The sequence below is a fragment of the Microcoleus sp. PH2017_12_PCY_D_A genome, from assembly GCF_020738565.1.
Taxonomy (GTDB): Bacteria; Cyanobacteriota; Cyanobacteriia; order Cyanobacteriales; family Microcoleaceae; genus Microcoleus.
Genome location: NZ_JAEQCI010000035.1, coordinates 1 through 48,208 on the forward strand (window position 1 = coordinate 1; position 48,208 = coordinate 48,208).

Annotated in this window: 35 protein-coding genes; 18 read left to right on the forward strand and 17 right to left on the reverse strand. The window is 46.6% G+C overall.

The genetic code is table 11. The annotated features are described in order from the left end of the window. Nucleotides 1–449: 449 nt before the first annotated feature. Nucleotides 450–1,226, reverse strand: coding sequence for a RibD family protein (locus JGK39_RS10805; protein ID WP_293258832.1), 777 nt, complete (start codon nucleotides 1,224–1,226; stop codon nucleotides 450–452). A gap of 219 nt (nucleotides 1,227–1,445) precedes the next feature. On the opposite strand from JGK39_RS10805, the gene JGK39_RS10810 reads away from it, so the two are divergent. The 9 genes from JGK39_RS10810 to JGK39_RS10850 all read left to right on the forward strand — a co-directional run bounded on the left by JGK39_RS10810 (nucleotide 1,446) and on the right by JGK39_RS10850 (nucleotide 18,865). Continuing rightward, nucleotides 1,446–3,476 (forward strand): hypothetical protein, encoded by a 2,031-nt coding sequence (locus JGK39_RS10810; protein ID WP_293258816.1) that lies wholly within the window; start codon nucleotides 1,446–1,448, stop codon nucleotides 3,474–3,476. Beyond that, nucleotides 3,469–4,479 carry a hypothetical protein gene (locus tag JGK39_RS10815; RefSeq protein WP_293258818.1) on the forward strand — a complete coding sequence of 337 codons (1,011 nt, stop codon included), beginning with the start codon at nucleotides 3,469–3,471 and terminating at the stop codon, nucleotides 4,477–4,479. Before JGK39_RS10810 ends, JGK39_RS10815 begins: the two co-directional genes overlap by 8 nt. An 11-nt stretch (nucleotides 4,480–4,490) precedes the next feature. After that, on the forward strand, nucleotides 4,491–6,749 hold the full coding sequence (locus JGK39_RS10820) for a DEAD/DEAH box helicase (protein WP_293296297.1): 2,259 nt from the start codon (nucleotides 4,491–4,493) through the stop codon (nucleotides 6,747–6,749). A 45-nt stretch (nucleotides 6,750–6,794) separates the two neighbouring features. Beyond that, the gene (locus JGK39_RS10825; RefSeq protein WP_293296299.1) at nucleotides 6,795–10,166 is read left to right on the forward strand and encodes a DUF1998 domain-containing protein; all 3,372 of its coding nucleotides are present in this window, start codon (nucleotides 6,795–6,797) and stop codon (nucleotides 10,164–10,166) included. 428 nt (nucleotides 10,167–10,594) lie between these two features. Then, nucleotides 10,595–10,966 (forward strand): photosystem I reaction center subunit IV, encoded by a 372-nt coding sequence (locus JGK39_RS10830; protein ID WP_293258822.1) that lies wholly within the window; start codon nucleotides 10,595–10,597, stop codon nucleotides 10,964–10,966. 2 nt (nucleotides 10,967–10,968) lie between these two features. Further along, nucleotides 10,969–11,883 (forward strand): DNA-formamidopyrimidine glycosylase, encoded by a 915-nt coding sequence (locus JGK39_RS10835; protein WP_293258824.1) that lies wholly within the window; start codon nucleotides 10,969–10,971, stop codon nucleotides 11,881–11,883. Nucleotides 11,884–12,085: 202 nt separating this feature from the next. Next, nucleotides 12,086–12,301: an NAD(P)H-quinone oxidoreductase subunit O gene (locus JGK39_RS10840; RefSeq protein WP_293258826.1), complete on the forward strand. Its 216-nt coding sequence runs from the start codon at nucleotides 12,086–12,088 to the stop codon at nucleotides 12,299–12,301. A 234-nt stretch (nucleotides 12,302–12,535) separates the two neighbouring features. Further along, nucleotides 12,536–13,498 carry a malate dehydrogenase gene (gene mdh, locus JGK39_RS10845; protein WP_293258828.1) on the forward strand — a complete coding sequence of 321 codons (963 nt, stop codon included), beginning with the start codon at nucleotides 12,536–12,538 and terminating at the stop codon, nucleotides 13,496–13,498. 804 nt (nucleotides 13,499–14,302) lie between these two features. Then, the gene (locus tag JGK39_RS10850) at nucleotides 14,303–18,865 is read left to right on the forward strand and encodes a PAS domain S-box protein (protein ID WP_293296301.1); all 4,563 of its coding nucleotides are present in this window, start codon (nucleotides 14,303–14,305) and stop codon (nucleotides 18,863–18,865) included. 188 nt (nucleotides 18,866–19,053) lie between these two features. Here JGK39_RS10850 and JGK39_RS10855 read toward each other — a convergent pair whose 3' ends face one another. Next, entirely contained in the window at nucleotides 19,054–20,055 is a 1,002-nt protein-coding gene (locus tag JGK39_RS10855; RefSeq protein ID WP_293256601.1) for an aldo/keto reductase, read from the reverse strand. A 6-nt stretch (nucleotides 20,056–20,061) separates the two neighbouring features. Here JGK39_RS10855 and JGK39_RS10860 point away from each other — a divergent pair, with 6 nt between their 5' ends. Then, the gene (locus tag JGK39_RS10860) at nucleotides 20,062–20,280 is read left to right on the forward strand and encodes a hypothetical protein (protein WP_293256598.1); all 219 of its coding nucleotides are present in this window, start codon (nucleotides 20,062–20,064) and stop codon (nucleotides 20,278–20,280) included. A gap of 141 nt (nucleotides 20,281–20,421) precedes the next feature. Here JGK39_RS10860 and JGK39_RS10865 read toward each other — a convergent pair whose 3' ends face one another. Further along, nucleotides 20,422–24,453, reverse strand: a complete 4,032-nt coding sequence (locus JGK39_RS10865) for an EAL domain-containing protein (protein ID WP_293296302.1) — start codon at nucleotides 24,451–24,453, stop codon at nucleotides 20,422–20,424. A gap of 329 nt (nucleotides 24,454–24,782) precedes the next feature. On the opposite strand from JGK39_RS10865, the gene acnB reads away from it, so the two are divergent. The 4 genes from acnB to JGK39_RS10885 all read left to right on the forward strand — a co-directional run bounded on the left by acnB (nucleotide 24,783) and on the right by JGK39_RS10885 (nucleotide 29,274). Continuing rightward, nucleotides 24,783–27,398 (forward strand): bifunctional aconitate hydratase 2/2-methylisocitrate dehydratase, encoded by a 2,616-nt coding sequence (gene acnB / locus JGK39_RS10870; RefSeq protein WP_293256592.1) that lies wholly within the window; start codon nucleotides 24,783–24,785, stop codon nucleotides 27,396–27,398. Nucleotides 27,399–27,834: 436 nt separating this feature from the next. Further along, the gene (locus JGK39_RS10875) at nucleotides 27,835–28,293 is read left to right on the forward strand and encodes a hypothetical protein (RefSeq protein WP_293256589.1); all 459 of its coding nucleotides are present in this window, start codon (nucleotides 27,835–27,837) and stop codon (nucleotides 28,291–28,293) included. A gap of 3 nt (nucleotides 28,294–28,296) precedes the next feature. Continuing rightward, entirely contained in the window at nucleotides 28,297–28,752 is a 456-nt protein-coding gene (locus JGK39_RS10880) for a nucleic acid-binding protein (RefSeq protein WP_293256586.1), read from the forward strand. Nucleotides 28,753–28,860: 108 nt separating this feature from the next. Continuing rightward, nucleotides 28,861–29,274: a cupin domain-containing protein gene (locus JGK39_RS10885; protein ID WP_293256606.1), complete on the forward strand. Its 414-nt coding sequence runs from the start codon at nucleotides 28,861–28,863 to the stop codon at nucleotides 29,272–29,274. 189 nt (nucleotides 29,275–29,463) lie between these two features. On the opposite strand, the gene JGK39_RS10890 is transcribed toward JGK39_RS10885, so the two are convergent. Together JGK39_RS10890 and JGK39_RS10895 are read right to left on the reverse strand one after the other, a co-directional pair. Further along, a complete protein-coding gene (locus JGK39_RS10890; protein ID WP_293256583.1) occupies nucleotides 29,464–30,123 on the reverse strand; it encodes a pentapeptide repeat-containing protein in 660 nt (219 codons plus the stop codon). A 163-nt stretch (nucleotides 30,124–30,286) separates the two neighbouring features. Continuing rightward, complete coding sequence (locus JGK39_RS10895) at nucleotides 30,287–31,954, reverse strand: ABC transporter substrate-binding protein (protein WP_293296304.1); 1,668 nt, start codon at nucleotides 31,952–31,954, stop codon at nucleotides 30,287–30,289. Nucleotides 31,955–32,040: 86 nt separating this feature from the next. On the opposite strand from JGK39_RS10895, the gene JGK39_RS10900 reads away from it, so the two are divergent. Then, nucleotides 32,041–32,181 carry a hypothetical protein gene (locus tag JGK39_RS10900; RefSeq protein WP_293256577.1) on the forward strand — a complete coding sequence of 47 codons (141 nt, stop codon included), beginning with the start codon at nucleotides 32,041–32,043 and terminating at the stop codon, nucleotides 32,179–32,181. A gap of 49 nt (nucleotides 32,182–32,230) precedes the next feature. Here the strand turns inward: JGK39_RS10900 and JGK39_RS10905 are convergent, their stop codons facing one another. From JGK39_RS10905 to JGK39_RS10920, 4 genes are all read right to left on the reverse strand, one after another. Further along, on the reverse strand, nucleotides 32,231–33,703 hold the full coding sequence (locus JGK39_RS10905) for an adenylate/guanylate cyclase domain-containing protein (protein ID WP_293256574.1): 1,473 nt from the start codon (nucleotides 33,701–33,703) through the stop codon (nucleotides 32,231–32,233). A gap of 70 nt (nucleotides 33,704–33,773) precedes the next feature. Beyond that, nucleotides 33,774–34,118: a hypothetical protein gene (locus tag JGK39_RS10910; RefSeq protein ID WP_293256571.1), complete on the reverse strand. Its 345-nt coding sequence runs from the start codon at nucleotides 34,116–34,118 to the stop codon at nucleotides 33,774–33,776. Nucleotides 34,119–34,163: 45 nt separating this feature from the next. Further along, nucleotides 34,164–34,742 carry an ATP-binding protein gene (locus tag JGK39_RS10915; protein WP_293256568.1) on the reverse strand — a complete coding sequence of 193 codons (579 nt, stop codon included), beginning with the start codon at nucleotides 34,740–34,742 and terminating at the stop codon, nucleotides 34,164–34,166. Nucleotides 34,743–35,008: 266 nt separating this feature from the next. Beyond that, entirely contained in the window at nucleotides 35,009–36,982 is a 1,974-nt protein-coding gene (locus JGK39_RS10920; RefSeq protein ID WP_293296305.1) for a PP2C family protein-serine/threonine phosphatase, read from the reverse strand. A 530-nt stretch (nucleotides 36,983–37,512) separates the two neighbouring features. Here JGK39_RS10920 and JGK39_RS10925 point away from each other — a divergent pair. Beyond that, nucleotides 37,513–38,091, forward strand: a complete 579-nt coding sequence (locus JGK39_RS10925) for a hypothetical protein (RefSeq protein WP_293256562.1) — start codon at nucleotides 37,513–37,515, stop codon at nucleotides 38,089–38,091. Nucleotides 38,092–38,330: 239 nt separating this feature from the next. Here the strand turns inward: JGK39_RS10925 and mnmA are convergent, their stop codons facing one another. Beyond that, a complete protein-coding gene (mnmA, locus tag JGK39_RS10930; protein WP_293256559.1) occupies nucleotides 38,331–39,422 on the reverse strand; it encodes a tRNA 2-thiouridine(34) synthase MnmA in 1,092 nt (363 codons plus the stop codon). A 253-nt stretch (nucleotides 39,423–39,675) separates the two neighbouring features. Here mnmA and JGK39_RS10935 point away from each other — a divergent pair, with 253 nt between their 5' ends. Beyond that, complete coding sequence (locus tag JGK39_RS10935; RefSeq protein ID WP_293256556.1) at nucleotides 39,676–41,331, forward strand: NAD(P)H-hydrate dehydratase; 1,656 nt, start codon at nucleotides 39,676–39,678, stop codon at nucleotides 41,329–41,331. Nucleotides 41,332–41,657: 326 nt separating this feature from the next. Continuing rightward, nucleotides 41,658–42,167: a peptidoglycan-binding protein gene (locus JGK39_RS10940; RefSeq protein ID WP_293256551.1), complete on the forward strand. Its 510-nt coding sequence runs from the start codon at nucleotides 41,658–41,660 to the stop codon at nucleotides 42,165–42,167. A 580-nt stretch (nucleotides 42,168–42,747) separates the two neighbouring features. Here the strand turns inward: JGK39_RS10940 and JGK39_RS10945 are convergent. From JGK39_RS10945 to JGK39_RS10975, 7 genes are all read right to left on the reverse strand, one after another. Continuing rightward, entirely contained in the window at nucleotides 42,748–43,950 is a 1,203-nt protein-coding gene (locus tag JGK39_RS10945; protein WP_293256548.1) for a HEAT repeat domain-containing protein, read from the reverse strand. A 423-nt stretch (nucleotides 43,951–44,373) separates the two neighbouring features. Next, nucleotides 44,374–45,612: a transposase gene (locus JGK39_RS10950; protein ID WP_293256545.1), complete on the reverse strand. Its 1,239-nt coding sequence runs from the start codon at nucleotides 45,610–45,612 to the stop codon at nucleotides 44,374–44,376. Nucleotides 45,613–45,856: 244 nt separating this feature from the next. Continuing rightward, nucleotides 45,857–46,159: a hypothetical protein gene (locus JGK39_RS10955; protein WP_293256542.1), complete on the reverse strand. Its 303-nt coding sequence runs from the start codon at nucleotides 46,157–46,159 to the stop codon at nucleotides 45,857–45,859. 79 nt (nucleotides 46,160–46,238) lie between these two features. After that, nucleotides 46,239–46,733 carry a hypothetical protein gene (locus JGK39_RS10960; protein ID WP_293256539.1) on the reverse strand — a complete coding sequence of 165 codons (495 nt, stop codon included), beginning with the start codon at nucleotides 46,731–46,733 and terminating at the stop codon, nucleotides 46,239–46,241. A 14-nt stretch (nucleotides 46,734–46,747) separates the two neighbouring features. Further along, a complete protein-coding gene (locus JGK39_RS10965) occupies nucleotides 46,748–47,386 on the reverse strand; it encodes a hypothetical protein (protein ID WP_293296307.1) in 639 nt (212 codons plus the stop codon). Continuing rightward, nucleotides 47,352–47,507: a hypothetical protein gene (locus JGK39_RS10970; protein ID WP_293322166.1), complete on the reverse strand. Its 156-nt coding sequence runs from the start codon at nucleotides 47,505–47,507 to the stop codon at nucleotides 47,352–47,354. The genes JGK39_RS10965 and JGK39_RS10970 overlap by 35 nt, the downstream gene beginning before the upstream one ends. A 2-nt stretch (nucleotides 47,508–47,509) precedes the next feature. Beyond that, complete coding sequence (locus JGK39_RS10975; RefSeq protein WP_293256604.1) at nucleotides 47,510–47,926, reverse strand: hypothetical protein; 417 nt, start codon at nucleotides 47,924–47,926, stop codon at nucleotides 47,510–47,512. Between the last annotated feature and the right edge of the window lie 282 nt (nucleotides 47,927–48,208).

Consider the following 48,208-nt stretch of genomic DNA (forward strand, 5'->3'; position numbering starts at 1 on the left):
AATTTTCATAGCTCGCTGTGGCAGCGCTTAAGCTGTCCCCATCACCAGATAGCATCAAATGTGGCTAGTTCTTGCACGAACTTTCATGAAGCTTTTTAAACCCAACGCCGGTACTGCCCCGGTTCGCCACAAAAAAATTATAACACTGGGGATTCATTTAAGTTAATACAATTATTCGATCGCTGGGAAAGCTGAGTGGCAATTGGTGTCAACTGAATCTTGAAAGCTGACAAAATCTCGCTTTTGTCCGAGGCCAGATCCCCCTAAATCCCCCTTAAGAAGGGGGACTTTGATAAGAAGGGGGACTTTGAGCGCGCCTCCGGTTCCCCCGACTATCCGAGGGAGTAGCGGTTGACTTTGAGTACCTCTTGTCCCCCCCGACCTAAGGGGGGCTAGGGGGGATCGGAGGCCTTAATCGTCCAACCCTAGTCTGGGAGCACGTTTTAGCTTCAGTTAGATCGATCGACCCGATAATGCAAAAACACCTCACCTCCCACCTGTTTAACCGCCAAAAGTTCCAATTTCGGCGCTAAATCCGCCAAAAAACCTTTCCCCTCCACAGGAGTCGGTGCATCCGCGCCGCCCAAAATTAACGGACAAACCGTCAGCCAAAGTTCGTCTACCAAGCCCGCAGCCACCACAGACGCGACGAGTTTTCCGCCTCCCAGAATCGCCAACCGTTTGATACCCAAGCTGGCTAGCTGTTGAAACGCATCAATCCAATCAATCTCTCCCTCGATGGTGTTGGCGGTTAAAGTGCGATCGAACTTACCGATTGCATCATTGTCAATAAGCCTTTTATGAACAGGCATCTTGCCTGTTCCACAAGACAATTCATCTATTGTGGAACGGGCATCTTGCCCGTTGCTGACATCTGCATCGTTTCCAGTTAGCAGCCACCGAGGCACCGGTTGCTGGAAAAATCGCAAGTTTGGGTCAAATTGGCGCGATCGCGAACACACAATTTGCACGGGTTGTGGGGGCTTCCCTGCGAGTTCCCGCTGTTTGAGCAATTCCGGCGAAATCACTCGCATCGTCGTTCCATAGGCTTGTAAAGTGCCGTTGCCGAACAAAACGGCATCGTTTGCTGCGACTTGTTGTTCGAGGTGGGCTTTGTCGTTGGCTGAACCGAATCTCGCGGGCGATCGCACTGCATCGGCAATTTTACCGTCGGCACTGATCGCGAGTATTACTGTTGTGTAAGGTCGATCGATCTTATCTGTCATTAATTTATGAAAGTTTCTCGCTCCATCATAGTTTAACTCAGTAACTTCACGCATATAAACCGTATTATTGTTACTTGTACTTAAGTAATAATAGCATCTGAAAATCGCTCTCAAGTTGCGCTTTTGACATAATTAAGTTTATCCATACTCACCTGCTTAACAACTAGGGTTATAATACTTAAAATTACCAATTTCCCTCAAATTATATAAAACATAAAGATGGATTATTTAACCTGGAATAATTCAATAGCATTTCATTTCTTTAAACCAGAAATGGCGGGGAGTACCGTTCACCTGTATGTCACAGAGAAACTAATAACGGATATTGGTCAAGAAAGCGGTGCTGATTTCTCAGATTTTATTGCAGCTATCAAAACGGGGCCTCCTGGGGTGACAAGGCAGGGTTTGTGCGTGAAAGCCTTACAAAGCCGGGATAATTGGCAGCAGCGAGAATTAGACTATCCGCCTTATATCGCTTATTTAGCGCTATTTGTCTTAGCAGCCGGTATTGAAGGAACTTTTGCCGCCCATTCCTACTATCCGCGCTTGCGAACATTACTAGGCGAAGAACCTACTACAGGGCAGTATCCTTCATTTAACCGGATGTCGGAACTATGGGAAGATTTAGAAAAGTGGTCTGATCGAGATAAATCTGGCGAATTGGGTATCTTCAACAGCACCAGTATTGGCAAGAGAAATCACATTGGACTGCCGCTTGCACAAACTCTTCTGACTGAGGAAGAACGGCGCGCCCTCCCTGCTATTTTTGCCGCTGCTGACTTAGATCCTACTTCACCTCCAGCCGAGGAAGCGATCGCGCGTTTGTTAGCCAAACACGGGCGCAAACAACTGCGAAAACGGACGCTGGACTTGTTAAAAGAAACCAGAGACAGCGAAGAACTTCGTCAAGCATTGCTCGAATGGATTATTGATGAATTGCACGATTGGGATGGAACTGCTGAACTTTCAGATAAAAAGCAGATTTACGGAATGTTGAGATTGTGCTGCCAACTCGATTCAACTGCCAAACGCGCTACCCTAAGCTTGCGTTGCAGTACAAAACACGAATTTCCCGAAGACGATTTGTTGTTATTTTTAGAAGATAATTCTCGCTCGTTTTCTTGTTCCGAATATAGCGGCGTTTGGTCTTTACCTTTGATATCTGAGTCAGACGCAAAAACGGTTGCTGCTTCAGAGTTTGATTGGTTGCGAGGTGTAAAAATGCGATCGGCTGACGGTAAATGGTGTTTGAAACTGCCAGCATCGCCCATTCGAGTATTCGTTAGTGGAGATACTGAGGGATTGCCCAATTTCGTCGAAGTGCGGCAGATTCCCACTCAAAAGCCATTTTATTTAGCTGCCCATCAAGAGTGTTTGGAATTGCTGACAATCTGGGGAGAATTGAGCTGTCAAGGCTTTGAAAAGTTGCAGATTTCAGATGGTTTGCCCGGTGAATGGCACTTCTTCAAAGCAGCGGCGGCTTGCAGTGACGACCTAATCAAAGATAAATACCCAATTTTAGCTTTTTCTACTAATTTACGGCTAGAGTTAGATGGAGGAATCCGCCTGGAAAGAGGCAATAAATACTTTAAGTTTGCCCCGCCAAAATTAATTTTACTAGCGGGCAGCGAATCAATCAAAGTATATTGCAACAATCAGCTATTAGATGGCACGAAATCAACAGGTTTTTATGAACTGCCTGCTGATATTCCAGCGGAAACAAAGTTGCTAATTGAAGCACGGAATGGGGAGGATATTATCAGGCGTTGTTCTCTATTATTGATAGAAAACTATTCTTTACCATCCGAAATTTCTGCGCCACAGTTCGATCGCTTCGGGCATCGCCTGACTCGCGCAGATAATGAGAGCGCGGGCGTTGCAGGTGCATTGGTGCGGAACGTTGATTTCCCCGACTTTAACTTCAACACTTTTTTACCAATACAAGGAAAGCAGCGGATTTTATTTGTAGGTAAAGAAGCCGGTCAAATAGCAACTTGGCCAGGGGAATCGCTGCCGACTGATTGGGAGCCTGTTTGGGCTATTTCCAAAGGCAGGCATCGCGGTCAAGTAATGTTCTGCGGCACTAATTTATCCGATTCAGCACCTGCAATATCCAAGTGCAGAAACCGCAAGAAAATGCGGGAGTGGAAAGAAATATTGTGGCACGATCGCAAGAAAATTTCTCCGCCCGATCGACCAGAACTCAAAATTTTATGGAACCATTTTCAACAGGAGGCAAAATATGTTTGAGACGAGCGAGAAACTGCTTTATGTTATTTCGGCACAAGGGAAAGTTTCTTGGGAAAATTTTAAAAAATATTTCGAGCAATTGTCGGGTTTTAAAACAGGTGAGATTGAGGAAAATACAGAGAAAAAATCCCTGAAATATCCGAGATTTGAAACAATGCGCGCCCTGAATTCTTTGGGTCATTGCGACTGGGATTTTAGCGGCGATCGCAGCAAGAGCGAGGTTTATGCAGCTCCGCCTGTATTGGTGCGGTTGCCTTGTGCTGGCTTTCCTCAAGCCATTTTAGCAGGAGCGCGATCGCCCGTTACGATCGCACAATTATCAGAGGCTTGTCAGTCGGTGGGACATCACATCAAGCTGGAAGTCACAGAACAATCCAGTGAATTAGGGCTGATACCGAAGCGAGTGGCCCTGCAAGCTGAGGATGTAGGAGAATTGAGGGCGATCGGCAATTTGCTTAAAATACCTTTTATCGAAACGCCTTCAGCCTGGTCTTTGCTGCATTTTGCCGCCAGTATTGACGATTACTTAGCTACCCTCGAATGGTCTAAAGAACCAGAACTAAACTGGCAAAGCAAAACCTTTGACCCGATTTCTTTACAATTTCAATCCATAAAAGAAACCGATCGCGCCATTCGCCTTAGCCAATACAGTCACCCATCGCGAAACATCAAAGTTTACTATCTTTGGCAAGACGGAATGTGTGCGGAAATAGACCTCGATTGGGGGAGGTACGCTGTTCTAAAAGCACTGCGGCGGAATGTTCTTATCTACGACAAACGCAGATTCACTATGGCAGTACCCGCCAGCGCTAACCTGCCGCGACTTTTAGAAAGAGCCTTAACTCTTTGTTCTGGTTGTGCAGCAAAATATGAAAAAATGCCGCGTGTTCTGCCGCAAATTCAGGGATTCAATTTATTCTCCGCTATTCCCCCTCAAATAGCAGAAATAACCGCAGCTAAATTAGGGCATACACTCTTGCAGCAATCTTTAGATATAACATAGTGAGGTAATTTATGCACGAGCCAATTAACGCTTTTAATACAATTCGCGACAACTTTCTACTTTATGTAAAAACCGCTTTCGGAACTCAATTTCCCGAAATTGAACGAGAACGGGAAAGACTGCTGCGCCAACCCGGTGCATTCCATCAAGAACCCTGGATAGAACCAATGCCGAGCTATCAAAAATCAGGTAAAACCATCCATGATTTAGATGTTTCAAATGTACCGGGATTGGATGAAACTGCCATTCAAAACTTTAAACAACTTGCGTCCTGCGGACTTGTAGGCAATTACGAACTCTACGAACACCAAATCGAAATGCTGCGGCAAGCATTAGCAGGTAACAATGCTGTAGTAACGGCCGGTACAGGTTCGGGAAAAACCGAATCTTTTCTGTTACCTTTGTTTGCTTACCTCGCGCAAGAATCAAGAAATTGGCAGCAGCCTAAAGCCGCACCAGAACACCTTAACGATTGGTGGAAAAATGAAGAATGGCAGAACAAATGCAATCCCTTCGTGAATAAAAGACGCAGTTTTAAGAAATCTTATCGCGTTCCTCAGAGAAGTCACGAACAGCGGGATGCAGCAGTTCGCGCCTTGATTTTATATCCCATGAATGCTTTAGTTGAAGACCAGCTTACCAGGCTGCGCCGCGCTTTAGATTCTCAAGCAGCGCGAGATTGGTTTCAAGATAATAGAAAAGGCAATCGAGTTTATTTTGGCAGGTACAACGGCGTTACTCCCGTACCGGGCCACGAATACACAAAAAATCGCAAACCTAATGGGAAAAAAATAGAAGAATTGCTGGAAAAAATTCAGCAAGTCCAGGAATCTGCCGATCGCGCTAGCGAACACGCCGATCGCACGGGCGATCGAGATGTGAGGTTCTTTTTCCAGCGCCTAGATGGGGCAGAAATGCGCTGCCGCTGGGATATGAAAGATGCCCCGCCAGATATCTTAATCACCAACTATTCTATGCTCAGTATCATGCTGATGCGCGAGCTCGAACGAGATATTTTTGAAAAAACAAAGGAATGGTTAAACAAAGATGGCAGCGTCTTTCATTTAATTGTTGACGAATTGCACTTATATCGCGGTACTTCTGGGACAGAAGTTGCTTATTTTCTGCGACTTTTGCTGCAACGTTTGGGGCTGCATCCCGGTCATCCAAAATTGCGGATTCTTGCTTCTAGTGCATCTTTGGAACCAGACGATCCAAAAAGCTTAGAATTTTTGAATCAATTCTTTGGTGCCGGATGGAATTCCCAACAGATTATACCGGGTCATTTAGAACAAATTCCACCAATTGAAGGTCAAGAATTTCTGGAGAGCGAACCGTTTATCGCCTTGGCAGCAGTACCAGAAATTAACAATGCAGAAACGTTGCAGTCAACGGCTGCATACAGTGCTTGCCGCCAAATTGTGGAATCTGAAACCGCGCAAGTTGGCGCTAGAATGGTCAATGCTTGTAAAGTTGACGGCAAAGTTCGCGCAGTGGCGATCGCAAATTTTGCTAAACAGATTTTCGGCAATGACTTACCCGATGAAAACCTCAAACTTGCAGTAACAGGACTTCTAGCCACTCGCGGTTTATCGAACCAAACATCTTTGCCATCTTTCCGGCTGCACTGGTTTTTCAGGAATATTGAGGGGCTTTGGGCTTGCACTAAACCGAATCACGGGTGCGAAGAAAATGAAATTAGTAAAAATCGATTAGTTGGCAAACTATTTGTCGAAAATCCTCCCATACTTTACGACGAGTACCGAGTTTTAAAACTTCTTTATTGCGAACAGTGCAGAACTGTATTTTTTGGGGGAAACAGGCTGACAAAGAAGCTTAATGACGGATGGGAACTTTTGCCTACCGAACCAGATATTGAGGGAATTCCTGACAGAAAATCTGGACAATTTATTGAGCAGATGACTTACAAAGAATTTGCTATATTTTGGCCGTCCAGAAAAATCGATGAATATTCAGAGGGTTGGGGACAGTCTAAGAAAGCAGAGTCAGGTCGCTGGCACAAGGCATCGCTAAATACTCGCAGCGGTATAGTTCGTTTGGGAAATCCAGATTCATCTGATGAATTGACAGTAGAAGGTTATATTTTTTATCGACCGAACCTGCTACCAGGAAATGATGAAAAAGTTAAAGCCTTGCCTTCAGTTTGTGCTTGCTGCGGTGCTGACTATAGTAAGAAACTGTATCGAAAATCTTCCATTCGCGACTTCAGAACAGGTTTTTCTAAAGTGAGTCAAGTTCTGTCTAAATAACTTTTTTATCAGTTACCTGACAAGCAAAATTCTCGAAAATTGGTAGTGTTTTCTGACAGTCGCGAGGATGCCGCTTCAATATCAAATGGAATTGAAAGGACGCACTATAGTGACTTAGTGCGCGAGGCGATTTTTGATGAATTGAAACAAGAGGCGATCGCCCGTCCTATTCTACTTCAAAATCTCCAAGAGCACGACTTGCCTACCTGTACCGAAGTTATTGAATTTGCCCAGCATCACCCAAACGCTGTTGACCAGATACAAAAAGCAATTAAAGATGCTAATAGGCTATTGCCACAAGGTCTCGGTTCTGAAGATTTAGAACCGTTACAAAATCGAATAAATACTGCCCAGAAGCTACTCAGTGAAATTAAAAAAATAGGCAATACCCGGACAGTTCCTCTCAGAATGCTATTTGAAGGTCTTGAAAAGCCGCAAGACCCAGGACTTCTGATCCAGCGATTGATAAAGTTAGGCGTTAACCCTGCCGGTAACGATGTTCTTTACCAAGAATTTTCCTATGAGGGAAAGTACCACCATTGGACAAAAATATTTGACTTTGCAACCGCCGGGTGGAAACCAGACTTGTGCGCTGAAGCACAAACAAGGCGAGACACGACACTTCGAGAAAAAGTAAAATCAGAGGTCTGCGACACACTTTTTAGTCGCCTCTACTTTGGGATTGAAGCATCGGGATTGGGTTATATTCGCCTGAATTTACTCCCAAATCAATTAGAACAGCTAGCCATTCAATGCGGAGTTTCAAGCTCAGTATTTGAGAGTATTTGCGATGGCGTATTGCGAATCTTAGGTGATTTTTACAGATATCCAAGAAAACCTCAAGATTATCCGCTGGATGACTGGAAAGACTGGGGTGATGCGCGAGCAAATTTGCGGAATTATATTAAAAAGTGTGCCGAAAATTGCGGAATTTCCGAACAGGAATTGAAGCCCGCATTATGGTCAGCTATTTGCACGCAGGGTCAACACCACCACTTAATACTGAATCCCCGGCATTTATCTGTACGAGTTGCTGTGTCCGATGACCCCGTGTGGCAGTGCGGGTTTTGCCAGCGCCATCACCTGCACCGCGCCGGAGGTGTTTGTACTAATTGTTTGGCACATTTACCAGCGAAACCTAATAGAAAATGCGGGGATTTGTACGATCGCAATTATTTCGCCACCCAAGCTGTAAATAAGCGTCAACCGTTGCGGTTGCACTGCGAAGAGTTGACCGGCCAAACTGACGATCAGGCTGAGAGACAGCGACATTTCCGCAACATCATCGTGAATTTTGGCGAACAAGACAGAGATTTTATCCCAGTAGTAGATACGATCGATATCTTGAGCGTCACAACCACAATGGAGGTGGGAATTGATATTGGCAGTTTAATGGCTGTGGTGATGGCAAATATGCCGCCGATGCGCTTTAATTACCAGCAGCGTGCGGGTCGCGGAGGTCGCCGGGGTCAGGCTTTTGCTATTGTACTTACTCTCTGTCGCGGTCGATCGCACGATGAATTTTATTACCGACATCCTGAAAAAATTACGGGCGATCCGCCGCCGGTTCCTTTTCTTGCTATGTCACAGGTTGAGATGGCCCAGCGCCTCCTAACCAAAGAATGTTTGAGACGTGCATTTATTGCTGCTGGTGTCAACTGCTGGGAGGTGGAAAAAAAGCCAGACAGTCACGGTGAATTTGGCACAGTTCAAAATTGGAAGGAAACGGAAGAACGGCGCGAACAAGTTCGCCGCTGGTTGGGAACTTCTTGTGATGTAACTGAGGTAATCAATTCTCTGCTAGTCGGCGTTGCAGGTATCGATCGCGATCACTTGGAAAAATACGCGCGTCAGGATTTGTTTGATAAAATTAATGAGTGCGCCAATAACTTAGAATTGACTGGAGATGGACTGGCAGAACGCCTCGCTGAGGGCGGGATTTTGCCGATGTACGGGATGCCTTCAAGAGTGCGCGATTTGTACCATCACGAACCGTCTAGAAAACAGAAAGTTTCTACTATCGATCGAGATTTGGATTTAGCAGTCGCGGAATTTGCACCAGGTTCCGAAAAAACCAAAGACAAGCGAATTTATACCGCGATCGGGTTTACAGCACCGTTAATTTCAGACGGTAAACACGGGTTAGTTCCTGCGGGCGAACCTGTGAGCGATCGCAAATGGATGTTGAGGTGTCAGCGCTGCCAACATACGGCAACCTCTAATACAAAGTTTGAAGATACAATCTGTCCGAAATGCGCGGCAACTGAGGAACAGGGATTTCGAGTTTTTCAGTGGGCTGTCCCTTTAGCTTTCCGTACCAGCATCAATCCTGGGGCTGACGCTAAAGAGGAATACGATGCGTTAATTACAGGTGCAGGCAGCGTCGCCGAGGCCCAACCTCAAGATTTTAACTTAGTAAATAACACGAATACTCAGATAGCTTTCTCAGAGTCCGGCCGCGTTTTCCGCGTCAATGACAATCGAGGACAGCTATTCAAAGGAGCGATCGGAAATGCCACATTTGGACGCGGTGACAAACTATTACCCGATCAGTGGATTGATGAGCGATTCCAGAATAAGCCTGACGGGGTGAGGTTTAAACCGCAGGGCGAGTCAGAGGCGATCGCTATAATTGCCCCAAAAACCACTGGCGTACTGCGAATTAAGCCAGTTACTGTACCTGATGGATTGTGCCTCGATCCTATTGCACCCGGTTCTGCTGTCAAAGCTGCTTTCTACTCCGCCGCTTTCACGGTTCGTGCTGTAGCGGCACAGGAGTTAGACATCGATCCGGAAGAATTAGATATCAGCGGTTTGCGACAGGTTGAATTAGAGGATAAAAAAGTAGGAGAAATTGTCATTAGCGATCGGCTTGCTAACGGTTCTGGCTTCACCGACTGGTTAGCCCATCGCTGGGAAGATATCCTTACAGACAAAATTCTGAATTCTCAAAATAGCTTTGCTGAGGCAATTATGTCACCCGAACACCGCGACAAATGCGACTCTTCTTGTTACGATTGCTTGCAGCAGTACCGCAATATGAACTATCACGGTTTGCTGGATTGGCGTTTGGGAATTTCTTTGCTGAGAGCCTTAGCCGACAGCAATTTTCAATGCGGGCTCGATGGAGATTTTTCTATTCCAGACTTAGAAAATTGGCTGCTGAATGCAACTGCTTTGCGCGATATATTTTGTGCTTCGTTTAATTGTTCTGGGGAACAGTTCGGCGCTTTACCGGGTTTTGCAGTGGGCGATAAAACCGTTATTATCGTTCATCCTTTGTGGGACGTAGATAACCCTCAAGGCTTATTGCATGAAGCGATTGCTACAGTAGAAGCGCCCGATCGAGTTCGATACCTAGATACCTTCAATCTCCTGCGCCGTCCGAGTTGGTGCTATCAATCGCTAGATGATTAGATGGAGGATTCAAACATTAACACACTAGATGGTGGATAACTTGACTGAATGAGGATTTACGCAACCTTCTCGTGCAGAGCCGTGGCAATTCCAAGAGCGCTTGGGGCCGGAGCGGCCTGCTGGGGGATTGCCACGGCTCTGCCTAAATCCTATTAATGCACTATGTAGGCGCTCCGGCCCGCTCTCCTATTTGTAAAGTTTTTTATAGATCCGATCGCACTGCTTGTATTTAACGGATAATATCTGTTTATTTATTTTTCCCCTCCAGCGATCGCCCTCAAAACAACTTTACTTTTCTTTACAAACCAACAACCAAAAGACGGCGCCGAACACAATAATTTCGTTACAGACTTTAAATGCGACGCGCGATCGACTAAAGTAAAAAAAATGGCTTTATCCGTTTATTCATCGCAAAGGAAACAAAGCTCATGGTTCAACGCGGTTCGACAGTCCGGATTCTCCGCAAAGAATCCTACTGGTATCAAGAAGTGGGCACCGTTGCTACGGTAGACCAAAGCGGCATTAAATACCCAGTTATCGTTCGCTTTAGCAGCGTCAATTATGCCGGCGTCAACACCAACAACTTCGCCCAAAGCGAATTAGTCGAAGTCGCTGGCCCCAAAGCAAAAGCATCGACCACAGCCTCCGGTGGCAAGCAAACGACGATCAACGAGAAAACTCGGAAAACCGGCAGCGGAGCAGCCCCCAACCAGCCCAAAACTTCGACCGGCAGCAAGCCCGGTGCGGAAGTTGCCGGCAGCGTCGAAGGTGCACCAAATCAAGGAACAGAGCAACGCTAATTGTGCCAGAACTGCCAGAAGTAGAAACTATTTGCCGGGGTTTGAACCAACTTACCCTCGATCGCGAAATATTGGGCGGAGACGTGCTGTTACATAGCTCGATCGCCCGCTCAATCTCTGCAACCGATTTTTTGACAAAACTCAAAGGAAAGTCGATCGAACGGTGGTACAGGCGCGGCAAATACCTCCTGGCAGAACTATCGCAATTGACAGAAGCAGAAAGGGAAACGGACAAAGTTGGGAATTTTCCAACCCAAAATCCCAGTTCTTCCCTTCTGCCTTCCAAAGCCGGCTGGTTGGGCGTTCACCTGCGGATGACCGGTCAACTGCTGTGGGTAAACGAATCCGAACCCCTGCCAAAACACGCGCGAGTCCGCCTGTTCTTTGCAGGAAACCAAGAATTACGCTTTGTAGACCAACGCACCTTCGGTCAAATGTGGTACGTCCCCGCAGAAACCGAGGTTTCCAGTACAGTCACCGGCCTGAAACTCCTAGGCCCGGAACCGTTTTCCGACGAATTTACCACAGAATATTTGGCAGCCAAGCTGCACAGACGGGCGCGACCAATTAAAACAGCATTGCTAGACCAGTCACTGGTAGCGGGTTTGGGGAATATCTACGCTGACGAAACTTTGTTTTTGTCGGGAGTGATGCCGACAACTCTGTGCGCCGATTTGACAAGAGAGCAAATCGATCGCATTCATACAGCTATTATTCAAGTTTTACAGCGGGCGATCGCCTCCGGCGGCACCACCTTCAGCAATTTTCTCAACGTCCAAGGCGTCAACGGCAACTACGGCGGCGTTGCTTGGGTGTACAATCGGGCCGGTCAACCCTGCCGCACTTGCTCGACAACCATCGAACGGATAAAATTAGCAGGGCGATCGACTCATTTTTGCCCCGCCTGTCAGAAATAACCAATTCCGCAACGGATTTTGTACCAGATTTCACGGATCTACCAAATCTCAGCTTCCGACTCTTCAGTCTGCGGAGGCAGACATCGTTTGTGTAGGGGCGGTTTCAACCGCCGACTCAATCAACCGCCGACTCTTTTAACTGGTATTAAAGCCAAATCGGCATTAAAATTTGTATACTTTTATAAACGAAACAGAGCAAATTATGGCAATCAAAAAAGGTAGCACAGTCCGCGCAATTCGCGAGAAACTGGAAAACAGCCTCGAAGCCCAAGCCAGCGATCGGCGCTTTTCCTCCTATCTATTTGAAACCAAAGGCGAAGTGATGGATGTTCGCGGCGACTACGCCTTTGTCAAATTCGGCAAAGTCCCCACCCCGAATATTTGGCTGCGCGTAGACCAACTCGAAGATTTTAAGTAAACTCACTGACACAAAACATCACAATCAGTCGTGGATGTAACTAACACTATTTCTGATAGTTGCTAACTTTTAGGTACGTTGTTGCGCTTGGGCGCGCTCTTTCATATATATATAAGAGCGCCCAAGTGCAACAACATACCTGAGCGAAGGTAACGTAGATTACATACAGTGCACCCGATCGCAATTAAGCTCATTATTAAAATCTAAAATCTTAAATTTCGCATCTAAAATCCCATGAATCCCCCATCAACCCGCGTTTCAATTATTGGTGCAGGCAAAGTCGGTAGCACCTTAGCCCAACGAATTGCCGAGAAAAATCTAGCAGATGTAGTATTGCTAGATATCGTCGAAGGTTGGCCGCAGGGGGTTGCTTTGGACTTGATGCAAGCCCGGGGAGTCGAACGCCACGATCGCCAAATTGTCGGTACAAATGATTATATAGATACAGCTAACTCAAATATCATCGTCATTGCCGCCGGAATTCCGCGCAAACCCGGTATCAATCGCGAAGATTTAATTAAAATCAATGCTCGAATTGTTACTGAAGCTGCAAAAGGGGCGATCGCCCATTCCCCCGAAGCAATCTTAATTGTCATCACAAATCCCCTAGATATTATGACATATCTAGCCTGGGAAGCTGTGGATTTGCCAAAACACCGAGTTATGGGGATGGGGGGAATTCTCGACTCCGCCCGCTTTCAAACTTTTATTGCAATGGAATTGGGAGTTTCCATTGGTGAAGTCTGTGCGACAGTCATCGGTTCCCACGGCGATTTAATGGTTCCTTTGCCGCGCTATTCCACTGTTAACGGCATTCCTATCGATCGACTTATGGATGCTGGGGCGATCGATCGCATCGTACAGCGGACTCGCCACGGCGGCGCCGAAATAGTAGGATTGATGAAGACGGCTAGTGCTTATTTTGCACCCGCATCTTCCGCCTGTTTAATGGTAGAATCAATTTTACTCAATCAGTCGCGACTGTTGCCTTGCTCAGTGTATTTGGACGGTCAATACGGCGTGCAAGATATCTTTTTAGGTGTTCCCTGCCGCTTGGGATATCAGGGAGTAGAACAGGTTGTCGAACTCGAACTCAGCGATACAGAGAAAGCTGCTTTAATCGAATCAGGAAAAGTGGTTTTACAAAATATTGAAGAAGCAAGGAGGATAGTGAAAACTCCTGATGCAAGCAAGTAATCGCTAGTAAGCTGTTGTGCTTTTAAATTAGATATTCGGGACGCAGATCAAAGCAACGTCCCACAATAATTTTATTGATTTTTGAGACAAAGTTTAAATACAGAATAGCTTAAATATAAAGTACCACAAACTCCCGGCGATCGCAAGACTGGGCGGCTACAATCCGTGCCAACGCTCTATCTTGAAATACATCTGCCTTGAAGAGCCTGATATCTGCATTGTTTATTTGGGCGACAGCTTAGGACTAATCAATCGATAATTAGTGAAAACGATAGAAAAGGCGATCGGCTCAATTTAAACAAATTTTAATAGAGGTACTCTCAACAGGATATTCGATCGCAAAACTAAGGCAAACATCGAGGGAGTTTGCGATAATAATAAAAAAGTGACAATTGCCACCGCAGGCGATCGAAAAAAAATGTCAAAATTAGTCAGGACTCTGGGGGCACTCCCGCGAAGAAACCGGGTTTCTGTTTGCCGTTTGGGAGTTTTCCTTACTTAATGACCTTAATAAACCGGCTTCATGCGTATATTTACTGAGTACAATTATCAATTATTGAGAAATAATGCAGTAATCAATCATACCTCCGCCGCCGTCCCAGTAAATATACTGGGTCAAGAGACTCGCTTTACTTAGGAATCTAGAAAAAGTACGGAAATTCAGTGCCAATAGCTGCTAAGTGGAAGGAGCAATCAGAAAATATGTCCTTTGTCTTTTGAATTTACCAGGCTCAACTTGCAGAGCGCTATGGGGATGCTATATACCTCGATACCAAACCGCAAAATAACTAAAAAAATAGCATTATGTTTCATGAATACCTGTATCAAGAAGTAACCGACTTGCGCCAAAAGCTAGCTCACCTAGAAAGAGAAATGCAGTCTCAAACTTGGTTCAAAAAGTTGCAAGCGCTGATGGGAGTGATTGGCAAAATTCGCCAATCCCTAGACTTAGAAACAATATTCAAAATCACAGCCACCGAAGTCAGGCAACTCCTAAATGCCGATCGAGTCGCCGTCTACCGCTTCATCCCCGAATCCGAGTGGAACGAGGGCGAAGTAGTCTCAGAAGACGTGCTTCCCCAATTCAGCCCCTCCCTGGGTGCAAAAGTTCACGATCACTGCTTCGGCGAACAATTTGCCGCCAACTACGCCAAAGGTTACGTTCAAGCAGTCAGCGACATCTACAAAGCCCGGTTGAGTCCCTGTCACCTCAGAATCCTCAAGCGATTTCAAATCCGAGCAAACTTAGTCGTACCCCTGCTGCAAGGACAACATTTATGGGGATTGCTGTGCATTCATCAGTGCGGTCAACCCCGCGATTGGCAGGAAGACGAAATCGAATTTGCCAAACAAGTAGGAGAACATTTAGCAGTTGCAATTTATCAGGCCGAATTGCACTCGCAAACCCAGAAACAATTAGCAGAAATCGCATCGGCGCAGCAGAAACTCCGCGACAGCGAGCAAAAATATCACCAAATTCTCGATTCGATCGCCGATATGGTATTGGTCAAAGGCCCCGAATCGAAAATCGTCTGGGCAAATCAAGCATTCCGCGACTATTACGGCATGACTGAAGAGGAACTGCAAGGCATCGTAGACGCACCTTTTTCCGAGTCCGACAATATTCGACCGTACATCAAAGATGACGCTTTCGTATTTGAAACCGGACAGACTCTGCAAATTCCCGAAGAACCGGCGACGCGGCACGACTCAGAAGTGCGGCTGTTTAGCACAGTCAAAACACCCATCCGCAACCAAGAGGGCAAAGTTGTCATGACTGTCGGCGTCTCCCGGGACATGACGGAACGCAAAGCAGCAGAAGAAGCCGTCAAAGCCAGCGAAGCCCAATACCGCCGCCTGGTAGAAACCTCCCAAGATATGATTTGGTCGGTGGATGCCGAGGGGCGCTTCACCTTCGTCAACCCAGCAGTTAAGTATATCTACGGTTACGAACCAGCAGAAATGCTCGGTAGGGCCTTCTCGGACTTGATGACACCAGAACAAATGCAGGAAGATTTAGCAGTTTTCGCCCGCCTGCTTGATGGAGAATCAATTTTCCAGCACGAAAGCACCCACATCGCCAAAGACGGCAGCATCAAACATTTGATGTTCAACGCTATCGCCCTGTACGACGAAAACGGAAATGCGATCGGTACCACTGGTACAGCCACCGACATTACTGCTCGCAAACGGGCAGAAGAAGCATTGCAGCGGGCCAATGCAGAACTGGAAACCAGAGTAGAAGAACGCACCGCCGAACTGCGGCACACCTTGGCTGCCCTCACTGCTAGCGAAGCCAAATTCCAGACGATCGCCGCCACCATCCCCGGTGCTCTGTTTCAATTTTGCAGCCGCGAGGGAGTGTGGAGTTTTGACTATATGAGCGATCGCATTTTCGATATCACCGGCATCACAGCAGCAGCAGCAGTCATCGGAGATCTAAATACATTCACGAACCGCGTCCACCCCGATGACTTGGAAAGCTACATCGCCTCCATCAAGGAAGCCGTAGAAAATATCTCCCTGTGGCACTACGAAGGGCGGTTAGTCAAGCCCGACGGTGAGATTCGCTGGTGGCAGGGCGACTCTATGCCCACCCGCAGCGAAAACGGCGAAACCGTATTTTGTGGCGTCCTCCTAGACATTACCGATCGCAAAGTGGCCGAAACCGCCATCCGCGAAAGCCAGCGGCAGCTTCAAGAAGCCCAGAGACTCGCCCACGTGGGCAATTGGGAACTCGACGCAATCACCGAAACCGTCACTTGGTCCGAAGAACTTTTCCGCATCTTCGGGCTAGAACCAGCGGCCGTTGCGCCCACCAGAGAAGAGCAAGTGGCTCTAATCCATCCAGAAGATTTGGAATTGTGGGGAACCGAAGTACAGCGGGGAGTTGAAGCAGGTACTCCCTTTGATTTTGACTTCCGCATTTACCGTCCCGACGGCACCCTGCGGCACCTCAACGCACTGGGCCGCGCCGAAACCGATGCCAGCGGCAAGGTGCTAAAATTGTTCGGCACAGCCCTTGACATTACCGATCGCAAAGCCGCTGAAGCAGCGCTGCGGCAAGCAGCAGCCGAGTTGGAAGACAGAGTGAGCGATCGCACCGCCGAACTTTCCCAAGCCGTCACTCAGTTAGAACAAGAAATTGGCGATCGAAAACTTGCAGAAGCAGCGCTGCAAGTTTCCGAGCAAAACCTGCGAACTATCTTTAACAATGTCTACGATGCTATCTTCATTCAAGACCTAGAAGGCAACATTCTTGATGTCAACGATCGAATGTTAGAAATGTACGGAGTTAGTCGGGAACAAGCAATCAAATCATCAATTACAAAGGATTATTCAAGCGATGACAATCCTATTCAACTAATGAGAGAACTTTGGGAAAAAGTATTATCAGGCGAAAGCACCCGTATCGAATGGAAATCTAGGCGACCCAACGATCGTTCAACCTTTGATGCAGAAATTGCTGTGTCAAGAATTCATCTCAACGGCAATCTGGGCATCATTGCCAACGTGCGAGATATTAGCGATCGAAAACTTGCAGAAGCCGAACTGCAAAGCGCTCAAAAGTTTATGGAATCAGTCCTCAACACCATACCCGTAGGAGTAGTTGCCAAGGAAGCCCAAGAATTGCGGTTTGTACTCTGGAACCCCGCTGCCGAAGATTTGCTCGGTTTCCGTGCAGCAGAAGTTATCGGCAAAAATGATTACGACTTTTTCCCCACAGAACAAGCTGATGTTTTCACCGCCAAAGACAGGGAAGTGCTCAACAGCGGGCAAATTGTAGAAATCGCCGAAGAAGATATTCAAACAGGCCAAGGAGAATCGCGGATATTTCACACCAAGAAAACAGCAATACTCGGTGCTGATGGCACACCGCAATATCTATTAGCTGTCACTGAAGATATTACCGATCGCAAATTAGCAGAAATTGCCTTGACGCGATCGTCAGCCCAACTCAAACAGCAAGCCGATCGAGAAAAACTAATCAACAGTCTCACCGCTCAAATCCGCAATTCCCTCGACTTCGACAGCATCGTCACAGTCGCAGTTAAGGAAATTCGCGCTTTCCTGAAGATCGATCGCTGCAACTTTGCCTGGTATCGCGAAGACGGGGAGGAGCCTTTCTGGGAAATTATTAAAGAATCTCGCCACCCCCAACTTCCCGATTTAACAGGTCCCTATCGGGCTTCAGATTTTGGCCCCGTTGGAGAACAAATATTGCATATGGAAATAGTGCGGCTGGATGATGTCGAAACAGTCGCAGATCCTGCTTGGAAACAAACCATTCGAGGGATGGGCTACCAATCTGTATTAGCCATCCCCATGCAGGCACTTTCCGGAGTAATGAGCGCAATTACCTGCTGCAACAGCAATTCTGTGCGGCCCTGGAGCGACAGCGAAGTCGAATTGTTGCAAGCGATTACAGTTCAATTGGCGATCGCCCTCAACCAAGCCGATCTCTACGCCCAAACTCGCAATAAAGCTCGCGAATTAGAGCAAACCTTGCAGCAATTAACCAGCGCTCAATCGCAGTTAATTCAAAGCGAAAAAATGTCATCTCTCGGTCAACTCGTCGCAGGAGTCGCCCACGAAATCAACAACCCAGTTAACTTTATTTACGGCAATCTCAGCCACGCCAACGAATATACTCAAGACTTGCTGCACCTGATCGAACTTTACCAAAACCACTATCCCGAACCCGTCCCGGAAATTATAGAGGAAGTCGAAGCGATTGAACTCGAATTTCTGATGGATGACTTGCCGAAACTGTTGACCTCAATGAAAGTCGGTGCCGACAGAATTCAGCAAATCGTGGCATCTCTCCGCACCTTCTCCCGCATGGACGAAGCAGAAATGAAAGCAGTCAACATTCACGAGGGAATAGATAGCACTCTGATGATTTTGCAGCACAGGCTCAAAGCCAAACACAATCATCCAGAGATTCAAGTGATTAAAGAATACGCTCAATTGCCCTTAGTAGAATGTTATGCCGGACAGTTAAATCAAGTATTTATGAACATCTTGAGCAATGCTTTGGATGCTTTGGAAGAACGGGATCTGCGCCGTTCTGCCGATCAAATGCGGGAAAATCCCAGCCTGATTCGCATCTGGACCCAAATGCCAAAACCAGAGCGAGTGCTCATTCGGATTTCTGACAACGGGCCGGGAATACCGGAGACTGTCGGCACTCGACTTTTTGACCCATTTTTTACCACTAAACCTGTGGGAAAAGGCACTGGGATGGGCTTGTCAATTAGCTATCAAATTGTTACAGACAGACACAACGGCTCGCTGAAATGCACTTCTGCGCCGGGACAGGGTGCAGAATTTGCGATCGAGATTCCGCTCAAAGCTAATTGCTAATCGGATGTCCGGTCAATTACCCGCAATCTGCAACGGTTCGATCGTTCGGACTTCAGTCCTCAGAAAGAAGGACTGAAGTCCGAACGATCGAACCAATTTTATAGTTGTCGATCGAGCTGGACATGATATAATAATTGCTTACTGAACTTGCTCTTGGGGCGATTTCTGATGCGGCGAATGAATGAAGCCTATGCACTTTCACTATCGAGCATTTTCATCTGATGTTCGTCGTAGCGCGTGCCAGCGATCGCAGATGGAGAAATCACCGCTTCAATCTGAGCCAAATCTTCTGACGATAAGTTCACCTCAACCGCTGCCAAAGATTCCGACAATTGAGTGCGTTTGCGAGCACCAATTACTGGTACAATTTTTGTACTTTTGGCAAGTACCCAAGCAATAGCAATTTGGGTCGGGCTAACATTTTTAGCCGCAGCAATTTGCTTGAGTTGTTCAACTAAACGCTGGTTCAGAACCAGGTTTTCACCGCTGAATCGGGGCAAGAAGGCACGGAAATCATTGGGTGCGGTGGGGATTGAACCGCTGAGCAATCCCCGCGAGAGAACGCCATAGGCTGTCACCCCGATGCCAAGTTCTTCAAGCACCGGAAAGATTTCAGTTTCAGGGCCGCGGCTAATCAGAGAATACTCGATCTGAAGGTCACAAATCGGATGAACTGCATGGGCGCGACGAATTGTTTCTGCACCTACCTCCGACAATCCGATATGGCGGACGTAGCCTGCTTTTACCAGATCGGCGATCGCGCCAATGGTATCCTCGATCGGCACATTGGGATCGAGTCGCGCCAGACGGTAGATGTCAATATGCTCGACTCCCAGGCGATTCAGGCTATAGGCTGCAAAGTTTTTCACCGATTCGGGTCGTCCATCTACACCAGTCCAGCCGCCATCAGGCGATCGCAAAGCACCGAATTTGACAGACAGCATAGCGCGATCGCGACGGTCTTTGAGCGCCCGACCAATCAGCATCTCGTTGTGCCCAGATTTATAAAAGTCGCCTGTATCTAATAATGTGATACCGCGATCGATCGCAGCACGGATCGTAGCAATGCTTTCATCATCATCCGATGCACCGTATAGCCCAGACATCCCCATACATCCGAGGGCTAACGGGAAAACGGTTGGGCCTCTGTAGCCAAGTTGACGGGGTTGGATGGCATTTTTAGTTGTCATTGTTTTATGGTTTTTTGGTTGAGTATTTTGCGTTTGCTGGCATCCAATCCTTCACAATCAGTAAGGACTAGCGGTGGGGCGGACAATTATCTCGCTGACACCGACATCATCGGGTTGCTCGATCGCAAATATAATCGATCGGGCGATCGCATCTGCCGGGATACAGATTCTTCGGAATTCTTTCATCCCTATTCTGGCATTTTCATCACTGATGCGATCGGGTAATTCCGATTCCTTGAATACAGCCGATTATTTGGTGCGCCTCCGTCTCGCGATATTGCTCTGCCCAAAAGTAGTTAAGAAGCTCGATGATATAACGAAAGTCTTTCATTCGATTGCTATTTTAAAGGTGGTATTGAACACTATTTAACCACACTTGATATTGCCCAGATTTATCAGCATTTCTGTCACTGCGCCACTGTCCAAAGGTTTAGAAAACCAATATCCCTGAGCTAATTCGCAGTCGAGGGCCCGAAGCTGGGCTAACTGTTCGGCTGTCTCCACACCTTCGGCGATCGCATTTAATCCCAAATTGTGAGCCAAAGTTACGATCGCCCGCACAATCTGCAAAGGCTGACCCCCACCGTTGCCGTTTTCCACAGCCCCCAAGCGACTGACAAAAGATCGATCGATCTTCAGCGTATCCAGCGGAAAGCGGTGCAAGTAACTCAAAGACGAATAGCCCGTACCAAAATCGTCGATCGACAATCGAATATTTCTACCTTTTAATTGGGCGAGTACAATATTTGCTTTAGCCACATTTTCTACGATCGCGCTTTCAGTGATCTCCAATTTTAAACAACTCGGAGCGCAGCCAGTTTCTGCCAATATTTCATCTATATGCTCAATCAAATTCGCCATTCCTAACTGTTTTGGAGAAAGATTGACGCTCATTGTTAATTGTGCAGGATCGATAATTGGTAATTGGGAATTGGGAATGGGGAATTGGGCATTGGGAATCGGGAATTGGGCATTGGGAATTGGGCATTGGGCATTGGAGATTGGGAATTGGGAATTGGGCATTGGGAAATTTTTCCCTCTTCCTTCTTCCTTCTTCCCTCGGACTTCTTCCTTTTTTCCTCTTTCTTCTTCCCTCGGACTTCTTCCCTTTTCCTCCTTCCCCATATCAGTAAAATCCGTTACATCCGTTACATCCGTTACAAAATCCGCTGCCGAACTTCCTTCTTCCATCAACATTTCTTGCCAAAGGCGCAATTGCCGGCAAGCTTCGCGCAGCACCCATGCTCCCAGAGGCACGATCAAGCCTGTTTCCTCGGCTACAGGAATAAAAGTAGACGGCGGCACTAGACCCCGAACCGGGTGCTGCCAGCGCACCAAAGCCTCAAAACCCTCGATCGCACCGCTGGCGAGCGAAAAAATCGGTTGGTAGTGCACAATAAAGTGCGAACATTCATCCTTACTCGAACCTAATTCCTCCTTGCCAAAAATAGCTAACCGCAGGTCTGTTTCTAACTGCAAGAGCGAGATAGTTTGGTCGTGCATCGCCAAATTAAACACCTCGTGGCGGGCTTTACCCAAAGCTTTAGCGCGGTACATAGCAATATCAGCATCGCGCAGGAATTCTTCGGGATGGCTGTAGAAAGCACTCTGCTGGCCGTTCAACTCGTCACTTTCTACTATTCCTAAGTCACCTCGACTGAAAACAATCCCAATGCTAGCGGTGGTAAATACTTCGTGTCCTTCGAGGTTAAACGGAATCTTCAGTTCTGTTTGTATCCTGTTAGCTGCTAGGGTGGCGTCGCTGAAGCTCTGAATGCGGTCTAGCAGGATGGTAAATTCATCTCCACCGAGTCGCGCCACGGTATCGGAAACGCGCACGCAATCCTGAAGCCGCTGCCCTAGGGCAATTAGCAGTTTATCCCCAAGAATGTGTCCTAAAGAATCATTAACTATTTTGAAGCGGTCTAAATCTAGGAACAAAACGGCAAATTTGTAATCTGGGGAATGTTTGGAACGGCGGATCGCTTTTCCTAGCCTGTCGATGAACAAAACGCGGTTGGGTAAACCCGTCAGCGAATCGTGAAAGGCGCCGTGCAGCAGTTGCTGTTCTACTCGCTTGCGCTCGGTGACATCTCTGATAATAATTTGGGCGGCGGCGGAGCCTTGATAAATAGCGGGGATGCCGGCAACTTCAACGTCTATGATTTGTCCGTCAAGCCGCATCAGTTTTTGTTCGGCAAGGTCGATCGGCTGATTTTCTTCCTCTACTTGCCTCATGCGTTCTCTGGCTGTTTCCACATAGTTTGGATGCACGAAATTCAATACCGGAAAGCCGATGAGCTCTGCTGGAGAGCTCGCACCCAGGAGTTTAGCGCCTGCTGCATTGATGTAGGCAATTTTCCCTTGACTGTGAACGGCGATCGCTTCGGGAGATAGTTCTACTAAACGGCGATAGCGTTCTTCACTCTCTTGGAGAGATACTATCAACTCGCAGCGCTCTTTTTCGGCTTGCTGGCGTTCGACTTCCATTTTGTGAACCGCTAGAAATTTACCGATACTTTGAGCCATCAATTCTATGATTTCTCTGGCCTGCGATTCAAAATCTTTCTGTCTGACTTCTTGTGCACAAAAGCTCAAAGTACCATAAATTTTATCGCTGACAAATATCGGTGTGCCAATGTATGATTCTATGTTCAAATCTTGATAAACTTGATAATCGCCCCTTTTCAGTATGTCTTTAATGTGAGAACACGCCATGGTTTTTTTGGATTTGATTACTGCTGCACAGTAAGTATCGCTAAGATTTAAGTTTAATCCTTTCTTGAAATATTTGATATCGCTTCTGACGGATCGAATCATAAAAGATTGACCTTCAACTTGAGCAATAATACCAATAGAGAGTCCAAAAATTAAACAGCCTGCTGTTAGATAATCGTCAACCAGTTCTTGAAAATTTTGATAGTGATAAGTTGTAATCCGGTGCAAGTGTTTGAGGTTGGCACTGAAGGTGGCTAAATCTTGAGACTTTAAAAATAATTCTTCTTCCGAGCGCTGGCGGTCTGTAACATCGGTTTGAACTCCAATAAAGTGAGTTAAGTGTCGCCGGGAGTTGTAGACGGGAGCAATCGAAAGTTCGTTCCAAAAAGGTGTTCCATCTTTCCGAAAGTTACGCAAGATAACTTGGCATTCTTTCCCTTCTCGAATGGCAGTTCGCAGTTCTTTTGCGGCGGGGCAGTTGGTGTTTGTTCCCTGTAAAAATCGGCAGTTTTTCCCAATTAATTCGTCTCTCCCATAACCAGTGATCCGCTCAAAACTGGGATTGACATAAATAATGGGATTATCTGCAACTGTGGCGTCGGCGATCGCAATGCCGTTGCTGGTACTCTCCATCGCCCGTTCCATCATTTGCAAGCGCTCTTGCGATCGAATGCGATCGATCGCCGCAGCTAACAGATTGGCGATCGCCTCTACAAAATAAACGTCATCTTGACTGAAAACCCGCTCGCTCTTGGTGTGCACCCCCAAAATTCCCCAGACGGGCGACTCAGCAGTCTTCGCTGGTTCTGCTTGTCCCCAGTTCCTTTTCACCAGTCCCCGATTGCCGGGAACGATCGCAGTGACGCCGCTGACAGCCTGGTGGTTGTGCAGCAGCGGCGACTCGCTAAAGCGGGTTTCCACCCGCAAATCTGCGACGATTATCGGTTCACCGACTAGCAACGTGTAACCTGCTTGCGATCGACTAGAAGCGGTAACAGTAGCGTTACCGACAAGTCCGGGCTGCCAGCCCACCCCCGATCGCAGCAGAAAAGCATGGCCCGAGGGCAACAGTTCCAAAAACTGGCAATACTCGACATCTAGGGTTTGGGCAATTAAAACCCCAGCTTTGTCCATCAGCGCGGACAAATCTGTTTCAGCCAGCGCCTGCTGCCCCAAGTAAGCAACGGCTGCTTGCTGGCGGGCCCGCAAGTGGATTGACGCCAGCAATTCCTGCTCTTTGGTGGCGGCTAGCTTGCGCTCGGTAATGTCGCAGAACACTGACAGCACAGTTTTTTCTGAAAGCAATGTCAAATACCGCATCGATACAGTTGCCCAAAACAGCGTGCCGTCAGCTTTTTTGAGGCGGACTTCTGTCTCGCGGACTTGTCCGTTGCGGGCGAGCTCCGAGAGCAGTTCCTGGCGCTCTGCGGGGTTGTTGTAGAGCATGGAGGCCGGTTGGCGCTCGATCGACTCAAATGCTCTCAGGCCGAAAGCCTGACGGCATAAATCGTTGCTATAAAGAATTGTGCCGTCAGGCAGACTGCTGACGATCATGGGCATGGGCATCGAATTGGCGATCGTCAGCAGCAATTCTTTGGTTCCTTGCAACTCTTCGTACAAGTCTGGCTTGGCGGCACAGCCCTGACAGTCTTCACCGTTTTCAGGGATAAAACTTTCCATTTTTGAATTGATCCGTTGTGCAGGTAACTTTTTTTACACTTGTGGTGACTGACAATTTCAGATGCAGAGGACGATCGACAGTACCCCACTACATTAATCTTAACCAGAACAACGCAACTCAGCAGTCCAAAACTGCTCGGATCGAGTTTTAGGTGGACTGTCGGTGGAGATCGCATCTGTCTCTGGTAGGAAAATGTACAGTTTCTGAACTTGCGTTAAATTTTCATGTATGGCGGGGTACTTTGCCAAATGTGCAGCCGAAGCCCCTAATCTAAAAAGTAATGCCATCTGCCAACAACTACCCAAAACTATCCGAGGAGAGAGGGAAAATGCTTGAATCTTACCGCCTTCACGCTGCCGAAAGAGCCGCATTGGGAATTCCACCGCTGCCGCTAGACGCCCAGCAAACGTCGGAACTCTGCGAATTGCTGAAAAATCCGCCCCCCGGCGAAGAATCCGCCTTAATAGAATTATTGCGCGATCGCGTACCTCCTGGGGTAGACAGCGCCGCCTACGTCAAAGCAGGTTTTCTCACCGGCATCGCCAAAGGCGAAATCCACAGCCCCCTAATTGCTCCCAAATGGGCAGTTTACCTGCTGGGGACAATGATGGGCGGTTACAACGTCCAATCTTTAATCGATTTGCTCCATCCCACTGCCGAAGTCGCCATTCCCGCCACCGCAGCCCGGGCTCTGAGCAAAACGCTGTTAGTATTTGACGCCTTTCACGACATTCTCGCCCTGTCGGATACCAATCCCTACGCCAAGCAGGTAGTCGATTCTTGGGCTGATGCCGAGTGGTTTACAGGCCGCCCAGAACTCGCGGAAGCCATTACCGTTACAGTCTTCAAAGTGCCCGGAGAAACCAATACCGACGACTTGTCGCCCGCACCTCAGGCTACCACGCGGCCGGACATTCCTTTGCACGCTTTGGCGATGCTCGAAAGCAAGATGCCAGGGGCCTTGGAAACGATCGCCCAATTGAAGGAAAAAGGTCATCCCGTAGCCTACGTCGGCGATGTTGTCGGCACCGGTTCCTCGCGGAAATCGGCGATTAACTCCGTGTTGTGGCACATCGGCAACGATATTCCCTTTGTTCCAAACAAGCGCAGCGGCGGATACATTCTAGGAAGTGCGATCGCCCCGATTTTCTTCAATACCGCTGAAGATTCCGGCGCATTGCCGATCGAATGCGATGTCGCCAAAATGGAAACCGGCATGGTAATCACCATCCATCCCTACAAAGGCGAAATCACCAACGAAGCCGGAGAAATCATCTCCACCTTCACCCTCAAACCCGACACAATCCTCGACGAAGTGCGCGCCGGCGGCCGAATTCCGCTATTAATCGGACGCACCTTAACCGACAAAGTTCGTGCAGCATTAGGACTAGAAATCAGCACAATTTTCACCCGTCCAACTATTCCCGCCGATACCGGAAAAGGTTTCACCTTAGCCCAAAAAATGGTAGGAAAAGCTTGCGGTTTAGCAGGCGTTCGTCCCGGCACATCTTGCGAACCAGTCATGACCACAGTCGGCTCCCAAGATACCACCGGGCCCATGACTCGCGACGAATTAAAAGAACTCGCTTGTTTGGGATTTAGCGCCGATTTGGTAATTCAAAGTTTCTGCCACACCGCCGCCTATCCGAAACCAGTCGATGTCAAAACTCACCACGAATTGCCCGATTTTATGGCACAGCGGGGCGGCATAGCTTTGCGTCCCGGAGACGGAATTATTCACTCTTGGCTGAACCGGATGTTGTTGCCGGATACAGTGGGAACCGGCGGCGATTCTCACACTCGTTTCCCGTTAGGAATTTCCTTTCCTGCGGGTTCTGGATTAGTAGCATTTGCTGCTGCTTTGGGCGTCATGCCTTTGGATATGCCGGAATCGGTTCTAGTCCGGTTCAAAGGTGAATTGCAACCGGGAGTAACGCTGCGGGATGTTGTGAATGCAATTCCCTACGTAGCGATTCAAAAAGGTTTGCTGACAGTCTCCAAACAGAATAAGAAAAACGTCTTTTCTGGGCGGATTATGGAGATTGAAGGTTTGCCCGATTTGAAGGTCGAACAGGCTTTTGAATTGACCGATGCCTCGGCCGAGCGTTCTTGCGCCGGATGCACGATTAAATTGAGCCCTGAGACGGTCTCTGAGTACATTCGTTCTAACGTCGCGCTGCTGAAAAACATGGTGGCGCGGGGCTATGAAGATGCGCGGACGATGATGCGCCGAGTGGCGAAGATGGAGGAATGGCTGGCTAATCCGGTGCTGTTAGAAGCTGATGCTGATGCGGAGTACGTTGAAATCATCGAAATCGATCTCAACGAGATTACTGAACCGATTGTGGCTGCGCCGAATGACCCGGATAATGTTAAATTGTTGAGTGAGGTTGCGGGCGATCGGGTAGAGGAAGTATTTGTCGGTTCCTGCATGACAAATATCGGTCACTACCGCGCCACTGCGAAGGTATTGGAAGGTGCGGGAGAAGTGAAAACCCGCCTGTGGATTTGTCCGCCAACTCGCATGGACGAACAGCAACTGAAAGAAGAAGGTTATTACAGCATTTTTGGAGCCGCTGGAGCGCGCACAGAAATGCCGGGATGCAGTCTTTGTATGGGAAATCAAGCGCGGGTTAAAGATGCCACAACAGTGTTTTCAACTTCCACTCGCAACTTCAACAACCGCATGGGCAAAGACGCGCAAGTTTATCTCGGTTCAGCCGAATTAGCCGCAGTTTGTTCGCTGTTGGGGAGCATTCCCACAGTCGAAGAATACCGCGAGATTGTGGCGAAGAAAATCAATCCTTTTGCTGGTGATTTGTATCGATATTTGAATTTCGATCGAATTGCTGGTTTTGAGGATGAAGGGCGAGTGATTGCTTTGGAAGATATGCCTCGGATTGAGGATATTTTGGGAATTCCCGATGGTGTGTTGAGCAAGTAAAATCATCGCAGCTTAGTGAGATGGTTATTTTGAACCGCAGATAAACGCAGATGTACGCAGATGAATTAATTTTATCTGCGTACATCTCTGTTCATCCGCTGACATCATCTTCGATGGATGGATCGATCGCTGCGGAGATTGGTTTGTAGTGCGGACTTCAGTCCGCAGCCGGAGTACCGACTATTCGTCCAAACGATCGAACGGTTTTTGTTATGGTAATCGAGCGGACATGATATGACATCTGCGGTAAAAAAAAACTTTAGAATATTTGTAGCGATATTGAATTTCGCTCGAAGTAAGGGCAGGCAATTGCTCGCCTTTTATTTACAATATAAGTAGGGGCGGGTTCACCAACAATCTCTGGCTTCACATTGAGAATATTGATAAACCCGCCCCGGGCCGCGCTTCAAATATCCGAGAAAGGAGAACAGTGATTATGTCTGAACAAGCTTTGATCGGTGAAAGTCCAGCGACAGCAACTTCAGCGCCAGAACCTCGCATTGGCAATGAAATGGTAGAGTTTCTCAGTGTAATTCAGCAAACTCCGAGAGAATATTGGCCGAATTTGCTGAAAATGATGAGGTTATTTCTGGAAACTGTGACAGTTAAGCCAGGATTGTCGGAACCCGCCGAGACACCTGAAAACGTAGATTTTACTAAACTGTCGAAGGAGAGAAGTATCAGAAGAAATCAAGCTATGACCCGACTAATCCGAGCGGGGCTAAAGGAAGGAAATGAGGATAACGAACAACCAGAAACTATCGATCCCGTACAGCAGCACGAAGCTCTGAGCAAGCTGTTACAGTCTTGGGTAGATGATGGAGATGAACAGGAACAAACAGAAACCGCTGAAGTTCTCTGCAAGGCACTAGAAGAAAACTCGGTGCATATATAGTCCATGAGCAGAATAGTTTTGTTAGATTCTGGGCCTTTAGGAATTGTTACAAATCCCAAAGCCGCCTCTCCTTTATATCAAGAGGGTAAGCTCTGGCTGCAATCTTTGCCGCTAAAAGGTTACATTGTAATGCTTCCTGAAATTGCTGACTATGAAGTTCGGCGCGAATTAATTCGTGCGGGTAAGGCGGCAGGTATTCGACGACTTGATGAACTTAAATCGCAAATTCCCTACCGTCCTTTGACTACGGAGGTAATGCTTCTAGCTGCTCAGTTGTGGGCGGATGCACGAAAGAGAGGAAGGCCGACAGCAGAACCCAATGCACTTGACGGTGATGTGATTCTGGCTGCTCAAGCAATATTGGAAGCTAATCAGGGAAATGAAGTCGTGATTGCGACCACAAATGTGGGGCATTTGTCTCAGTTTGTGGATGCTCGTGAATGGCGATTAATTTCGTAAAGCTGGATTTTGGGAGAAAAATTTAAGCCAAAGCCCGTTAGCGAAGCTTGCAGAAGAGGATCGCACTTACAGACTTACCCAGTCCCTGATATACTTTCAACTACAGATATTTTTACAGATACCGTTAACGAGATAAACAGGATGGTGGAAACAGTGGACACAATGGAAAAAACGGACGATCGCACGCAAAGTCGGTTTTGGGGTAAAGTTACAGTCATAGACGCGGGCGATCGCTACAAGATAAATCGCATCGAAGTCAAACCGGGACACCACATCCGCACCCAAATGCACTATCACCGCAGCGAGCACTGGGTTGTCGTCTCCGGTACCGCTAAAGTTATCTGCGATGACAAAGAGACCATTCTCATGCAGAAACAGTCAACCTACGTTCCCATGAATACCGCTCACCGCGTCGAAAACCCCGGCGTGATTCCCCTGGTGATGATTGAGATCCAAAATGGCGAATATCTCGGAGATGATGACATTATCCGTTTCGCGCAAGACGCTGACGACGAAGATTGAGATAGAGTCCGGTTAAATAATTCTAATTAGGTTCGATCGTTCGGACTTCAGTCCTCTTTCATCTGGGACTTAACGGTAAATTAAAATTACGGGCAATTAAAATTGTAGGGGCAATTTCATAAATTGCCCCTACAGGATTATATTAAGGTTGTTAAACACGATAGTCTGATATAGCAATTGGCGATCGTCCTACGGCAAAGCAGCGTTTTTCAAATCTACGTTTGCCATATTAGCATCCTTTAGATTAGCACCAGTCAAGTCCGAACCGTTCAAATTTGCACCGTTCAAATTTGCACCAGTCAAATTTGCATCCCGCAAGTTAACCCCCAGCACATCTATTCCCGACAAACTGCCGCCCCGGAGGCTGACATTAGCTAGATTCGCTACAGACTGGCGAGCATTTCTCAGGTTCGCACCAGCCAAATTAGCACTTTCTAAATTAGCGCCGACTAAATTAGCACTGGTGAGGTTGGTATTTTTTAAACTAGCAATCACTAAACCCGCTAGACTCAGGTTAGCGCGGGTAAAATCAGCACTCTCCAAATTGGCCCCGTGCATTTTAGCCGCAATTAGACTCGCACCTGGCAATTTAGCTTGTTTCAGATTGGCTTGCTTCAGATTTGCTTCGTTTAAATTTGCACCGCTCAAATTTGCACCTGTCAAATTTGCACCGCTCAAATTCGCACCGCTGAGATTGATACCAGAAAGCTGCGCTCCTGTCAAGTCACAGCCGCTGCAATTTTTAGTTTCTAATAATTGCTTGACTTGTGATACGTTTTCTGCTTTGACTCCCGAAGCAAAACCGATCGCAATTAGCAGCCCTGTTGTTGTTAAAATTCCAAATTTCATATACTCACCCTCAGCGATATCTCTCTCTACTAATAATATCCAACATTTTTCGAGAGAGTGGGGTGATCGGTCTCTTCGATAAACTGTGACAATCATCACCCTATTGTGCACAAAAGATGATATGATTATGGACGTTTCAACTCTTAATAATTATTGTAAACAATTATTGCTTTTTCAGGAACCAAAAGGGAAAGGATTGCGTCGGCTCTAAACGGACACCCGTGATACTGTTCTGAGCAAAAGTATAGTCCTTATCCTGCCACAGGGGGATGAAAGGTACATCTTGACCTAGTATGTCCTGAATTTCGGCAAACAAAGCTTTGCGGGTTTGAGGGTTGGCTTCTTGGCGCTGCTTGGCGATCAGTTGATTTACCCGATCGCTATAATAAAACGAACCCTGCCCCTGACTGGCACCCTTCTCGCACCCGCGGGCCGCCGAACCCGTTGCACAATCCAAAAACGGCTGAATGTAATTGTCAGCGTCGAAAAAGTCAGCGTACCAATCCACTAACACCGCAGGATAAATCCCCTTCTCTATATTCTGAAACAAAGTCGGAGATTCGACGCTGTTAATTTCCACCTGCATAATCCCGTCCATTTTGAGTTTGGCTAAGGCTTTGATCGTGCTCGCCACTAAAGCTCGCTTTGTGGAACCAGTAGGATGCCAAATTTGAAAAATAAACGGATTCGTGGCCGAATATCCCGCTTTTGTTAGCAATTCCTTAGCTTTTGCCATGTTGGCGTCGCCGTACATTTCTTTAAATACTGGCTTGTTAACATCGAAGGTTGTGGGAATCAGGCTGTACAGAGGCTGGGCTTGTCCTCGGAGGACGCGATCGTTAATCAGGGGCCGATCCATCGCCGCGGCGATCGCCTGTCTCACCTCTAACTTATCCAGCGGTTTAGAATTGAGATTCAGCGTCATATAACTAACTGTACTGCTCTCCCCCGCGATTTCCTGCCATTTCCCTTTTTTGGCTCCCTCGTCCAAGCTGCGAACTTGGTCTGCATCCAGGGATAAATAAGCTACATCGATCGCACCTGTCCGAAAAGTATTGAACAAATTTGAAGAACTCGAAAGCAGCAAAATGTCAATCCCTTTATTGACAGGTTTGTCCCCCCAATACTGATCAAAGGCGTCAAACTTCAGAGAATCGCTACCGTACTTCGCCAACTTGTAGCGCCCGGTTCCCACAAACGTATCGGGTTTAAATTTACCGTCTCCTATCTCATAGGCTTTCGGAGAAATGGGACAAAGACCGGCAAATGTCAGCAGGGAAGGAAAAGCAGCAAAGGGCTTTTTGAGTTTAAAAGTTAATTCGTATTCGCCCGTCGCTTTCACCGATTCTATGGCATCGCCCAACAAGAAAGCCGGACGGCCGCCGTTTTTGATAAATCGCTGCAAGGAAAATTCCATCGCTGCGGCGTTAAACGGTGTGTCGTCGTGAAAAATTACGCCTTGACGCAAGGGGATTGTATATGTCAATCCGTCTTTGCTCACTTTTGGCATTGCTGTCGCCAAGTGGGGGATTAACTTTGTGGTTCCCGACTCGTAGGTGTAGAGAGTGTCGCCCAAATTTCGCAGCAGTTGTCCTGAGATGGTTTCGTAAGCGTCGGCGGGGTCGATCGTCCGCAATTTCAAGGTTGTGCCAATTGTCACGCGATCGTTGTTGGGCGAATTGGGCGAATTGGGCGAATTGGGCGAATTGGGCGATCGACTGGCACCCTGTCCGCAGCTTGCAGTTAACAAGCAGCACAGACAGAACAGAGCTATAACTTTAATTACTGAAGGTTTTATAGATATTCTCGACTGCCGCTTGTTGATTTCCATCGTCTTTTATTGACACTCCAAATTAGTATTTATATTATCAGGACTTACGCAGTGTTAAATAAGAAACCGGTTTCTTGGTAGATGCAATGTCGCCAAACCGATACAAGCAGCAGCCGATCGCTTCCGCTGGCATAGGAATCATAATTTTGGACGAGTGCAGTGCGATCGCCCCGATCGCTCAATATCATTCAGATGTAAGCGGATTTGATATGACTGCTGACTCATGACTGATGACTGCTGACTGATGACTGCTGACTGCTGACTAATGACTGATGACTAAATTCCCCTGAGGAGCGATCGCCAATCCCGACAGCGTTTCAGGTAAATCCGAGCTACCCGATCGCTCGGATTTGTCCGCAAACACTCTTCAAACAATTTTCCCGCCGATCGGAACTCATGGCGATCGCAAAGTAACATCGCTTCAGTATATACCGCCAAATTTTCTAGCTTAGCCGAGAGAATTTCCGGCGGATCGGCATCGAATACCTCATATATTGTGACATATTGAGATTTTCCTTTGACCTGTACTTTATCCACAATCCGAATATTATAATCAGCCGGATTTCGCAACCGTTCCAAAGTGTGATGAGAAATTAACAAAGGAACGCCGTAATCTTTGGTCAATCCTTCAATCCGAGATGCCAAATTAACAGTATCACTAATCACAGTGCTATCCATTCTGCTTTTGCCACCAACTGTCCCCAGCATCAAAGAACCAGAATTGATCCCTAGGCCAATTTGAATCGGGATGTAGCCGACACTTAAACGGTATCTGTTGTAATCATTCAGGATATTTAGCATCGCAATACCAGCTTTCACTGCATCATCTGCACAGTCGCTAAACAAAGCCATAATTGCATCGCCGATATATTTGTCAATAAACCCGTGATTGCTAGTAATAGCAGGCTCCATCCGCGACAGGTAAGCATTGATAAAATTAAAATTTTCTTGCGGCGTCATAGTTTCCGAAAGCCTCGTGAAGTCGCGGATGTCCGCAAACAGCACCGACATTTCCTGCTGCACTTGGTCGCCTAAATTGACATCAATAATACTTTCATATCCCAACAAATTTAGAAATTGATGTGGCACAAATCGCCCGTAGGCATCAGTTAATTCTAATTCAGCATCAAGGGATTTCCCCAAATCTTGATTGAGTTGAAATAGTTTATTAATAAACTTATGGCGGTCGGCTTCAGCTTGTTTGCGTTCCGTGATATCTTGAAAAACTGCGATCGCAAAAGCAACTTTGCCACCCTCAAAAATTGGCGTCCCCCAAGTCTCAAGGGGAATTTTCTTGTCGGATTGATGAATTTCCAGATCGTCAGCCGTCGAACTTTCTCCCTTGAGGGCTCGGACAATCGGCAAATTTTCGGCAGGGTAAATAATATCAGTTCCCGCGATATAAAATTTATAACTTTTTGACAAATCATCAACAGCATTTAACGGCAACACCCCTTGGCCGAGTAACTGCTGTCCGGCACGATTGACGTAGTAAGGTTTACCTCGAGCATCGAGCACGGCCACGCCTACCGGAATCGCTTCGAGAAATTGAGCTAGCTTGATTTCGCCTTCCCGCACCGCCTCCAATGCCCGATAGCGCAACTCAGATTCAACCGTATCGGAATGTTCAGCAGTATTTTCCAGCAAGATTTCCAGATCCGCTTTTTCCTCCTTCAAGTCTTCCACTTGCTGGCGCAATCTTTCTATCTCTAAAAGTAGCTGTTCTCTAGATGGTTGTTCTTCCAGCATAACCCGAGAATTTGCGCCTCGACTAACAGAAAATTGATCGACAGTCCGTACCCTAAAAGTCATCATAGGTCTATAGTAATTCCCACTCCAAACTCGGCATTAGGCGCTGGAAATTATTCACAGATTTACCTTGCCAAGGTATACGTTGAGAACCTTGTACCGCCATTTGCACCCGAGCTTTTTTGCGGACCTCGATAATAAACTTCGACAGCATATTGATGCCCGAACTGTTCAAAAATTCTAACTGTTGCAAATTGAGGGTAATTTTTGCCTGTGCCAAATCGGCGACCTCCTCCAGCAACTGCACTATCGGCGCGTACTCTTGGGGCCCGCTCAACCTTAGAGATCCTATAAAACTCACGGTTGCCGTTGATGGATCGTAACAGATCCCGTAATCTTCTGTTTTAATTTCCATTGCCGCAAAAAAAGTCCCTTAGATATTATCGATCGCCAGCGATACTTATACTCTTAATTGCACCATAGTTGTCACGGTAATTACTTCCGGGTCTTTTTGCACCGTCTGGAACTTCCAGCCTATTTGGGTGGTATAATCGCTGAGCATGGTTAGCAAGCCCAATCCAGAATCGGTAAAGCTTTCGTCAAGAGCATTTTTTTCCAACCGCTCAATGTACAGATCGCTCGGATCGGACTCCAGCAACTGCTGAATGTAAGCCTGAAACTTGCTCACACATTGCACAGGAATGGTGTTAGCAACTGAGAAAATCAGTTTGTCGCTCTTTAATTGCAGTTTAATGTTGATCGGGTGTTCCGATGTCTCATCATTAAACTTCATCGCATTCTCTAATAACTCATTAGCAATGTAGCTAACAGCGCTTTTAATTTCAGCTTGTCTGTCAATTGTCGAGGGATCCTCTTCGTTTCCAGGAAAAAAAGTCGTCAAGTAGTCAGCCAGAAAATCCGCAGACAAACCGTTGTTCCGCCACCGCTGCTTGAGGGGGATCGAACTCGGAGAAAATCCAATTATTAAGTATTCGTGGCTGGGAGTCGGCTCTAGGAAATCGCCGAAAGTCTGAATCATCTTATTTGTTAATTGTTACTTGTTAATTGTTACTTGTTAATTGTTACTTGTTGGTTGTTATTTGTTAGTTGTTATTTGTTGGTTGTTATTTGTTGGTTGTTGGTTGTTATTTGTTGGTTGACTGTTGTTATTGGTTATTGGTTATTGGCGAGTTGCTACCAATGCCCCATGACCTGCGCGGGCCCATGACCTGCGCGGGCCCATGACCTGCGCGGGCCCATGCCCCATTCCCCATTCCCAATTCCCCATTCCCAATTCCCCATTCCCTATTTTTGCTTGAGAACCAGCAATGTGATGTCATCAAAAACTTTTTGTTTGCCGATGTGCGATCGCACGTCGTCAATTACAGCGTGCCTGATTTCAGTAGCCGTTCGCTGCCAATTAATCTTTATTACCTTAATTAACCTATCTAAACCATAAAGCACTTTATTCATATTTTTAGCCTCCGTAATCCCATCAGTGTACAGCACTACCACATCTCCTGAATGCAACTGGACAAGGGTTTGGGCCACAAAATCAGCAATATCTTCATCCAGCCCGATCGGGAAACCCAAATCGATTGTATCAAACCGCTCGACAGAACCGTTACACCGCACTACAATCATTTCTTCGTGCTGTCCGCTCAACTTCAGCATTCCCTCGTGATAGTCTAGCAAAGCAAGGCTGACGTTTTTATCGCATTTCATTCGCTGCATATTATTGTAAATTACACTGTTAATAGCGGTTAAAAATTTTACAGGATCGGGTTCGTTGTAGGCGAGCAAAGTTCGCACTGCTGTTTGAACCATAATCATTAAAACACCGCTCTCCAATCCGTGTCCCGTAACATCGCCAATGCCAATTTTTACTCTACCTTCGTGCTGGAGTACATCGTAATAGTCGCCGCCTACTTCATCAGCAGCTTCCATAAATCCTGCAATATCTAAGCCGATAACTTCCTTCAGTTCTCGGTTTTTCGGTAGCAGCATCTGTTGAATTTTGCGAGTGACCTCTAGTTCGGCGCTCATCCGCATATTTTCGGCTTTTAGGCGATCGTTAAGAACAGTAATTTCTTGATTCGCACCAACCAAAGCCTCGGCAATCTTGTTAAATGCACCCACAACTTGCCCGAGTTCATCTTGGTTATCCAAAATAATTTTGTGGTCAATATTGCCACTTGCCATCTTTTTTGACGCTTCGTCAAGCACCAAGACAGTTTGCATAACTGCCCGGTAAAAACAAACAAATAAATAAACAACTATTCCTAAAAATATTAAGACAAAAACATAAATTAATTGTTTTCTGGCAACTAAACTATCTATACGTTTTTGGAGGAGAAAGTCTAATTCATTGACACATTCGTCCCACAGTTCAAAACTCGAAGTCAGAACTCGATCGCTGCCATCGAGATAGGCATAATATTCGACTACGGCCGTGGGATTAATCAGTTTATCTAGTTGCCCAGTTAGTTGCTCTACTACTGAGTTAAAATTTATCAAAGGCTGGCTTAATTTCGGGATCAGATTCCCGTGAGGATTGTTGCTAAATCCTACCTCCATATTGATTGCTAAATTCTGATTGAGTTCTCTCAATTTGCCCGCTAAGGTAATCAGTTTCGCTCTTTCCTCAGGTGTGGCATCGGAACGCGCGCTACTTTTTTGAGAAATTAGCCTAATCTCTGACAATATTTTTTGCATTTCGGGAAGCTTCAGCAAAGTAGCATCCATCAAATAATAGGTATCTAAATCGGGGTCTAATATTAGATTGGAAGTGTCGCCGAGGTGAGCGCTCAATCTATTAATATCTAAAGCTAATTTATGATAGACAACATCGTAGGTCTCTAAACTCCACTGGTGGCGGCGAAGTTTAAAATTTTGCCAAGTGTGATAAATGTTATTAAACTTTTCGCTCGCAACTAAGATTTGTCCAAACTGGCGATCGATATTGGCCAGAGATTCAAAGTTCGCGTCTATCTTAGCTTCTAAATTAGCCCGAGGATCTGGATTGCTTAAATTTGGATTGAAACCCTGATAATTTAACTGTTGAAGTTTCGGTATGTGTTCCCTCAACTGTCGCAGCGGGCGCAGGTATTCGTTACCGTAGATTTCTTTTTGGGCAAAATCAACTCTGGTGTTAATTTCGGAAATCAGCAGGTACATCACCAAGGCTAACGGCATCGCAAATAGAAAACCGATCGAGGTGAATTTTTGAGGATAGCTCAGCCGATTCATTAAATGGATTCCGAGGGATTTTCTGTTCATAATCGATATATTTCAACAAGATTTTACTAAAAAAGTAGCGATCGCTACTAAATTATTTTCGGGGACGATCGCTCTTGAAAACCTGAATGCTATAATTAATCAGCCATAGCTTGCTTAATTTATAATACGTTCCCGTCCTGTTGTCACAGATTGTGCAGTATCCCTTCGAGTTCACTGGCTCAGTTCGTCTCCCCCTGTCTAAAAAACCTTGAGAAATTTGGGCATGATGAATAGTCATTTATACTGAGATTCTCTGCGAGAATCAGTTTTTTTTCAGCAGATTTACTTAGGTATAAATTTTTATCAATACTCCTGCACTAAAAGTCAAAATTAAGCAATAACTGGGTAGTGCAAGTTTCCTGAAAGACAAGTGGCAGCAGCGAGTATAAAATACTTGTGCCGCCCGACTCAGTTAAGTCGGTTCTGCACAAAGGAACAAACAGCACCAGCAGCAGTGTCTATATCAGTATCTGCATTTGAGTGCTCAGGAGCGATCGCGCAAGAGTGTAAAGTGAGGCAGAGGGCGTACTATGAAACCAATCTCCGAAAATAACTCTAAAAACAATCAAAACCGAGGTGAAAAGCAGCCCAATCCTTTAATCTTGGCTTTGCTGCTGACGGGAATTCTCGCCTGGGAAATGTATCCGGCGCTAATCCACACCGCAGCGGCTAACGCGGGCGTCCTCAAACAGTCCCTCGCTCAGTTGGAAAACCAAGAGGAGCAAACCGCGCAGCAATTGCCCGCAGCCGCAGGGGACAAAAAAATCAATTATTCTGAATTGGCACTAAATAGTCTAACTTCCGAAGCGGGCAATTTGGCCGAGGGTACGCGCCAAAATCCCCCGAACCAATTCCCCGCAACCGTTGCAGCCGCAGTTCGCCAAGACTTGTCGCGCTCGACTGGGATTGCTGCTGACAAGTTGAAAGTCACTGAATCGAGCCGGCAAAGTTGGCCGAATACTTGTTTGGGAATCGTAAAAGCTGATGAAATTTGCGGCCAAATGATTGTTGAAGGTTGGCGGGTTGTGCTTTCTGACGGCCGCCAAACTTGGGTTTATCGCACGAATGCTAGGGGGAATGTGTTGCGCTTGGAAAAGAAAGTTAGTTAAGGGAATTTGAGCGTCGGAAACAGGCAAGAGGTCTGTTCCATAGAGTAAGAAACAGGCCAGAAAGCCTGTTCCACACAATACAGCCAGAAACAGGCCAGAAAGCCTGTTCCACACAACACAGCCAGAAACAGGCCAGAAAGCCTGTTCCACACAGCAAGAAACAGGCTTTCTGGCCTGTTCCACACAGAGTAAATTTGATTGGGATTTCTTGTGGGCGGGCTTCGATGCTTCGCCTGACATCAATTTGGGAGTTGTTTTCTTTCAATAATCCCGCCGCCCAACAGCACGTCTGAGTCATACCAAACTGCGGCTTGTCCGGGGGTAATGCTCAACTGGGGTTCGTCAAAAATTACCTTGACTCTGGTACCGCTGCCTTTTTCGTCTGCTTCGGATGGTTCCACAGGAATAATTGTAGCGGGGACGGGTTGCGATCGATAGCGAATCTGCACGGAAGCCCGAATCGGAGCCGCCGGTTGAGCCACAGAAACCCAATTTACTTTCTGGACTGTACACTCAGATTCTACGGCCAACTGGCGATCGCCCACAATGACGCGATTAGCACCAGCATCGAGTTCAATCACGTACAGCGGTTCCGGTGCAGCAATCCCGAGTCCCTTCCGCTGGCCGATAGTGTAGTGGTGTACGCCGTCGTGCTGTCCGAGTACGCGGCCGGACTTATCTACAATGTCACCCTTTTGTGGCGCGATGTACTTGTCGAGAAAAGCCCGCATCGAACCGTTACTTTCCACCAAACACAAATCCTGACTTTCCGGCTTGTCGGCCGTGCTCAAGCCAAATTCTGCGGCAATTTTGCGAGTTTGGGCCTTGGTGATTTCTCCCAAAGGAAACTCCGTACCGGCGAGCAAGTCCTGTGTTAAATCGTACAAGAAATAAGACTGATCTTTCGCAGGGTCGATCGCCCGCAGCAACTGATAGCGATCCGTAGCAGTATCATAGGTAACGCGAGCGTAGTGCCCCGTAGCAATCTTTTCAATACCCAGCTCTTCGCGAGCGTACTCGAGCATCGGCCCGAACTTCACAGTTTTATTGCACTGGGAACAAGGTAGAGGCGTAACTCCTGCACTGTAACCGTCCACCAAAAAATCGACAATACTTGCCTGAAAGACCTCGCGGCTGTCAACAATGTGGTGGGGAACGCCCAAATTTTCGCAAATTTTAGCGGCATCGACCATTCCCTCAGAGCAGCACTGACCTTTGCCTTTCATCAACCACAGCGTTAAACCCACCACTTCATAGCCCTGATGGTGTAAAATTGCGGCTGCTGCGGAACTATCGACCCCGCCGGAGAGGCCTACGACAATCTTGTTCATGGTTCGGAAATAAATTGCTATTTTACTGTTTTACTGTTACGCAAGTTCGATCGAGCTAATTGATTATACCACAAGAATACTACAAGTTGCTACTGCTGTTAGCTGAAATTTTAGCACTAATAAGTAAAATCCACCTAATTAAGCTTCAAATCCCGATCGATCAAAGGCTTGCTGTGTATTTTTTCTTCCTTCTTCCTTCTTCCTTCTTCCTTCTTCCTTCTTCCTTCTTCCTTCTTCCTTCTTCCTTCTACTTATGACTATTCAAAAATTTGTTGTCACCGCCGACCAAATGCGGCAAATAGAAACCAGAATCTTTGCTGCTGGAATGCCCGTAGCAGCTTTAATGGAAAAAGTCGCCGGATTGATTGCTAGACGCATTCAGGAGATTTTGAAGTCAGAGGGAAGTTCGGCAACGGATTTTGACACGGATGTAACGGATTTCAAGTATAGAAGGAAAAGGGGTGAAGGGGCAAAGATTGTTGATTCTCACTTGCCAGTTATTGGGGTTTTGGTTGGGCCGGGACATAACGGCGGCGATGCTTTGGTTGTGGCCCGCGAATTGCACTTTCAAGGATTTTCTGTAGTTATTTACTGCCCGTTTTCTCAACTCAAAGAACTTACCAAAAGTCACGCTGATTATGCGCGTTCTTTAAATATTCCATTTGTTGAGAAAGTTGAATCGCTGAACAACTGCGATTTGCTGATTGATGGTTTATTTGGTTTTGGGTTGGAACGAGAAATCACTAACCAGACAGCAGCCGCGATTGATGAAATAAATAATTTAAATATACCCATTTTTAGTATAGATATTCCCTCGGGAATTCATACTGATACTGGATCAGTTTTGGGTACGGCAATCAGGGCAAAATATACATTATGTTTGGGGTTGTGGAAAAGGGCTTTTCTACAAGACCAAGCTTTAGAATATATTGGCAAGTCAGAATTAATTGATTTTGATATTCCGCTCGCAGATATTGCAGCGATATTGGGCGAATTTCCCGCAATACAACGCATTACTAAAGCAGCGGCAATTCAGCATTTGCCATTGCCCCGATCGCCAATTTCGCACAAATACACCAACGGTAACATATTAATTATTGCAGGTTCGGGCCGTTACAGCGGAGCCTCAATTTTAGCCGCCTTGGGAGCAAGGGCTAGCGGTGTGGGAATGCTGTCAATTGCCGTTCCTGAGTCGATTAAACCGATGTTGAGCAGTCATTTGCCAGAGGCTTTAGTTATAGGATGTCCCGAAACTCAAAGCGGTGCAATTAGGGAGTTGCCAGTAGCAATTAATTTGAGCGCCTACGATGCGATCGCCGCCGGGCCAGGTCTGACATTGGAAGCGGCGATCGCTGTAGAATCTGTACTGGAGTGCGATCGACCTTTAGTTCTCGATGCCGACGGTTTAAATATTCTCGCTCAACTCGGCACAGTCCCGATTTTGTCGGAACGCTCAGCACTCACAATTATCACGCCTCATCCGGGCGAATTCAAGCGTTTGTTTCCCAAATTAGCAGACGCAACGGGCGATCGAATTGCCGCCACTCAAGCAGCAGCGCAGCTTTGCGGTGCAACGGTATTGCTCAAAGGAGCCAGAGTTTGCATAAGTTGGAAGGATGAGGGCGATTCCCCAGCCGATAGCTACGCTTCACGTACCGTTACCTATCTCAATCCCGAAAGCACCCCAGCCCTCGCCAGAGGCGGCAGCGGCGACGTTCTCACAGGCTTGTTAGGGGGACTGTTAGCAAGTGCGATCGCCCGCAAATCGCCCACGCAATCCGTTGCAGCAACAGCAGCGTGGTGGCACGCAAAAGCCGGAATCGCCGCAGCTAAAGAACGGACAGAATTAGGTGTAGATGCCTTTACTTTGACACAGTATTTAATTCCTACCTTGCGAGAATTACAGTGAGGGCGATCGTCCCATTCGCTGTAACGATCGGCCATTGGTTAGTAGTAAGGACTTCAGTCCTCTGATTTTGATCGGGACTAAAGTCCTCACTACAAACCTCTTGATTTGGTTTGTAGTAAGGACTTCAGTCCTCTAATTTTTATGAGGACTAAAGTCCTCACTACAAACCTCTTGATTTGGTTTGTCACTCATTTGAGTGACACTCAAATGAGTGACACTCGAAAAAGTGACTGTGAAGCCATCAATCGCACCAGTTATACCTGAAATATCAAACAGCATAACTTAAATATTGAAAGGAGCACATTATGTACACCGAAGAAAAAAGCATGAACAATGAAACAATGGCGATCGCCGCCGATACTACAGCCCAATCAAATTTTGCAGTTGGTCTGACAACAGGACTCAACAAACCCACATTACAAATCGGTTCCACAGGTCAAGCAGTCAAAGAACTAGAAACTCTCCTAGCTCATTGGGGATATTATTTCGGCCCGATTGACGGTATCTTCGGCGTCCAAGTTCAAAAAGCAGTCAGAGGCTATCAACACCGCGTCTTCTTAATGGAAGATGGGATTGTCGGTTCTATAACTTGGCAAGCACTGTACTCTGGTGCACCTGTGAATAGGCCGACTTTGATGAATGGCAGTTCTGGTAATGCAGTGAAAATTGTTCAGAATGTCCTGAAAATCAATGGATACTATTTCGGTTTTATTGACGGATATTTTGGGACGATGACAGATGTCGCAGTGCGCCAGTTCCAAATCAGCAAGAATATACCGCAAGATGGAATTGTCGGTGCTAAAACTTGGTACGGACTAAGCAAGTTACCCCACTAAGTTGGGTTGAATTCACTTTCATAGAATTTACGAAAAACCTCTATATGTAAAGTGCACTGTACACTTTACATATAGAGGTTTTCGGAAGGAAAGTCATTATAAAAATCATAAGACTCAAGTCGTCACTACAAACACTTTTGTCCTTGCCATTCCTCAGTAAACCGTATTGCTTTATAGCGGTTCTCGGAAAGATGAGGTATTCACCAATTCATTAAGAATTACAAAATTACAAAATTACAAAATCCCCGAATCGCCCAATCCTCCAATCCTCCAATCCTCCAATCCCCCAATCTAAAATTCTTCAATTCTTCAATTCTTTAATCTAAACTGGTACCTCATCTTTCTGAGAAGTGCTATATATATATGAGAGAGCGCCCAAGCGCAACTACATACCTGGTACGTAGTTGCGCTTGGGCGCTCTTTCTTTCTTTATAGATCGATACGGTTAACTCTCTCAACAATCTGACTTGCAAAAAATGCCTGGATTGCCTATAAAATCAGGAACAGTTCTGTGAAGTTTTTCCATGCCTCGATCTAATGTCTTTCTCGGCTTCTTATCAAGGCGGTTGAGGAATTACGATTAATCATCCCTCCCAGAACGCGGACGGATGCGATTCAACTGACTAATTGCCCAGCGAGCTGTTTCCTGAACTTCTGCATCTGGATCGTCCGTCGCGCGGTGCAACAAGTGACTGATTTGATTCACCAATTCGTAAATCCGTGTCAAGTCGCGAATCGCATTTTTCCGCACTTCCGGGTTTTCATTTTGCAATGAAATTGACCAGGCATTATTCATGGGTTTGAGGGTGCGAATGCCAATTTCCGAGAGAGTTGCCAGAATTAAACTGTACTGCTTAGAGTCAGAATTGCCTAATAAATCCAGCAACGGTTCAACGGCTCTGGAATCTCCTTGTTGCCCGAGTTCCCAAATTGCTTTGCGCCTAGAGGCCGGATTTAGGTGCTGCAAATCTTCAATGAGTGTTTCAATAATATCAACTTTAGGTCTGCCTTCGGTTTCGGGAAGGGAAATATCTTTCTTCCGATTCCCTAGGGCATCGGCTCGATTAGTTGTTTTGGGAGTATTGAAACCTGAGTCGCTGTAGCCGTTGTTGCGATTTTCGTCTGTCGCGGTGTCGGAATTAATTCGATCGCCCTCTAGCCCTGCATCTTCAGATTCAGATTGCCCAGATTCCAGGATAAACGGTAAAGACCGATCGGTGCTCTCGATCTTGTAGCCCTTGGGGAAATTGACAGGGTAGGGCAATGCTGGTATCGGTTTGAGTTCCCCAGAAGAAACCTGTTGCTGTCCCATGTAGTGCCTGTTTCTCTGAGCATCGGGATTGGTGAATCGAGAGTTTCTTTGGTTTTGGCGATCGCCTCGAACCCGTCTTCGCTTAGAATTATTTGACTCGCCACTGCTAACTAATTTCAGCATGATCGCTACTGCCGCTGCCGTGACGACAACTGCTGCCAAACCCAACATTAACAACCCCCGCTGGTGTGACAAAATGACAATTATATTGGAGATTGGTTTCGGGATTTTGGAATTTGATTTTTGTTTTTTAGACGGGTTAGATTTGTTTTTATCGGGCGCTGGAGAGGAGTTTTGAGGATTGGAGTCCTGGCTAGAGTCCGGGGGAGAGTCCGCCTGAGCAATTTCTTGGGAAACAACCTGGTAGGAAGCATGGACAATCTGTTGCCTTCCATCCGCACTGGGAATGAAGGCAGCGCCCAGAGAGGCAATGCAGGTGAACAAACATAAAGTGGAGCGGTAGTGCGCCATAAGACTCAATTGGGGTTTTGAGAGGCAACGCCGCATGACGAGCTTTAGTGTAACCATGAGTTAGCTCGATCCTAGCTGCTATGCGCCCAACTAACCCACAAATATCACGCCCGATCGCGAAAAATCATGGTTTGAGGTGGCAGCGAGCCGGATCTCAATCACGCAATTGCGTCAATAACGGCGGCGGCAGATAGAGCAGGGGCATCTTGGAAAGTTGATTGCCAGCGAAGCATCAGCTACGTGCTGTGCAGACGCTCCCACGCCCGCGATTGTTGCTCGCTGCGGAGGCGCGTGCCATCACCTGTGAGTTTAACTGTTTCGTCGCTGCTGCGCCGCTTTTGTCTTCACTGTAACAAGGTTTTTACTAATTAAAAGACCCACGGGTAGATTACTCCTGTGGGTCTTTAAATTGGATTTTAGATTTTAGATTTTGGCAATCGCACACAGTTCTTTGAAGAGCTCGCGGACGCAGCGGGCGATGACTCGCTGGCGGGCTAATTTCATTGGGGTGCCACCCTTTTTCCTCCGTTTTAACTTTTCCGCTGGGGACATTTGCTCGGCGTCAGCGCCCTGACCGTAAATAAATTTCAGAGGTGGATTGTTCCGGCTAACTTCCAGCCGTGTGAAACACCACTGCCAGAGGGCTTTTCTGCACAGCGCACTGCCGGACTGCTTTCCCTTTTTGTTCTGACCGCTGTCATCACGAATCACGCCCATGCCGACAGCCCTCATGAAGCGGCGCTCTGAAAGCTTGAGCTTAGATTCTTTCCCAGTGGTGCGGTTTTTTCTGATTTTTACTTCCGGTCGGCCCTCTTTCAAGAAATCTTCGATCGGATAAATTGCTCCCAGCAAATAGCCTTGAAGCTGGTAGCCAAAACCGAATTTGGTAAAAATTCGCCGATATTCATCAAACTGCGAATTATCAATCAGTTGAACCAACTGCTTTTTGAGCTTGAAGATTTCCTCCTCAATTTCGCAGTATTGTTTGGCGGCCCACCGAGTTTGAGGCTCAATGCCGGAGCCGACAGTTGCCTCCAAAATGCGATCGTACTTTTTCGACTTTCGCCGTTCAGCCAGCCACCCCCACAGCAGCGGCGCTAACTCTTCTTGTAGTTTTGCCGATCGCACTAGAGCTACTTCTGGGCATTGCCACGTTAGTTCTTGCCTCATCCTGTTCACTATCGGGGACTGCAATCGGTTGAGGTGTTCGATCCGCAAGCAAATTTGCTTGATCTCAACAACTAGAGGATCGCGAATCTTGAGGTAGCTGGCTTCTGTTTTGTCGAAATACCAACAAGCGATCGCAAAAGCATCAATGTCATCAGTCTTTGCCCCGCTCTTGCCTTCTTTTCCCATCAGCTCTGCTCTGTAGTTAGGCAGCTTGCTGTTAGAAATCATTCTTACTTCGACTCCCCAGTCACTAAGCTTATTTATCCACAGTTTCGCGTAGTTTATCCCAGTTGGTTCGCAAATTGCGACAACTTTGTCGGCTTTGAAGCTTTCAATTTTTGTCCTTAATTTATTCAAATTTTCAAGGTTCGAGTGAAACACTTCGATATCGGCAACGAAATAGTCATCACGGGGGATGCTGGGTTTTTCCAGCATAAAGCACGCAGCAATTGAAGACCGACTAACGTCAATGCCTACGATTAAATATTTCATTTGATGGTTTAGGAGAATAAAAGAGTTAAGAACAAAAGAGCCTACGAATCTCCCAAAAGCAAATTAATGCTTACTTCACTGATTAAGGCTCGTTTATTTTGTCCTGTTTGATGCGGGCTGGCGCTTACGAAGACAACATAGCAGTTGAGCTAATTTCATCTTTAAAGCGCCACTCATCTTTCGACTCGTCCCGCGACTCCCCCTTTTTGAGGGGAATTTCGGCCGCTGAGTCTGGCGGCACTCGTCAGGCGGCGGTGATTCTGATCGTGTTAGTTGCAACTAGCGCGACGTAGGCGTAAATGTGAGTGAGGTCTTTTGAAAGTGTCGGAAAAAATGTTTCAGTTCCAAAAGTTTCTAAGATGCGGTTTGCGGCGTTAATGTATGGATTTAAGCATCGGTCAGGTGGCTGTTTTTGTAACAGTCCCCGGGATTTGGCTTCTTTGATAATGAGAAAGACTTCTTGAGTTTCAGTCTCGACAAATTCTCCAAACCGTTCTTTGGCAAGTTTTACGCACGTGGCAATATGATTTTCTGTCTGTGTTTTCATGGTATGCTGGCAGATTAATTGGTCAAGATAGCTTGGATGCCAAGTGGTTAAAGTGTAATTTAGCCACTTGTTTTTGTTCCTAGCTTTCGGTTGATATATCGACAAAGAAAGCATTGCATTCGGGGTATTCGCTTTGCCCTTCCATAAATCTTGCAAGAGATGCAGTAATTTGCTCGTCGCTAATTTTCTCCATTTCTTTCACGACTCGATTTGACACATCAGAAACCAGACTGTGCATTTTAGCGCCTGTTAGATCTTGTAAGGCCACCAGCAATAGGTTGCTAAATAGCGCAGTTGAAAAAATAACGGATTGCTCCCCAATAGGCAAATTTGCCATCGTGTTAACTGCGGGTACTGAGCTATCGTCTGGAATGATCCGAATGGAGTTTAAATTCAGTTCACAACTGTCTAGAGAATTCTCTAGCATCTCTGCTAGCTCCTGTAGTTCGCGGTAATTCCCCTGGCTTTTTAAAATCAAATCCGCGATATGTACGTCTAATCCAACAATTTCGGCTTTGACTTCAGGTCGAATTGAGGGCAAGTCGGAATGCCTGTAAGTAAAAGTATTGTGCATGATTAAAAAAGTAGTTAGGATGAGTCCGACAAGGTGTCGGATCTATTTTTGTCACTGATTTGATAGCTTTTCGATCGCACTCTGATGGCAAATCCTCTCTTTTTAGATTTAGATTTAATGTAGGCTTCCGCCCGATCGCAAATCTCTTCTTTTTCGGGCGTCAGTTCCGTTCCCTCGCCTTCACCCTCAAGGGGTTGTTCCTCGGGCGGTTCCCCACTACCGCTAATTAGCTTTTCTAGGTACTGGGAAACTGTCAATCCGGCTTCTATTGCCTTCTTTTGCAGCAGTTGGTAGGCTTGTCCGCCGATGCGGACTTGCTTGGCTCTGTCCTCTGGATTTTCGTCAAGAGTTTCGGCAATCTTGGCGGCAGTGATTGACTGAGCCGGGAACCCGTCAAGGACGGTTTGCCATTTGTCCTGCAGTTGAGACTCTCCGTACTCGTCCACTTTTGCAAACTTCACCAGCGGCAAAGCTTGAGATACCGATGTGGGAAGAATCTTGAATTTTGATTTGATGAGTTCCAGGCAGACTTGAGCCGCTTGGATAATCTTTTTGCAGTAGAAATGCGATCGGCCTAAAGCGAGCTTGCAGTAGTCGCGAAAGTCCTTGTACTTCTGTTTATACAAGCGGTAGCGCTGCACAGTGTAAAGCATGACCCCTTGTTGAAATATCGTTGTGCGGTGCTTCGAGGAGAATTTCATTCTCGAAGTCGAGAAGCGGCTGAAATTCCGCTTCTGAAGGCTCGCCCCAATCGTCGGAGAAGTCAATGTACATATTTAAAATTCCGACTGGTTGTTGACCGCTTCAATTTCATGCAATGACGCATCTTGTAGCAAGAATCTATTGTCAAAAGTCAGTCTCTGTGCGAACGGATCAATCCCCAGTCTTTCTAAGAAGAGCTTCAAACTTTCGTAATGTTTGGTGGCTTTCTCAATATCTCGGAGAAGTTCTTTTAGTCTGTAAGCTTTGTTTTCTATTTCAAGTTCTAGCGCGTAGACCTCCTTTGCTAAACGAGTTTCGGCGTCGAGGGTCAGTATCAATTCATCAATCCGATCTTTCAATTCCTTGTAACCATAGGAAAGGTTATCTACGTCGCTGCTAACTTCGATTTCTCCGTCTTTCTCCAATACTTCGGACAGTTTTTTAACGGCCCTGTAAGCCTTACGTAGTAAGCCATGCCATTTTTTACGCATTTTCTGCAACGAGTGGGGCAAAGTCAAACAACTGTCCGAAGTATTGTTTCTCAAGGTTTTGCCATTGGTTTCTTTTGTAGACGGGGATAGAAATTTTAATGAGAGTCATTGGTTTGTACCTGCTTGTTGGAAATGGAAAGTAATCGCGTATTTGAAGAGCCTCGCGGCACACAATAGATTGTTAAGAAGCTGTGAGGAACAAGTTGAGAGACAGTTGTTGACCGAGCGGCTCGGAAGGCCCCAAGCTATCTTTTTTGCTCCTTCCTTTACTCTTTGGAGGTT

What these genes read in the sequence shown, in the direction of transcription:
- JGK39_RS10805 (WP_293258832.1), bottom strand. Translation starts at nt 1,226, where the DNA reads ATGACAGATAAGATCGATCGACCTTACACAACAGTAATACTCGCGATC.
- JGK39_RS10810 (WP_293258816.1), top strand. Translation starts at nt 1,446, where the DNA reads ATGGATTATTTAACCTGGAATAATTCAATAGCATTTCATTTCTTTAAA.
- JGK39_RS10815 (WP_293258818.1), top strand. Translation starts at nt 3,469, where the DNA reads ATGTTTGAGACGAGCGAGAAACTGCTTTATGTTATTTCGGCACAAGGG.
- JGK39_RS10820 (WP_293296297.1), top strand. Translation starts at nt 4,491, where the DNA reads ATGCACGAGCCAATTAACGCTTTTAATACAATTCGCGACAACTTTCTA.
- JGK39_RS10830 (WP_293258822.1), top strand. Translation starts at nt 10,595, where the DNA reads ATGGTTCAACGCGGTTCGACAGTCCGGATTCTCCGCAAAGAATCCTAC.
- JGK39_RS10840 (WP_293258826.1), top strand. Translation starts at nt 12,086, where the DNA reads ATGGCAATCAAAAAAGGTAGCACAGTCCGCGCAATTCGCGAGAAACTG.
- mdh (WP_293258828.1), top strand. Translation starts at nt 12,536, where the DNA reads ATGAATCCCCCATCAACCCGCGTTTCAATTATTGGTGCAGGCAAAGTC.
- JGK39_RS10850 (WP_293296301.1), top strand. Translation starts at nt 14,303, where the DNA reads ATGTTTCATGAATACCTGTATCAAGAAGTAACCGACTTGCGCCAAAAG.
- JGK39_RS10855 (WP_293256601.1), bottom strand. Translation starts at nt 20,055, where the DNA reads ATGACAACTAAAAATGCCATCCAACCCCGTCAACTTGGCTACAGAGGC.
- JGK39_RS10860 (WP_293256598.1), top strand. Translation starts at nt 20,062, where the DNA reads ATGGTTTTTTGGTTGAGTATTTTGCGTTTGCTGGCATCCAATCCTTCA.
- JGK39_RS10865 (WP_293296302.1), bottom strand. Translation starts at nt 24,453, where the DNA reads ATGGAAAGTTTTATCCCTGAAAACGGTGAAGACTGTCAGGGCTGTGCC.
- acnB (WP_293256592.1), top strand. Translation starts at nt 24,783, where the DNA reads ATGCTTGAATCTTACCGCCTTCACGCTGCCGAAAGAGCCGCATTGGGA.
- JGK39_RS10875 (WP_293256589.1), top strand. Translation starts at nt 27,835, where the DNA reads ATGTCTGAACAAGCTTTGATCGGTGAAAGTCCAGCGACAGCAACTTCA.
- JGK39_RS10880 (WP_293256586.1), top strand. Translation starts at nt 28,297, where the DNA reads ATGAGCAGAATAGTTTTGTTAGATTCTGGGCCTTTAGGAATTGTTACA.
- JGK39_RS10890 (WP_293256583.1), bottom strand. Translation starts at nt 30,123, where the DNA reads ATGAAATTTGGAATTTTAACAACAACAGGGCTGCTAATTGCGATCGGT.
- JGK39_RS10895 (WP_293296304.1), bottom strand. Translation starts at nt 31,954, where the DNA reads ATGGAAATCAACAAGCGGCAGTCGAGAATATCTATAAAACCTTCAGTA.
- JGK39_RS10900 (WP_293256577.1), top strand. Translation starts at nt 32,041, where the DNA reads ATGTCGCCAAACCGATACAAGCAGCAGCCGATCGCTTCCGCTGGCATA.
- JGK39_RS10905 (WP_293256574.1), bottom strand. Translation starts at nt 33,703, where the DNA reads ATGCTGGAAGAACAACCATCTAGAGAACAGCTACTTTTAGAGATAGAA.
- JGK39_RS10910 (WP_293256571.1), bottom strand. Translation starts at nt 34,118, where the DNA reads ATGGAAATTAAAACAGAAGATTACGGGATCTGTTACGATCCATCAACG.
- JGK39_RS10915 (WP_293256568.1), bottom strand. Translation starts at nt 34,742, where the DNA reads ATGATTCAGACTTTCGGCGATTTCCTAGAGCCGACTCCCAGCCACGAA.
- JGK39_RS10920 (WP_293296305.1), bottom strand. Translation starts at nt 36,982, where the DNA reads ATGAACAGAAAATCCCTCGGAATCCATTTAATGAATCGGCTGAGCTAT.
- JGK39_RS10925 (WP_293256562.1), top strand. Translation starts at nt 37,513, where the DNA reads ATGAAACCAATCTCCGAAAATAACTCTAAAAACAATCAAAACCGAGGT.
- mnmA (WP_293256559.1), bottom strand. Translation starts at nt 39,422, where the DNA reads ATGAACAAGATTGTCGTAGGCCTCTCCGGCGGGGTCGATAGTTCCGCA.
- JGK39_RS10935 (WP_293256556.1), top strand. Translation starts at nt 39,676, where the DNA reads ATGACTATTCAAAAATTTGTTGTCACCGCCGACCAAATGCGGCAAATA.
- JGK39_RS10940 (WP_293256551.1), top strand. Translation starts at nt 41,658, where the DNA reads ATGAACAATGAAACAATGGCGATCGCCGCCGATACTACAGCCCAATCA.
- JGK39_RS10945 (WP_293256548.1), bottom strand. Translation starts at nt 43,950, where the DNA reads ATGGCGCACTACCGCTCCACTTTATGTTTGTTCACCTGCATTGCCTCT.
- JGK39_RS10950 (WP_293256545.1), bottom strand. Translation starts at nt 45,612, where the DNA reads ATGAAATATTTAATCGTAGGCATTGACGTTAGTCGGTCTTCAATTGCT.
- JGK39_RS10955 (WP_293256542.1), bottom strand. Translation starts at nt 46,159, where the DNA reads ATGAAAACACAGACAGAAAATCATATTGCCACGTGCGTAAAACTTGCC.
- JGK39_RS10960 (WP_293256539.1), bottom strand. Translation starts at nt 46,733, where the DNA reads ATGCACAATACTTTTACTTACAGGCATTCCGACTTGCCCTCAATTCGA.
- JGK39_RS10965 (WP_293296307.1), bottom strand. Translation starts at nt 47,386, where the DNA reads ATGCTTTACACTGTGCAGCGCTACCGCTTGTATAAACAGAAGTACAAG.
- JGK39_RS10970 (WP_293322166.1), bottom strand. Translation starts at nt 47,507, where the DNA reads ATGTACATTGACTTCTCCGACGATTGGGGCGAGCCTTCAGAAGCGGAA.
- JGK39_RS10975 (WP_293256604.1), bottom strand. Translation starts at nt 47,926, where the DNA reads ATGCGTAAAAAATGGCATGGCTTACTACGTAAGGCTTACAGGGCCGTT.